This is a genomic window from Burkholderia sp. AU30280, assembly GCF_020420125.1.
GTDB lineage: Bacteria > Pseudomonadota > Gammaproteobacteria > Burkholderiales > Burkholderiaceae > Burkholderia.
In genome coordinates this window covers 1-43,551 of record NZ_JAIZRY010000024.1, presented here as the reverse complement: position 1 = coordinate 43,551, position 43,551 = coordinate 1, and the positions used below count along the sequence as shown (strand labels likewise).

Annotated in this window: 44 protein-coding genes and 2 pseudogenes; 24 read left to right on the top strand and 22 right to left on the bottom strand. The window is 68.6% G+C overall.

Annotated elements, in window-relative coordinates:
- From LGN17_RS35230 to LGN17_RS35220, 3 genes are all read left to right on the top strand, one after another.
- A partial coding sequence (locus LGN17_RS35230) for a transposase (RefSeq protein ID WP_217000242.1) occupies positions 1-120 on the top strand: 120 nt, incomplete at its 5' end.
- Between the two features lie 78 nt (positions 121-198).
- Positions 199-1,209, top strand: a complete 1,011-nt coding sequence (locus LGN17_RS35225; protein WP_226201399.1) for a HoxN/HupN/NixA family nickel/cobalt transporter — start codon at positions 199-201, stop codon at positions 1,207-1,209.
- 288 nt (positions 1,210-1,497) lie between these two features.
- Positions 1,498-1,839 carry a hypothetical protein gene (locus LGN17_RS35220; protein WP_226201398.1) on the top strand — a complete coding sequence of 114 codons (342 nt, stop codon included), beginning with the start codon at positions 1,498-1,500 and terminating at the stop codon, positions 1,837-1,839.
- 27 nt (positions 1,840-1,866) lie between these two features.
- Here the strand turns inward: LGN17_RS35220 and LGN17_RS35215 are convergent, their stop codons facing one another.
- Complete coding sequence (locus LGN17_RS35215) at positions 1,867-2,712, bottom strand: aldo/keto reductase (protein ID WP_226201397.1); 846 nt, start codon at positions 2,710-2,712, stop codon at positions 1,867-1,869.
- A 166-nt stretch (positions 2,713-2,878) separates the two neighbouring features.
- Between LGN17_RS35215 and LGN17_RS35210 the strand changes: the two genes are divergently transcribed.
- The gene (locus LGN17_RS35210; RefSeq protein ID WP_011352976.1) at positions 2,879-3,625 is read left to right on the top strand and encodes a GntR family transcriptional regulator; all 747 of its coding nucleotides are present in this window, start codon (positions 2,879-2,881) and stop codon (positions 3,623-3,625) included.
- Between the two features lie 21 nt (positions 3,626-3,646).
- On the opposite strand, the gene LGN17_RS35205 is transcribed toward LGN17_RS35210, so the two are convergent.
- A complete protein-coding gene (locus LGN17_RS35205) occupies positions 3,647-5,038 on the bottom strand; it encodes a CoA transferase (protein ID WP_226201396.1) in 1,392 nt (463 codons plus the stop codon).
- A 441-nt stretch (positions 5,039-5,479) separates the two neighbouring features.
- Positions 5,480-5,803: a DUF2917 domain-containing protein gene (locus LGN17_RS35200; RefSeq protein WP_226201395.1), complete on the bottom strand. Its 324-nt coding sequence runs from the start codon at positions 5,801-5,803 to the stop codon at positions 5,480-5,482.
- 206 nt (positions 5,804-6,009) lie between these two features.
- Here LGN17_RS35200 and mdtD point away from each other — a divergent pair, with 206 nt between their 5' ends.
- Together mdtD and LGN17_RS35190 are read left to right on the top strand one after the other, a co-directional pair.
- Complete coding sequence (gene mdtD, locus LGN17_RS35195; RefSeq protein ID WP_175951173.1) at positions 6,010-7,446, top strand: multidrug transporter subunit MdtD; 1,437 nt, start codon at positions 6,010-6,012, stop codon at positions 7,444-7,446.
- 190 nt (positions 7,447-7,636) lie between these two features.
- Positions 7,637-8,911, top strand: coding sequence for an EAL domain-containing protein (locus LGN17_RS35190; protein ID WP_175950939.1), 1,275 nt, complete (start codon positions 7,637-7,639; stop codon positions 8,909-8,911).
- A gap of 22 nt (positions 8,912-8,933) precedes the next feature.
- On the opposite strand, the gene LGN17_RS35185 is transcribed toward LGN17_RS35190, so the two are convergent.
- The 3 genes from LGN17_RS35185 to LGN17_RS35175 all read right to left on the bottom strand — a co-directional run bounded on the left by LGN17_RS35185 (position 8,934) and on the right by LGN17_RS35175 (position 11,194).
- Positions 8,934-9,536, bottom strand: coding sequence for a class I SAM-dependent methyltransferase (locus LGN17_RS35185; protein WP_226201394.1), 603 nt, complete (start codon positions 9,534-9,536; stop codon positions 8,934-8,936).
- Positions 9,537-9,630: 94 nt separating this feature from the next.
- Positions 9,631-10,677, bottom strand: a complete 1,047-nt coding sequence (locus LGN17_RS35180) for a 2-dehydropantoate 2-reductase (protein WP_226201393.1) — start codon at positions 10,675-10,677, stop codon at positions 9,631-9,633.
- On the bottom strand, positions 10,670-11,194 hold the full coding sequence (locus LGN17_RS35175; protein WP_226201392.1) for a DUF962 domain-containing protein: 525 nt from the start codon (positions 11,192-11,194) through the stop codon (positions 10,670-10,672). Before LGN17_RS35175 ends, LGN17_RS35180 begins: the two co-directional genes overlap by 8 nt.
- An 81-nt stretch (positions 11,195-11,275) precedes the next feature.
- Between LGN17_RS35175 and LGN17_RS35170 the strand changes: the two genes are divergently transcribed.
- Both LGN17_RS35170 and chrA read left to right on the top strand, forming a co-directional pair.
- Complete coding sequence (locus LGN17_RS35170; protein WP_226201401.1) at positions 11,276-11,983, top strand: Crp/Fnr family transcriptional regulator; 708 nt, start codon at positions 11,276-11,278, stop codon at positions 11,981-11,983.
- A gap of 85 nt (positions 11,984-12,068) precedes the next feature.
- Positions 12,069-13,280: a chromate efflux transporter gene (gene chrA / locus LGN17_RS35165; RefSeq protein ID WP_226201391.1), complete on the top strand. Its 1,212-nt coding sequence runs from the start codon at positions 12,069-12,071 to the stop codon at positions 13,278-13,280.
- A 107-nt stretch (positions 13,281-13,387) separates the two neighbouring features.
- Here the strand turns inward: chrA and sodB are convergent, their stop codons facing one another.
- Entirely contained in the window at positions 13,388-13,966 is a 579-nt protein-coding gene (gene sodB / locus LGN17_RS35160) for a superoxide dismutase [Fe] (protein ID WP_011352986.1), read from the bottom strand.
- A 223-nt stretch (positions 13,967-14,189) separates the two neighbouring features.
- Entirely contained in the window at positions 14,190-15,572 is a 1,383-nt protein-coding gene (gene xseA / locus LGN17_RS35155; RefSeq protein WP_122946111.1) for an exodeoxyribonuclease VII large subunit, read from the bottom strand.
- Between the two features lie 450 nt (positions 15,573-16,022).
- On the opposite strand from xseA, the gene lpxK reads away from it, so the two are divergent.
- The 5 genes from lpxK to LGN17_RS35130 all read left to right on the top strand — a co-directional run bounded on the left by lpxK (position 16,023) and on the right by LGN17_RS35130 (position 20,047).
- Positions 16,023-17,051 carry a tetraacyldisaccharide 4'-kinase gene (gene lpxK, locus LGN17_RS35150; protein WP_226201390.1) on the top strand — a complete coding sequence of 343 codons (1,029 nt, stop codon included), beginning with the start codon at positions 16,023-16,025 and terminating at the stop codon, positions 17,049-17,051.
- Positions 17,032-17,226, top strand: coding sequence for a Trm112 family protein (locus LGN17_RS35145; protein ID WP_010090898.1), 195 nt, complete (start codon positions 17,032-17,034; stop codon positions 17,224-17,226). Before lpxK ends, LGN17_RS35145 begins: the two co-directional genes overlap by 20 nt.
- A 111-nt stretch (positions 17,227-17,337) precedes the next feature.
- Entirely contained in the window at positions 17,338-18,123 is a 786-nt protein-coding gene (gene kdsB, locus LGN17_RS35140; RefSeq protein WP_071334980.1) for a 3-deoxy-manno-octulosonate cytidylyltransferase, read from the top strand.
- Positions 18,124-18,331: 208 nt separating this feature from the next.
- On the top strand, positions 18,332-18,994 hold the full coding sequence (gene adk / locus LGN17_RS35135; protein ID WP_175950931.1) for an adenylate kinase: 663 nt from the start codon (positions 18,332-18,334) through the stop codon (positions 18,992-18,994).
- Positions 18,995-19,288: 294 nt separating this feature from the next.
- A complete protein-coding gene (locus LGN17_RS35130) occupies positions 19,289-20,047 on the top strand; it encodes an SDR family NAD(P)-dependent oxidoreductase (RefSeq protein ID WP_226201389.1) in 759 nt (252 codons plus the stop codon).
- 67 nt (positions 20,048-20,114) lie between these two features.
- Here LGN17_RS35130 and LGN17_RS35125 read toward each other — a convergent pair whose 3' ends face one another.
- Both LGN17_RS35125 and murJ read right to left on the bottom strand, forming a co-directional pair.
- On the bottom strand, positions 20,115-20,957 hold the full coding sequence (locus LGN17_RS35125) for a SirB1 family protein (protein WP_175971188.1): 843 nt from the start codon (positions 20,955-20,957) through the stop codon (positions 20,115-20,117).
- 8 nt (positions 20,958-20,965) lie between these two features.
- Positions 20,966-22,516, bottom strand: coding sequence for a murein biosynthesis integral membrane protein MurJ (murJ, locus tag LGN17_RS35120; RefSeq protein ID WP_226201388.1), 1,551 nt, complete (start codon positions 22,514-22,516; stop codon positions 20,966-20,968).
- A gap of 304 nt (positions 22,517-22,820) precedes the next feature.
- On the opposite strand from murJ, the gene rpsT reads away from it, so the two are divergent.
- Positions 22,821-23,093: a 30S ribosomal protein S20 gene (gene rpsT / locus LGN17_RS35115; RefSeq protein WP_006482211.1), complete on the top strand. Its 273-nt coding sequence runs from the start codon at positions 22,821-22,823 to the stop codon at positions 23,091-23,093.
- Positions 23,094-23,249: 156 nt separating this feature from the next.
- Here rpsT and LGN17_RS35110 read toward each other — a convergent pair whose 3' ends face one another.
- Complete coding sequence (locus LGN17_RS35110) at positions 23,250-23,570, bottom strand: DUF3579 domain-containing protein (RefSeq protein WP_175971311.1); 321 nt, start codon at positions 23,568-23,570, stop codon at positions 23,250-23,252.
- A 413-nt stretch (positions 23,571-23,983) separates the two neighbouring features.
- Between LGN17_RS35110 and argF the strand changes: the two genes are divergently transcribed.
- The gene (gene argF, locus LGN17_RS35105; protein WP_034190558.1) at positions 23,984-24,913 is read left to right on the top strand and encodes an ornithine carbamoyltransferase; all 930 of its coding nucleotides are present in this window, start codon (positions 23,984-23,986) and stop codon (positions 24,911-24,913) included.
- A 105-nt stretch (positions 24,914-25,018) separates the two neighbouring features.
- Here the strand turns inward: argF and LGN17_RS35100 are convergent.
- Positions 25,019-25,621 (bottom strand): annotated as a pseudogene (locus LGN17_RS35100) (glutathione S-transferase family protein); the annotation flags it as partial.
- Positions 25,622-25,636: 15 nt separating this feature from the next.
- Positions 25,637-26,686 (bottom strand): UDP-N-acetylmuramate dehydrogenase, encoded by a 1,050-nt coding sequence (murB, locus tag LGN17_RS35095; RefSeq protein ID WP_226201387.1) that lies wholly within the window; start codon positions 26,684-26,686, stop codon positions 25,637-25,639.
- 137 nt (positions 26,687-26,823) lie between these two features.
- Here murB and LGN17_RS35090 point away from each other — a divergent pair, with 137 nt between their 5' ends.
- Positions 26,824-27,309, top strand: coding sequence for a YajQ family cyclic di-GMP-binding protein (locus LGN17_RS35090; protein ID WP_175950925.1), 486 nt, complete (start codon positions 26,824-26,826; stop codon positions 27,307-27,309).
- A 79-nt stretch (positions 27,310-27,388) separates the two neighbouring features.
- Here the strand turns inward: LGN17_RS35090 and plsY are convergent, their stop codons facing one another.
- Both plsY and ybaK read right to left on the bottom strand, forming a co-directional pair.
- Entirely contained in the window at positions 27,389-28,027 is a 639-nt protein-coding gene (gene plsY, locus LGN17_RS35085; RefSeq protein ID WP_226201386.1) for a glycerol-3-phosphate 1-O-acyltransferase PlsY, read from the bottom strand.
- A 108-nt stretch (positions 28,028-28,135) separates the two neighbouring features.
- The gene (ybaK, locus tag LGN17_RS35080) at positions 28,136-28,627 is read right to left on the bottom strand and encodes a Cys-tRNA(Pro) deacylase (protein WP_226201385.1); all 492 of its coding nucleotides are present in this window, start codon (positions 28,625-28,627) and stop codon (positions 28,136-28,138) included.
- A 251-nt stretch (positions 28,628-28,878) separates the two neighbouring features.
- Between ybaK and LGN17_RS35075 the strand changes: the two genes are divergently transcribed.
- Entirely contained in the window at positions 28,879-30,441 is a 1,563-nt protein-coding gene (locus LGN17_RS35075; RefSeq protein WP_226201384.1) for a class I adenylate-forming enzyme family protein, read from the top strand.
- Between the two features lie 48 nt (positions 30,442-30,489).
- Here LGN17_RS35075 and xerD read toward each other — a convergent pair whose 3' ends face one another.
- The 3 genes from xerD to queG form a co-directional block, all read right to left on the bottom strand.
- Complete coding sequence (gene xerD / locus LGN17_RS35070; RefSeq protein ID WP_226201383.1) at positions 30,490-31,440, bottom strand: site-specific tyrosine recombinase XerD; 951 nt, start codon at positions 31,438-31,440, stop codon at positions 30,490-30,492.
- Positions 31,440-31,907 (bottom strand): methylated-DNA--[protein]-cysteine S-methyltransferase, encoded by a 468-nt coding sequence (locus LGN17_RS35065; protein ID WP_034190552.1) that lies wholly within the window; start codon positions 31,905-31,907, stop codon positions 31,440-31,442. The genes xerD and LGN17_RS35065 overlap by 1 nt, the downstream gene beginning before the upstream one ends.
- Before the next feature lie 64 nt (positions 31,908-31,971).
- Entirely contained in the window at positions 31,972-33,207 is a 1,236-nt protein-coding gene (gene queG, locus LGN17_RS35060; RefSeq protein WP_226201382.1) for a tRNA epoxyqueuosine(34) reductase QueG, read from the bottom strand.
- A 17-nt stretch (positions 33,208-33,224) separates the two neighbouring features.
- On the opposite strand from queG, the gene tsaE reads away from it, so the two are divergent.
- Positions 33,225-33,779, top strand: coding sequence for a tRNA (adenosine(37)-N6)-threonylcarbamoyltransferase complex ATPase subunit type 1 TsaE (gene tsaE, locus LGN17_RS35055; protein ID WP_226201381.1), 555 nt, complete (start codon positions 33,225-33,227; stop codon positions 33,777-33,779).
- The gene (locus LGN17_RS35050) at positions 33,761-35,287 is read left to right on the top strand and encodes an N-acetylmuramoyl-L-alanine amidase (RefSeq protein ID WP_175950918.1); all 1,527 of its coding nucleotides are present in this window, start codon (positions 33,761-33,763) and stop codon (positions 35,285-35,287) included. The genes tsaE and LGN17_RS35050 overlap by 19 nt, the downstream gene beginning before the upstream one ends.
- A 45-nt stretch (positions 35,288-35,332) precedes the next feature.
- Here the strand turns inward: LGN17_RS35050 and LGN17_RS35045 are convergent, their stop codons facing one another.
- A complete protein-coding gene (locus tag LGN17_RS35045) occupies positions 35,333-36,211 on the bottom strand; it encodes an EamA family transporter (protein WP_226201400.1) in 879 nt (292 codons plus the stop codon).
- A gap of 259 nt (positions 36,212-36,470) precedes the next feature.
- Here LGN17_RS35045 and LGN17_RS35040 point away from each other — a divergent pair, with 259 nt between their 5' ends.
- Positions 36,471-37,352, top strand: a complete 882-nt coding sequence (locus LGN17_RS35040) for a pirin family protein (protein WP_226201380.1) — start codon at positions 36,471-36,473, stop codon at positions 37,350-37,352.
- 52 nt (positions 37,353-37,404) lie between these two features.
- Complete coding sequence (trxA, locus tag LGN17_RS35035) at positions 37,405-38,253, top strand: thioredoxin (protein ID WP_226201379.1); 849 nt, start codon at positions 37,405-37,407, stop codon at positions 38,251-38,253.
- Between the two features lie 115 nt (positions 38,254-38,368).
- On the opposite strand, the gene LGN17_RS35030 is transcribed toward trxA, so the two are convergent.
- Positions 38,369-39,226 (bottom strand): ThiF family adenylyltransferase, encoded by an 858-nt coding sequence (locus tag LGN17_RS35030; protein WP_226201378.1) that lies wholly within the window; start codon positions 39,224-39,226, stop codon positions 38,369-38,371.
- Between the two features lie 128 nt (positions 39,227-39,354).
- Here LGN17_RS35030 and pdxH point away from each other — a divergent pair, with 128 nt between their 5' ends.
- The 3 genes from pdxH to LGN17_RS35015 all read left to right on the top strand — a co-directional run bounded on the left by pdxH (position 39,355) and on the right by LGN17_RS35015 (position 42,660).
- The gene (gene pdxH, locus LGN17_RS35025) at positions 39,355-39,999 is read left to right on the top strand and encodes a pyridoxamine 5'-phosphate oxidase (RefSeq protein ID WP_175950914.1); all 645 of its coding nucleotides are present in this window, start codon (positions 39,355-39,357) and stop codon (positions 39,997-39,999) included.
- Positions 40,000-40,120: 121 nt separating this feature from the next.
- The gene (locus tag LGN17_RS35020) at positions 40,121-41,341 is read left to right on the top strand and encodes an SAM-dependent methyltransferase (protein WP_175950913.1); all 1,221 of its coding nucleotides are present in this window, start codon (positions 40,121-40,123) and stop codon (positions 41,339-41,341) included.
- 23 nt (positions 41,342-41,364) lie between these two features.
- On the top strand, positions 41,365-42,660 hold the full coding sequence (locus tag LGN17_RS35015; RefSeq protein ID WP_226201377.1) for a DUF72 domain-containing protein: 1,296 nt from the start codon (positions 41,365-41,367) through the stop codon (positions 42,658-42,660).
- A 22-nt stretch (positions 42,661-42,682) separates the two neighbouring features.
- On the opposite strand, the gene msrA is transcribed toward LGN17_RS35015, so the two are convergent.
- Both msrA and LGN17_RS35005 read right to left on the bottom strand, forming a co-directional pair.
- The gene (gene msrA, locus LGN17_RS35010; protein WP_175950911.1) at positions 42,683-43,243 is read right to left on the bottom strand and encodes a peptide-methionine (S)-S-oxide reductase MsrA; all 561 of its coding nucleotides are present in this window, start codon (positions 43,241-43,243) and stop codon (positions 42,683-42,685) included.
- Between the two features lie 191 nt (positions 43,244-43,434).
- Positions 43,435-43,551: pseudogene (locus LGN17_RS35005) on the bottom strand (IS5/IS1182 family transposase); the annotation flags it as partial.

Genomic DNA, 43,551 nt, shown 5'->3' with positions numbered 1-43,551 from the left:
AGCGTTGTCGAAGGCATCAACAACACCATCAAGGTCATCAAGCGCAGGGCCTACGGCTATCGCGACGAGGAGTATTTCTTCCTCAAGATCCGCGCCGCGTTCCCCGGAATTCCGCGTTGAACCTTTTTTGATCGGCACACCCTGCATCTTTTTTCGCGTGCCACAATGCATCGCGATTCGTCAGATGGAACCATCCCGATGCCGCCCACCCCTGCCCTGCGCCGCCTGCTGACCCTCTATGCCGGCCTGATCGCCGCAAATGCCGCCGTCTGGCTGTGGGCGCTCGCCGTGTTGCGCGATCATCCGCTGCTGCTCGGCACCGCGGCGATCGCTTACGGTCTCGGGCTGCGTCACGCGGTCGACGCCGATCACATCGCCGCGATCGACGTTGCGACGCGCAAGCTGATGCAGGAAGGCCAGCGTCCGGTGAGCGTCGGCCTGTTCTTCTCGCTCGGCCATTCGACGATCGTGATCGCCGCGACGCTCGGCATCGCGCTGACCGCATTCGCGCTGCGCGACCGGTTCGATGCATTCCGCGAGATCGGCGGCACGATCGGCACGGCGGTGTCGGCCACCTTCCTGCTCGTGCTCGCGTGCGTGAACCTGGTGATCCTGCGCGACGTGTGGCGGCGCTATCGCGGCACGCACGGGCACAGGCACGACGCCGCGCATGTGCACCGTCCTGCCGGGCTCGTGTCCCGGCTGCTGCGTCCGCTGTTCCGGTTCGTGTCGAAGAGCTGGCACATGTATCCGGTCGGCGTGCTGTTCGGGCTGGGTTTCGATACCGCAACCGAAATCGGCCTGCTCGCGATCGCCGCCGCGCAGGCGAGCCAGGGGCTGCCGGTCTATACGGTCATGCTGTTTCCCGCGCTGTTCACCGCCGGCATGACGCTGATCGACTCGACCGACAACGTGCTGATGATTCACGCGTACGGCTGGGCGATGGACGATCCGCAGCGCAAGCTGCTCTACAACGCGAGCATCACGTTCGTGTCGGCGGCCGTCGCGCTGGCGATCGGCGGGATCGAGGCAGCCGGCCTGCTGGCCGACAAGCTGTCGCTGACGGGCCCCGTGCGCGACGCGCTCGATGCGCTCGGCGAACGCTTCGGCTCGATCGGCTACGGCATCGTCGCACTGTTCCTCGTCTGCTGGATCGTGTCGATCCTGTTCCACCGCTGGCAGCGCGCGGCCGATGCGCCTGCGCGCTGAACTTGGCTCGAACGTTTCGTTCCGGGAACAAAACTCCCCCCAAGACGATGCATGCGGCGACGCGCGCTTGCGTGCGCGTTGCGCGGCGGACGCAGGCGGCCGGCGGCACGGATCTCGCGGATAGGGATTCGCACGGCGGGCCCACATGCCGTTCCCCTCTCGCGGCTGGCGTCCGGCGCCCGCCCGAAGGCGAAACGGTTGCCGACAGGACTACGAATCTTTAACACTCCTCCTGCATCACACGTCGATGGCCGCGCGGCGACGAGGCATCGCGCGCATGGGGAGGCCATGATGCTCAAGACGAAACAACCGTTCCGCACGACGGGACGGCGTTATCGCGCAACCTTGCTCGCCGCAGCCGCGTTCGCGTGCTGCTGCTCGTATGCCGTCGCACGAGATGCGGCACCGGACGCCGCGGCCGATGCAGTTGCCAGCGCGGCCCTCATGATGACGCTGGTCGACGACCCTTCGCCGTGCGCCGCCAATCCGGCTGCGCGCGCGGCGCACGTCTTCACCGGCAGGCACGTTGGTGGCCATGGCGCCGGTGCGAGCGGCAGTGGCAGCAGCAGCCCCGGTAGCGGAAATGGCAGCGGTCACGGCAACGGCGGGCCGTCCGGAGGCAGCCGCTGAACTGCTGCGTTGCCCGGCCGGTTGTCGTCAGAGCATCTCGAGCGCACGCTTGCTGCGTGGCGGACGGAAGTACGCATCAAGCTGCGCGCGCTCGTCATCGCTGAACACGAGGTCGAGCGCGGCCCGGTTGTCGCGCACGTGTTCGAGCCGCGACGCCTTCGGGATCGCGAAAACCCCCGGCTGCGCGAGCACCCACGCGAGCGCGACGCGCATCACCGACACCCCGCGCTGCCGCGCGATCTCGTCGAGCGGCGAGCGCTTCGGCAGCCGCCCGTGATCGACCGGGCTGTACGCCATCGCCGGCATCCGGTGCTCGGCGAGCCACGGCAGCAGGTCGAATTCCGGGCCGCGCCGCGCGATGTTGTAGAGGATCTGGTTGGTCGCGCACGCGCCGCCACCGGCTTCATCGACGAGTTCGGCCATGTCGGCCGTATCGAAGTTGCTGACGCCCCAGTGACGAATCTTGCCCGCGCGCTGCAGCGCTTCGAAGCCTTCGACCGTCTCCTCGAGCGGCACCGAGCCACGCCAATGCAGCAGATACAGGTCGAGGCGATCGGTACGCAGGCGCTTGAGGCTCGCCTCGCATGCGGCGACGACGTCGCGCCGGCCCGCATGGTGCGGATAGACCTTGCTGACGAGGAACACGTCGTCGCGCAGGCCCGCGAGCGCCTCGCCGACCAGTTCCTCAGTCGCGCCGTCGCCGTACATCTCGGCCGTATCGACCAGTGTCATCCCGAGCGCGACGCCTTCGCGCAGCGCGGCGATCTCGTCTGCGCGCCGGGCCGGCCGCTCGCCCATTTCCCACGTGCCCAGGCCAAGCTTGGGAATCGTCTCGCCGTCGGGCAGGACAACCGTGGCGATCGTGTCTGTCATGCGTTCCTCGTTGCGGATGCGTGGCCGCGCACCGCGGCCCAGGCATGGAATACGACGCATCAGTGTAGTCAATCCGCGCGCAATTCACCTATTGCACGGCAAAAACCGGCTATAACGGCGCCACGCGATGACTTAGAATGGCCGCAATCAGATCGATACCCACTCCATGAAGGCATCCACGGACGACCGCTGGCAGGACCTGCGCCCCGACCCCGACAACGACACGCCGCTCTACCTGCAGCTCGCCCGCAAGCTCGGCGACGCGATCCACGACAATCGCTGGACAGCCGGCGAGGCGTTGCCCTCCGAGCGCGTGCTGTCCGATGCGCTCGGCGTATCGCGCATCACCGCGCGCAAGGCGATCGCGCTGCTCGTCGAGCAAGGCCTGATTCGCCGCACGCAGGGCGCGGGCAACTTCATTCAGCCGCGCTACGAAGATCCGCTGTCGCGGCTGTCGAGCTTCAGCGAAATGCTTGAGCGGCGCGGCTTCAAGCCGAGCTCGCAATGGCTCGCGCGCGAGATCCAGCCGGCGAACCGCGACGAAGTGATCCAGCTCGGGCTGTCGCCGGCCGCATCGGTCACGCGCCTGAAGCGCCTGCGCCTTGCCGACGGCATCGTGATGGCCGTCGAGAATTCGACGTTTCCCGCCACGCTGATCCCCGATCCGCAGGCGATCGGCGGTTCGCTGTACAGCTATCTCGAGGCACGCGGCACGCCGATCGTGCGCGCGCTGCAGCATTTCCGCGCGGTCAATGCGACCGACGAGATCGCCGAGCAGATGGGCATCGCACCGCACGACGCGCTGCTGCTGATCACACGAATCGGCTATACGTCGGACCAGCGTGCGATCGAACTGACCGACACCTACTGCCGCAACGACTACTACGACTTCGTCGTCGAGCTGCGCAAGTAGCGCCGGCCGCACCGCCGGCGCTCACAGCCAGCACGCATCGTCGGTGCCGAGCGGCACGGGCGGGCGCGCCAGCGACGGCGGTGTCGCCGACAACCGCTCGGCCGGCCGTACCGCGTAGAGCATGCCGAACGGCGACGCGATGCGCTCGAGCCGGTCGCGCACGTCGGTGCGCGCGAAATCGGGTGCCTGCAGGCCGTCCGGCACGATGCCGAACGACTGCAGCCAGCGTCCCGTCTGCGCGAGCGACAGCCGCACGTGCCAGCTTCCTCCTTCGCGCGCCCGGCGCGCGAGCGCGATCATCGCACCGAACGCCGCGAGATAACCGGTTGCGTGATCGAGCGCCTGGCACGGCAGGTGGCGCGGCCCGTCCGCGTGCGCAGCCTGCTGCTCCTGCCACGCGATCCCGCTCGCCGACTGCACGAGGCTGTCGAAGCCGCGCCGCTGCGCCCACGGCCCCGCATGCCCGTACGCGGATATCGACACGTACACGATGCCGGGCCGCCGCGCCGCCAGCGCTCGCGGCCCGAAGCCACGCGCCGCGAGCGCGCCGGGCCGGTACGACTGCAGGAACACATCCGCGCCGCGTGCGAGCGCGTGCAGCGCATCGACGCCCGCCGCATCGCGCAGGTCGATCCACGTCGAACGCTTGCCGCGCCCGTTGTCGATCACGAGCGGCGCGATGTTCGGCAGGTGCGGGCCGTTGACGAGCAGCGTCTGCGCGCCGTGCGACGCCAGCGTGCGGCCCGCGACCGGCCCTGCGATGATGCGCGTGAGATCGAGCACACGCACACCCGCGAGCGGCTGGCCGGCTTCGCCGCGGCCGATCGGCTCGGCCGGTGCGTCGCCGATCCGCTCGATCTCGAACAGCGGCAGCGATGCGATCGCGCGCGCCTGCTCGAGTGACACCCACTCGTCAGGCGTTCTGATCAATGCGGCGCACAACCCAGCCTCGGCCAGCACGGTATCGAGTGCTGCGCCCTCCCGCGCGCGGATCGCCGTGGCGACATCGTCCCGCTGCGCGCCGCAGCCGAGTACGTCGAGAACGCCGTTCAGGTGATGCGGAAAGTTCGCGTGCAGCTGGATCCAGCGTCCGTCGCCCGTCTCGAAGAAGCCCGTCACCGGATGACGCAACTCCGGCGGCGGGCCATCGTCCACGCGCAGGTAGCGTTCGCTGCGGAACGCGATGAGCGCGTCGCGAACCGACACGTCGACGGTTTGCGCGACGCCGGTGCGAAGCCGGTGGCATTCGGCCGCCGCGAGCCCGGCTGCCGCGATCGTCGCCACTGCCAGCGTGCCGACCCGGAAGGTCGACGGCAACGTCGGGTCCTGTCCGGTCACGGTCGCACGGGCCAGCGCGTCGGGGGCGCCGTGTGCCAGCTGCCACAGATGCGCCAACGCGAGTTCGGGTGTCATGGCGGAATGGGCGGTGAGAAAGACAAGATCGAGTCTAGGATTCGCGACAGTCGAGAGCAATCCTGATTGCGCGAATCGGCGCATCACGCATGGTCGGACCCCCTGCGCCCCGGCAGAAGCGGCCGACGTCACATCCGCCAGCGCGCCGGAACCCTGCCAGCATCCTCGGGACCGGCGTGAGCCGCCGCACATCTGCACCGCGAGTTGCTGCCCTCACGACCGGGTCGCGCAAGCAGGCACCGCTGCCATCACGCGGGCAAGGTGCGGCTGCTCGCACGCCGCCGTGCCGACGCGAAACGCTCGCGCGGCGGCGTCGAGCGTTCGCTCGACCGGCACGTACCGAAGACGGACTCGCGGATCTCTGCACGACTGCACGGCCCGCTGGATCACGCATGCGCTCGAACAATGCATGGACGGAACGCTGATCCTGCCCCGGGCGTGCTACGTCGGCAACGACGCGGGCGCATGACGCCGGCCGTCGCGCCACGCGACGAGCGGCCTCCACCAGGCCTGCGCGGCGCGCCTCGCCGACACCTCGGGCGAACCGAACGCGAACGTCGCACGTTGCGACCCCGCGCTAACCCATACACGCATGCCGGGCAAAAGCATCAGCGAATCCCCGCCGCCGAGCCAGTGATCGTCGGGCCGGCCCTCGATCGTCACCCAGACCTCGCCGTCGGCCACCTCCAGTGCGGTGCGATCGACGATCCGCCACCGACCGGCCGGCTCGTCGCCGTCGATCACATAAAGTCGCAGTTCGCGCATGGCGGTCTCCTGGTCGCGCGGGTTCGATGGCATCAGTATTTCGGACAGCGGCAGCACGCGGACAGATACGGATGCAGACACTTTCGGCTGAACTGTATTGGTCAATCGACGGGGACGGCACCCGCCGGGCGGACTTCGCACCGAACCTGCACGGCGCGACGGCTTTCCCTACAATGTCGGCTGTCCTGCGCCACCACCCGCCCCCCATGTTCCAGCGTCCGCCTGCCGCCGCTCCCGGCGAAAAGAACCTCACCGTGATGCTCTGGCTCGTCGCAACGGGCTTCTTCATGCAGACGCTCGACTCGACGATCGTCAACACGGCGCTGCCGTCGATGGCCGCGAGCCTCGGCGAATCGCCGCTGCGGATGCAGTCGGTCGTGATCGCGTACTCGCTGACGATGGCGGTGATGATCCCCGTGTCGGGCTGGCTCGCCGATACCTTCGGCACGCGGCGGGTGTTCTTCAGCGCGATCCTGGTGTTCTCGCTCGGCTCGCTGCTGTGCGCAAACGCGCATACGCTGACGCAGTTGGTCGCGTTCCGCGTCGTGCAGGGGATCGGCGGCGCGATGCTGCTGCCGGTCGGGCGGCTCGCGGTGCTGCGCACGTTCCCGGCCGAACGCTACCTGCCCGCGCTGTCGTTCGTCGCGATTCCCGGCCTGATCGGCCCGCTGATCGGGCCGACGCTCGGCGGCTGGCTCGTGAAGATCGCGTCGTGGCACTGGATCTTCCTGATCAACGTGCCGGTCGGCGTCGCGGGCTGCATCGCGACCTTCTATTCGATGCCCGATTCGCGCAACCCGGCCGTCGGCCGCTTCGACCTGAAGGGCTACCTGCTGCTGACGATCGGCATGATCGCGATCTCGCTGTCGCTCGACGGGCTCGCCGATCTCGGGATGCAGCACGCGGCCGTGCTCGTGCTGCTGATCCTGAGCCTCGCGTGCTTCGTCGCGTACGGGCTGTACGCGGTGCGCGCGCCGCAACCGATCTTCTCGCTCGAACTGTTCCGGATCCACACGTTCAGCGTCGGGCTGCTCGGCAACCTGTTCGCGCGGATCGGCAGCGGCGCGATGCCATACCTGATTCCGCTGCTGCTGCAGGTGAGCCTCGGCTACTCGGCGTTCGAGGCCGGGCTGATGATGCTGCCGGTGGCGGCGGCCGGGATGTTCTCGAAGCGGATCATCACGCGCCTGATCACGCGGCATGGCTACCGCAAGGTGCTGCTTGCGAACACGATCATGGTCGGCGTGATGATGGCGAGCTTCGCGCTGATGCGCGACACGGTGCCCGTCTGGGTGAAGGTCGTGCATCTCGCGCTGTTCGGCGGCTTCAACTCGATGCAGTTCACCGCGATGAACACGCTGACGCTGAAGGATCTCGGCACGGGCGGCGCGAGCAGCGGCAACAGCCTGTTCTCGCTCGTGCAGATGCTGTCAATGAGCCTCGGCGTCACGGTGGCGGGCGCGCTGCTCGCGACGTTCACGGGCATGCTGCGCACCGTCACGCCGAGCAACACGCTGCCGGCGTTCCATGCGACCTTCATCTGCGTCGGGATCATCACGGCCGCGTCCGCGTGGATCTTCGCGCAGCTCGCCCCCGAGATCCGCAGCACCGCGCGCAAGACCGATCCGTCCGAGCGCGCATGACGCGTGGCGCGCGCCGAACCGGGTCGGCGCGCACCATCACGGTGCAGCGCGGCCTCGCGATGCGCATTTGAAACGCCTGCAATGCCCGGCGGCTCGCCCGCGACGCGCCGCCGCACGGGGTACGATGCCGTGCACGCTTCTTGCTGGCCTATTCTCTAGGTAAACTCGCAGTCTTCCTTCGGCCGACATCATGAGCATGATCGAAATCGATCCCCCCGGCTTTCAGCCGCCCCGCCCCGTCGCCGGCGACGACGGGAACCGGCGCACCGTGCTGTACGGCGGCTACACCGTGTTCAGCGTGTTCCAGCCCGTTTTCTCGGTGTCGCACCGCCGCGCGATCGGCTATCACGCGTCGCTGCGTGCGCACGACGAGGAAAGCCGCCAGGTGGCGTCGCACGAGGTGTTCACGCAGGCGGCGCGGCGCGGCGACCTGCTCGAGCTCGGCCGGCTCGCCGAATCGCTGCATCTTGGCAACTTCCACGCATTCGACAGCCATGACGAATGGCTCTTCCTGAGCCTGCACCCGGCCGCGCTGATGGACACCGTCTACAGCGACGCGATGCTCGCGAACCTGAAGGCGCTCGGGCTGCCGCCGCATCGCGTGGTGCTCGAGGTGCCCGAGCAGGCGGGCGGCGAGACGCCGCGCTACGCGGCGATCGTCGACGGGCTGCGCAAGGCCGGCTTCCTGATCGCACTCGTCGGGTTCGGCGCGAAGCATTCGAACATCGATCGCGTGTGGCACCTGCATCCCGACATCGTCACGCTCGACCGCGGCATTCTCGCGCAGGCGAGCGAGCACTCACATCTCGAACGCGTGCTGCCGGGGCTCGTCTCGCTGCTGCACGAATCCGGGCAACTCGTGCTGATGGGCGGGCTCGCGACGGAGCGCGACGCGCTGATCGCACTGGAGTGCGACGTCGATTTCGTGCAGGGCCAGTACTTCGCGGGGCCGAGCGTCGAACCGGTGCAGCCGCAGGCTGCCGCCGGCTGCATGGATACGCTGTCGGCCGCATTGCGGCTGCGCGTCGCGGAACGCGAGCGCACCCAGGCGGCACGGCTCGCGCCGTACGTCACGGCGCTCGAGGAAGCGAGCCGCAAGCTCGTCGCCGGAGAATCGCTGACCGACGCGGCCGCGGCCGTACTCGGGCTGCCCGAGACCGCGCGCTGCTTCCTGCTCGACGCATCGGGACGCCAGATCGGCGACAACGTGCTCGCGCGCGGCAGCGTATCGCAGCGCGCCAAGCGCTTCCGGCCGCTGCTGCATTCCGAAGGGGCAAGCTGGGAACGCCGCCCGTACTTCATCGGCGCGATGCGCGCACCGGGCCGCGTGCACCTGACGGCACCCTACCTGTCGATCAACGAGGCGCACCTGTGCGTGACCGCGTCGATCGCCGCGCCGGTCGCGACCGGCATGCAGGTGCTCTGCGTCGACATCAACTGGGAAGCGGCACTCAACCGCGAATGAGCGGGGAGCCGCCGCGTCGCACTCACGCGGCGGCGGTCTTGCGCGCGATCAGCCGGTGCACGCGCTTGCCGGACGATGCGCTGACGACCTCGTGCTCGTCGATCACCTGCGTGCCGGCGCCGAGCGCCGCCCGCATCCGCGCCGAATCGAGCAGCGTGTAGAGGCGGCCGCGCTCGTCGCGCAACGTGCCGTTTCCGGCCACCCGCCAGCTCATGTACAACGTGCCGCCCGGCATCAGGAGTTCGGCCAGCCGCGTGGCGGCGGCCGCCGCGTCCGCCTGTTCGAGATGCATGACGACCGTTTCGCACAGCACGTTGCGAAACGCGCCGGACGGCACACCGGCCAGCGCCGGCAACGTGGCCAGCTCGAAGGTGAGATCCGGATGGTGCCGCCGCGCCTCGTCGAGCAGCGCGGCGCTTGCGTCGTAGCCACGCACGTCGAAGCCGCGCGACGCGAGCCAGGCCGTATCGCGCCCGGCTCCGCAACCGACGTCCGCGGTCGGTCCCGGCGAAAAATGCTGCTCCAGCAGCGCGTACATGTCGTCGGGCGCGGCCTGGTCGAGCCAGTCCTGCGCGTACTGCGCGGCATGGGCGTCGTAGGCATCGAGAGTCGGGCGATCCACCATGGTAACGGCTCCGCATAGGCGTCGTATGACGCACCCCGCATCTTAGCCGTTGCGCCCCGCGGGCGGCACGTCGCGCGAAGGGTTGCGCAGCCGCCTACGCGGCCCGCACATCGCCCGCGCGCGGCGCCTGCGCGGTCAGATCGGCCCACAGCTCGGCGGCGCGCCAGGCCGGGCGCGCCGCTGCGCGTTCCGCGTCGTGCACGAGCGCGCACAGTCGGGCATTGACGGGCGCCTGCCCGCCAAAGCGCGCGGCCAGCCGCACGACCTCGCCGTTGATCCACTCGACTTCCGTCGCCCGCCCCGCCGCGAGATCGTCGGACATCGACGAACGCGCGAGTGGATCGATCGCGAGCATCCGGCTACCGAGCACGCGAAACGCCGGATCGGGCAAGTCGAGCACGTCCGGGATCCACCCGGCCGGCAACGGCGTCAGCCGCGCGGGCCGGATCGCGGCCCGCGCCAGCCAGTGCAGGGCTTCGCGCTGCGCGAGCGCAACACAGCGCCGGTACCCGCGTTGCGCGAGTTCGTCGCGCAGCGGCAGGTTCGCGAGCGCGTTGATCGCGTTGTTCAGGTTGAGCAGCAGCTTCGCCCATTGGACGGCCGGCATGTCGCGATGCAGCACGAGCGGCAGTCCGGCGCGCGAGAACGCACCAGCGAACGGCGCGAGCGCGGGGGACGCTTCGGCCGCCAGCGCACCGGCCGAGCCCTGGTGAAACGCACCCGGCTCGCGCTCGATCACGTTGAACGGCACCATGCCGGCGAGCACGGCGGCTTGCGGCAGCGATGCGCGCAGCACGTCGGCGTTGTGCAGGCCGTTCTGGAAGCTGATCACGACCGTGCCGGGCCGCAGCACGCCGGCGAGCTGCGCCGCGGCCTCACGCGTCGCCGCCGATTTCACCGCCACGAGCACCAGCCGCGCAGCCCCTGCAGACGCCGGATCGGTCGCGAACGCGACATCGGCCGGCGCGAGCGTCGCGCGATAGCCGCGCTGGTCGGTCAGCGTCAGCCCGTGCCGATGAATCGCGTCGCCGATCCGTGCGCGGCCGACGAGCGTCACATTCGCGCCGGCCGCCGCGAGCCGTCCGCCGAGATAGCAGCCGACAGCGCCCGCGCCGAACACGCAGACCGGTGCGTCAGACATGCGAATGCGCGCCGCCGTGCACGGGGCCGGCCCGCCGCTCGACTTCGCGGCGCACGTCGCCGCGCAGCCCCGCGAAGAACGCGACCTCGGCGACGACGAACAGCGGCCCGACCATCAGGCCGACCAGATCGTCGACGAATGCGGGCTTGCGCCCTTCGAACCAGTGCCCGACGAACTGCACGATCCAGCCGACGACGAACGCGCCGATGCCGATCGCGAGCCATTGCGCGGTCGGCAGCACCGCAAGCGCCTGCGCGGCCCACAGGCCCAGCGCGAACAGCGCAGTCATCACGATCCCGAATCGCAGATCGAGGCGCAGGTAGAACACCGAGAACGCGACGGCGAGCAGCAGCGCCGGCGACAGCGCGATGCCGGCCGGCATCCCGATGGCCGGCCGCGACAGCAGCACCTCGACCGCGAACACGATCATCGGGATGCCGACCAGGTGCGTCGCGATATTGCGCGCGTCGCGATGGTAGGCCGCATACTGGGCAAGATGGTCTTCGAGCGTCTTCATCGCGTCTCCTGGTCGGTTGTCGAGCGCTATGATGCGCGTCACGCCCGAAAACCTCTGTCAGCTACCCGACATCGCGTGTCCATGCCCTCTTCGCTCGCTCCATACCTGCCGCAGATCGAAGCGAACCCGTGGTTCGCCGCGCTGCCGCCCGCGTTGCGTGCGGACCTGCTCGCCCGCGCGGCGCTGCGCCGGCTGCCGGCCGGTCATGCGCTGTTCCGGCGCGGCGACCCGCCGTGCGGGCTGTACGCGGTACTGGCCGGTTCACTCACGATAGGTGCGGTCGACCCGCAGGGCAAGGAAGCGCTGCTGACTGTCGCCGAGCCCGTCACCTGGTTCGGCGAAATCGCGCTGTTCGACGGCCAGCCGCGCACGCACGACGCGATCGCACTCGACGATGCGCTGCTTCTGCACGTCCCGCAGGCCGCGCTGCTCGCGATCCTCGACGCGACGCCGCAATACTGGCGACAATTCGCGCTGCTGATGGCGCAGAAGCTGCGCCTGAGCTTCCTGACCGTCGAATCGATGAGCGTGATGCCCGCCGCGCAGCGGCTCGCCGCCCGCCTGCTGATGATCGCCGACGGCTACGGCGGGATCAGCGCCGGCCGCACTCGTATCCGGCTATCGCAGGAAAAGCTCGCGGCGATGCTGTCGCTGACGCGGCAGACCACCAACCAGTTGCTGAAGGCGCTGCAGACCGACGGCGTCGTGCGGCTGCACGTCGGCGAGATCGAGCTCGTCGACGTCGATGCGCTGCGGCGGGCGAGCGGGTTGCCCGACGGGATGCGCTGAGCCCGGCACAGCTGTCGCGCAGCCTCCCCGCCGTCACCGCGTTGCGCTATCGTGGCGGCTCGTCCGTTCACCCGCTAGCACCGCCTTGAGCACGTCGACCGCCTCCGCTCCCTCCCGCCATCCCTGGCCGGTGTTCATCGCATTTCTGCGGCTTGGCCTCACGTCGTTCGGCGGCCCGGTCGCGCACCTCGGCTACTTCCGCACCGAGTTCGTCACGCGGCGCGGCTGGCTCACCGAGCGCACGTACGCGGATCTCGTCGGGCTGTGCCAGTTCCTGCCGGGGCCGGCGAGCAGCCAGGTCGGGATGGCGATCGGCCTCGCGCGCGCCGGCTACGCGGGCATGTTCGCCGCGTGGCTCGGCTTCACGCTGCCGTCGGCGCTGCTGATGATGCTGTTCGCGCTCGGCGTGCACGCGACGGGCGCACCGATCGAAGCCGGCGCGCTGCACGGGCTGCGCATCGTGTCGGTCGCGGTGATCGCGCAAGCGGTATGGGGCATGGCGCGCACGCTGTGCCCGGATGGGCGGCGCGTCACGCTGATGGCCGCGGCCGCATGCGTCGCACTGCTCGCACCGGCGGCGTGGACGCAGGTCGCGGTGATCGTCGCGGCCGGTGCCGCCGGTCTCGTCCTGCTGCCGCAACCGGCGCGCGACGCCCACGAGCCGTTGCCGCTGCACGTATCGCACCGCGCGGCTGTGCTGTGGCTCGCGCTGTTCGCGGCGCTGCTCGTCGCGCTGCCGTTCGCGGCCCGCTTGCTCCGATCCGATACGCTGGCTGTCGTCGACGCATTCTTCCGCACCGGCGCGCTCGTGTTCGGCGGCGGGCACGTCGTGCTGCCGCTGCTGCAGGCGGCCGTGGTCGCGCCCGGCTGGGTCGGCGATGCGGCGTTCCTGGCCGGATATGGCGTCGCGCAGGCCGTGCCGGGGCCGCTGTTCACGTTCTCGGCATTCCTCGGCGCATCGCTGCGCAACGCGCCGAACGGCTGGCTCGGCGGCACGATCGCGCTGGTGTCGATCTTCGCGCCGTCGTTCCTGCTGGTGGCCGGCACCGCGCCGTTCTGGGAACGGCTGCGCCGCAGCACGCGGATGCAGGCCGCGCTCGCAGGCGTGAATGCGGCCGTCGTCGGGCTGCTGCTCGCCGCGCTCTATCACCCGGTCTGGACCGACACGATCGTGGCGCCGCGCGACCTGGCCGCCGCGCTCGTCGCGTTCGTCGCGCTGGTGTTCTGGCGCGTGCCGCCGTGGGCCGTCGTGATGGCGAGCGCAGCGCTCGGCTGGGGGTTCGGCGTCCCGGCCTGACCGGACACGCACGGCACGTTCCACCTCGACGGAAAACAAAAAAGCCCTCGAAACGAGGGCTTTCTTGCTGGGTGCCGCGCGCCGTAGCGGCGCGCCGGCGCCGGACCTTACGCGAAGTTCTTCGCTGCGAAGTCCCAGTTCACGATGTTCCAGAACGCTTCGACGAACTTCGGACGTGCGTTGCGGTAGTCGATGTAGTACGCGTGTTCCCACACGTCGATCGTCAGCAGTGCCTTGTCGGCGGTCGTCAGCGGCGTCGCTGCGTTGCTCGTCGACACGATGTCGAGCGAACCGTCAGCCTTCTTCACGAGCCATGCCCAGCCCGAACCGAACGTGCCGACTGCGGCCTTCGTGAACGCTTCCTTGAATGCGTCGTACGAACCCCACTTCGCGTTGATCGCGTCGCCCAGCGCGCCCGTCGGTGCGCCGCCGCCGTTCGGCGACAGGCTGTTCCAGAAGAACGTGTGGTTCCAGATTTGCGCGGCGTTGTTGAAGATGCCGCCCGACGACTTCTTCACGATCTCTTCCAGCGACAGGTTTTCGAATTCCGTGCCCGGGATCAGATTGTTCAGGTTCGTCACATAAGCCTGATGGTGCTTGCCGTAGTGGTACTGGATCGTCTCGAGCGAGATGGTCGGCGCGAGTGCGTCTTCAGCGTACGGGAGCGGCGGGAGCGTATGAGCCATGGCGATTCCTTCGTTGAGTATGTAGGGAGGCTGTGTTGAATGCTGCCGAGCGTCCGATTGTAGGCGAGGACGAATAACCCCGCAAACTCACGGGCCATTTATCCGCGGTATGCGGAAAAGCGATGCTGGCGCAACGTCCGGCAGCACGACCCGGCGTTGCGCAACAACCGTTCCCGCGCGATTTGGCCGTTGCGCGCCCTGCGCTGCGCTCGCGCAGGTTACGTCAGATCGTGTCGGTCAGCCGCGGCTGCACATCGGCGAGCGACACGTCGGCCGAACCTTCTGCGAGATGCACGGTCAGGCGGCGCTGCGGCTTCAGCGCGTTCGGCGTGCGCACCGCGCGACCCGTCTGTGCATCGATCAGCGCCGCATAGCCGCGCTCGAGCGTGCGCTGCGGGCTCAGCACCTCGAGCCTTGCCGCACAGGCTGACACGCGAGCCGTGTCGCGTTCGTGACGGCGCTGCAAGGCCAGCGCAAGACGCTGCGACAGCCCCGCGAGCGCCTGGCGCGCCTGCGACGGATCGGGCCGCGCACGCTGCCAGCGCAGCTGTGCGAGCGCGAACCGCGCGCGCGCGTCGCGCACCGGCCGCGACGCCGCCGACGCCAGCCGCACCGCGAGCTGCTCGACGTGCGTGCGCTGCCGCTGCAGCCGCTCGGCCGGGCTCACCAGCCGACGCGCGAGCCAGTCGAGCTGCTGCGCGCGCTGTTCGAGCCGGCGTTCCATCCCGCGCGCGAGTGCACGCTGGCGCTCGCCGACCTCGCGCAGCAGCAGCGCGCGCTGCGGGCTGGCGAGCTCGGCCGCGCCGGTCGGCGTCGGCGCACGCACGTCGGCCGCGAAGTCCGCGATCGTGAAATCGGTTTCGTGCCCGACGCCGCTGACGACCGGTAGTTCGCTCGCCGCGATCGCGCGCGCCAGCGCCTCGTCGTTGAACGACCACAGATCCTCGATCGAGCCGCCGCCGCGACAGACCAGCAGCACGTCGACCTCGCGGCGCGCATTCGCGGTCTCGACAGCCGCGACGAGCTTTTCGGCGGAACCGGCGCCCTGCACGGGCGCCGGATAGACGATCACCGGAATGTGCGGCGCGCGGCGGGCGAGCGTGGTCAGCACGTCGCGCAGCGCAGCCGCCTGCAGCGACGTGACGATGCCGATCGCGCGCGGATGGGCCGGCAGCGGCCGCTTGCGCTCGGGCGCGAACAGGCCCTCGCTCTCGAGCTGCGCCTTCAGCCGCAGGAACGCCTCGTACAGTCGCCCCTGCCCGGTGCGCCGCACGGCCTCGACGTTGAGCTGCACTTCGCCGCGCGGCTCGTACATCGTGACGACCGCGCGCACCTCGATCCGGTCGCCTTCGCGCGGCGTGAACTCCGCATATTGCGCGCGACCGCGGAACATCACGCAGCGCATCTGCGCCTGCTGGTCCTTGATCGAGAAATACCAGTGGCCGCTCGCGGCGCGCGTGAAGTTCGACACTTCGCCCGAAATCCACAGCAGCGGAAACGAGCGCTCGAGCATCGTCGAAATCGCGCGATTGAGCGCCGAAACGGGAATCACTTCGTCGCCGCCGCGGGTCGCGCCCGGTGCGGCAAATGGGGAGTCGGAAGGCATGGACGGTCGGATGAATGCTGGCGGCGACACGATAGTCCGACACACGCGCGACGTCCAGCGCCGGACGCATGCGCCGTGACGTTCGGCAGGTGTCCACACTTTGACAATCATCGGCCTAAAACGCGTGAAACCCATCGAAAACACCAGACGATTCGTCGCAACACATTGATTTTTATATATTTTTAAACCTTTCGAAATGATTCTCATCCGATTCGAGGCCCGCCCGGCGGGCGTTTGACGCCATCGAGCGGGGAGTTCTTCACAGAGTTATCCACAAGCCGCCGCGATCCGGCCCCGCAGACTGCGGCGGCCGGTCGCGCTTGCCGCGCCCGCCTGCGGCGCGCTAGAGTGCCGCCTTCCGCAGACCCCGCGGCATGCGCCGCCCAACGGAGAATCCGCCTTGACGAATCCGTCCCACGCCGCGGCGCATCCCATGCCGCGCCCGGCCCGATGAGCGCGCCCGACGGCCCGCTCGCCCGGCTCGAAGCCCGCCTGACGCGCGAATGGCAGCGCCGCGGCGCGCTCGCGTGGGCGCTCACGCCGTTCGCGTGCGTGTTCGGCCTGTGCGCGGCGCTGCGGCGCACCGCCTACGCACAGGGCTGGAAGAAGCCCGTCGACGTCGGCGTGCCCGTCGTCGTGGTCGGCAACGTGACCGTCGGCGGCACCGGCAAGACGCCGACCGTGATCGCACTCGTCGACGCGTTGCGGGCGGCCGGCTTCACGCCCGGCATCGTGTCGCGCGGCTACGGCGCGAACGTGAAGGCGCCGACCGCCGTCACGCCCGCGTCGCGCGCCAGCGCGGGCGGCGACGAACCGCTCCTGATCGCACGCCGCACCGGCGCGCCCGTCTGGGTCTGCCCCGATCGCGTCGCGGCCGCGCAGGCGCTGTGCGCCGCGCATCCGGACGTCGACGTGATCGTCAGCGACGACGGCCTGCAGCACTACCGCCTCGCGCGCACGGTCGAGCTCGTCGTGTTCGACCACCGGCTCGGCGGCAACGGCTTCCTGCTGCCGGCCGGCCCGTTGCGCGAGCCGCTGTCGCGGCACCGCGACGCCACGCTCGTCAACGATCCGTACAGCGGCGCGCTGCCGCCGTGGCCCGACACCTATTCGCTCGCGCTCACGCCGGGGGCCGCGTGGCACCTCGACCAGCCCGCGCTGCGCCGCCCGCTGTCGCAATTCGCGCACGAGCGCGTGCTCGCCGCGGCCGGCATCGGCGCGCCGGAACGCTTCTTCGCGACGCTGCGCGCGGCCGGCCTCGCGCCCGCGACGCGCGCGCTGCCCGACCACTACGCGTTCGCCGACAATCCGTTCGTCGACGATGCCGTCGATGCGATCCTGATCACCGAGAAGGATGCAGTAAAATTGGGCGCTTCCTGGCGCGACGCCCGACTGTGGGTTGTCCCTGTCGAAGCCGCGCTCGACCCTCGCCTCATTGCCCTCGTTGTGGAGAAACTCCGTGGACGCTCGCCTGCTTGAAATTCTTGTGTGCCCTATCTGCAAAGGCCCGCTCCACTATGACCGTGCCGCGCAGGAGCTGATCTGCAACGCGGACAAGCTCGCGTATCCGATCCGCGACGGCATCCCCGTGATGCTGGTCGACGAGGCGCGCCAGACCGTCGAAGGCACGCCGGTCGACCCGGCCGGCCGCTAAGCCGCCCGACCCGGCCCCCGCCGCGGCCCGCCCGCCGCGAGGGCGCCGAACCCAGCCGGGTGGCGCGCAGCAGACGCGCCGCCCGCTCCGCTCTTCTCACCGCCCTCCCCGATGACTCAACCCTTCATCGCCGTCATTCCCGCCCGGCTCGCGTCGACGCGACTCCCGAACAAGCCGCTCGCCGATCTCGGCGGCAAGCCGATGGTCGTGCGCGTCGCCGAGCGCGCGCGCGAAGCAGGCGCGCAGCAGGTGCTGGTCGCGTCCGACGCCCAGAGCGTGCTCGATGCGGCACGCGATCACGGCTTCGAAGCGGTGCTGACGCGTGCCGACCATCCGTCCGGCACCGACCGGCTCGCGGAAGTCGCGGCGACCTTCGGGTGGAGCGACGACACCGTCGTCGTCAACGTGCAGGGCGACGAGCCGCTGATCGACCCCGTACTCGTGCGCGACGTAGCGTCGCACCTCGCCGCCCATCCGGCCTGCGCGATTGCGACGGCCGCCCACCCGATCCACGACGCGGCCGACGTGTTCAACCCGAACGTCGTGAAGGTCGCGCTCGACGCGCAGAGCGTCGCGCTGTACTTCTCGCGCGCGCCGATTCCGTGGAGCCGGGACGCGTACCAGCCGCACTGGCCCGACGTTGCAGCGATGCCTGCGCCTGCTTTCCCGGTCTACCGGCACATCGGCCTCTATGCATATCGTGCGCGTTTCCTGCGCACGTATCCGACGCTCGCGCAGGCGCCGATCGAACAGGCCGAGCAGCTCGAACAGCTGCGTGCGCTCTGGCACGGCGAGCGCATCGCCGTGCTGATCACCGAGTCCGCGCCCGAAGCCGGAATCGACACGCCGGCCGATCTCGCACGCGTGCAGGCCCTTTTTCAGCCGTCATCAAAATAACCCGTGGCATAATCAGGCGATTGTGCGAGCCGTCCGCGACCAGCGCGTCCTCGCTTGACCCCGCCCGCGGCCTTGCCGGCAGCCGCGCGTCGCCAAAGCCGACGCGCCGCATCAGACCGGTCCGTCGCGCGCCAGGCAAGCCCCGCGCTCGCAGTCGCCGACGCCTTTGCGTCTCGCCACACGAATCTACATACTTGGAGATATCACCATGCGTTTGATCCTGTTGGGCGCGCCCGGCGCGGGAAAGGGCACCCAGGCAAACTTCATCAAGGAAAAGTTCGGCATCCCGCAAATCTCGACGGGCGACATGCTGCGCGCGGCCGTGAAGGCCGGCACGCCGCTCGGCGTCGAGGCGAAGGGCTACATGGACGCCGGCAAGCTCGTGCCGGACGCGCTGATCATCGGCCTCGTCAAGGAGCGCCTGAAGGAATCCGACTGCGCGAACGGCTATCTGTTCGACGGCTTCCCGCGCACGATCGCGCAGGCTGACGCAATGAAGGAAGCCGGCGTCGCGATCGACTACGTGCTCGAAATCGATGTTCCGTTCTCGGAAATCATCGAGCGCATGAGCGGGCGCCGCACGCACCCGGCATCGGGCCGCACGTACCACGTCAAGTTCAACCCGCCGAAGGTTGAAGGCCACGACGACGTGACGGGCGAGCCGCTGATCCAGCGCGACGACGACAAGGAAGAAACCGTCAAGAAGCGTCTCGAAGTGTACGAAGCGCAAACCAAGCCGCTGATCACGTACTACGGCGACTGGGCGCAGCGCGGCGAGGAAAACGGCCTGAAGGCCCCGCAGTATCGCAAGATCTCCGGTCTCGGCAGTGTCGAGGAAATCCGCGAGCGCGCGTTTGACGCGCTGAAGTAAGCAGCGCGTCGCGCACCCGCAAAGCCGCCCTTTCCGGGCGGTTTTTTTTGCCCGGACGGGATTCGCACGGCCGTCCCGGTCTCGCCGCCGCGCGAGGGTGCCCCGTACAATCGGTCGGGTGCGGGCGACCTGTTACGGGGGCGCTCGCATTTCAACCGATCGCGCGGCGTCGAACCCGGCATCCGCTTGGCGCGGCACCGCCACAGGCGCCGGAACATCAACGGCGGCCGACCACCTTGCATGGGTCCGCCCTAAGCGCCAATGCGCCAAGAGCACTCAACAAAGGAGACAGTGATGGACATTCGCGGCAACGTGTTTCTGATCACGGGCGGTGCATCGGGCCTCGGCGCCGGCACGGCGCGGATGCTCGCGCAGGCAGGCGGCACCGTCGTGCTCGCCGACCTGAACGACGCGGCGGGCACGGCGCTCGCGACCGAACTGGGCGGCATCTTCGTGCACTGCGACGTGTCGAGCGAGGCCGATGCGCAGGCGGCCGTCGGCGCCGCGCAGCGCGCCGGCACGCTGCGCGGCCTCGTGAACTGCGCGGGCATCGCGCCCGCCGCGAAGACCGTCGGCAAGGACGGCGCGCATCCGCTCGACGTGTTCGCGAAGACGATCAACGTGAACCTCGTCGGCACGTTCAACATGATCCGGCTCGCGGCCGCCGCGATGGCCGCCACCACGCCGACCGCGGACGGCGAGCGCGGCGTGATCGTCAGCACCGCGTCGGTTGCCGCATTCGACGGACAGATCGGCCAGGCCGCTTACGCGGCATCGAAAGCCGGCGTCGCGGGCATGACGCTGCCGATCGCACGCGACCTGTCGCGCCACGGCATCCGCGTGATGACGATCGCGCCCGGCCTGTTCGAGACGCCGATGTTGCTCGCCATGCCGCAGGACGTCCAGGACGCGCTCGGCGCGATGGTGCCGTTCCCGCCCCGGCTCGGCAAACCGGCCGAGTACGCGCTGCTGGTGCGCCAGATCGTCGAGAATCCGATGCTCAACGGCGAGGTGATCCGCCTCGACGGCGCGATCCGGATGCAACCGAAATAAGCACGAAAAACGCCCGCGGCGCGGGCGTTCTTTCATTCATTCAGGGTTCCCGCAGCGCGGTGCCGGCTCAATCGTCGCCGTCGCGCTGCATCCGCTGCCGCAATTCGGTCACCTGCGACTCGACGACGGTGGCGTCGTCCGCGTCCGGCCGCTCGCCGAGATACTGTTCGAGATCCTCGAGCGCGGGGCGCAGGTAATCGAGCCGCGCATACGCGAAGCCGCGGTCGCGGACCTCGTCGAGGTGCTCGGGCAGCAGGATCACGAGCCGCTGCTGCACCGCGAGCAGCCGCTGCCAGCGTTCCGTCTGAAGATAGATCGTCTTCAGGTTGCGCAGCATCCGCGCGATGACCTCGCGGCTCGTCGCCGGCTGCAGCAGCGCGCGCAACGCGCTGTCGACCGCGCCGGCCGCACGCGCGACGTACGGCTCGAGCATCTCGACCATCTCGGCTTCGGACAGCGAATGGCCGTTGGCCGGATCGATGATCAGGTCGCCGTCCGGCAACGTGACGCGCAGCAGGAAATGGCCGGGGAACGACACGCCGCGCGCCGGCACGCCGATCTGCTCGGCGAGCTCCAGGTACAGCACCGACAGCGAGATCGGGATCCCGCGCCGCCGCTTCAGCACGGCGTTCAGGTGGCTGTTATCGGGGTCGTAGTAGTCGTTGTGATTGCACGCGAAGCCGAGTTCGCGGAAGAAGAAATCGTTCAGTGCGGCGACGCGGCCCTTCAGGTCCGCATCGTCCGTGAGCCGCCGGCGCAGCCGCGCGGCCAGCATGTCGAGTTCGGCCAGCGTGCCCTGCAGGTCGAGGTCGGGATACGCGTCCTGCGCCAGCGACAGCGCCGCTTCCGTGACGGGCAGGCTGTCGTCGTCTGCCACGAGCGTGCTGAAGTAGTCGAGGACGCGGGTCATTGCGGTCGTCACTTGGCGCGCCTTCTGAAATAAGCGTATTTGAAGCCCATCACCCACAACATACCGAAATATAGTGCAGCGAACAGCACGAGGCACGCGGCCATCAATGCAATGCGATCGAGCGGCTGCGCACGCATCCCGGTCCAGTCGAAGCTGACCGACAGCCAGTGCATCAGGCCCGCGAGCACCAGCGCCGCGCCGATCAGCTGCACGAAGAAGCGCAGCCAGCCCGGCGACGGCTGGTAGATGCCGCGCTTGCGCAGCCCGATGAACAGCAGCAGCGAGTTCAGGCACGCGCCGACGCCGATGCTCAGCGTCAGGCCCGCGTGGCCGATCAGCGGCACGAACACGTAGTTCGAGATCTGCGTGACGATCAGCACGCCGATCGCGATCTTCACGGGCGTCTTGATGTCCTGCTTCGCATAGAAGCCCGGCGCGAGAATCTTGATCAGGATGATGCCGACGAGGCCAATCCCGTAGGTCGCGAGCGCGCGCGCGACCATCGTCACGGTATGCGCGTCGAACTTGCCGTAGTTGAAGAGCGTCGCGGTGAGCGGCGTCGCGAAGAAGAACAGCGCGAGCGCACTCGGTGCCGCGAGCAGGAACGTGACGCGCAGGCCCCAGTCGAGCAGCGCCGAATACTCGTGCGAATCGGCATCGACGTGCGCCTTCGACAGGCTCGGCAGCAGGATCGTGCCGAGCGCGACGCCGAGCAGCGCCGTCGGGAACTCCATCAGGCGGTCGGCGTAGTTGATCCACGACACGGCGCCCTGCCCGAGCCGCGACGCGATGTTGGTGTTGATGATCAGCGACAGTTGCGCGACCGACACGGCGAACGTCGCGGGCACCATCTTCGCGAGCACGCGCTTCACGCCCGGGTGGCGCAGCGCGCGCAGCGGGTTGAGGCCGATCAGCGGCACCATGTCGATCTTCTTCAGGCCCGGCAGCTGCACGAGGAACTGCAGCACGCCGCCGACGATGACCGCCCACGCGAGCGCGAACACCGGCACCTTCAGGTGCGGCGCGACGAACACGGCCGCGGCGATGAACGCGACGTTGAGCAGCACCGGCGCGAACGCGGGCAGCGAGAAGCTCTTGTACGTGTTCAGCACGCCGGAGGCGAGCGTCGTCAGCGAGATGAACACGATGTACGGGAACATGATCCGCGTCATCGTGACCGCGAGCGGGAACGCCTGCCCGTCGGTGTGCAGGCCGGACGCGACCGCGAACACGACCCACGACGCGCCGACGATCCCGAAGACCGACAGCACGGCAAGCGCCCACGCCAGCACGGCCGACATCGCGTCGACGAGCGCTTTGGTCGCGTCGTGCCCCTGCTGGTTCTTGAACTCGGCGAGGATCGGCACGAACGCCTGCGAGAACGCGCCTTCGGCAGACAGGCGGCGCAGCAGGTTCGGGATACGGAAGGCGACGTAGAACGCGTCGGTGTATTGACTGGCGCCGAACGCACGGGCGATCAGCGTCTCGCGGGCCAGTCCGGTCACGCGCGACAGCAGCGTGAAGCCGCTGACCGTCAGCAGGGCTCGGAATAGATTCATGGGGCGCTTATTATACGGACGTTGCGTGGCCCGGCCAGCGGCCGATGCCGAAAAGCGCGCATGCCTGCGGCGCCCCGCTCGACGCATGTCACGTTGAACTTGCCACTCGCTTGATTTTGTTGCTATAATCGCCGGTTTCTGGGCTCGTACATGCACGGCAACTGCCGTTTTCATGTCCCGGCCTCGGTTAAAATCACCGTTTTTTTATGCGCCCCTGGGCAATCGTTCTCAGGGGACGGATCGAAAAGCAGCGCTTGGCCGTCAGGCTCCAAGCTCTGGAAACAGGACAGGATAAGGAACCGTCATGGCTAACTCCGCACAAGCACGCAAGCGCGCCCGCCAGGCCGCGAAGGCAAACTCGCACAACTCGGCGCTGCGCTCGAAATTCCGTACCGCGATCAAGTCGGTTCGCAAGGCTGTTGAAGCCGGCGACCAGGCAAAGGCTGCCGAGCTGTTCAAGGCTGCCGTGAAGACGATCGACACGATCGCCGACAAGAAGATCGTTCACAAGAACAAGGCCGCTCGCAGCAAGAGCCGCCTCGCCGCAGCCGTCAAGGGTCTGCAGGCAGCAGCGTAAATCCGGTGCGCCCGCTCACGCGGGCGTTCCTGTTTCCTGCGATCGCAAAAAAGCCCGCCTAGGCGGGCTTTTTTGTTGCCTGTCGCCGGCGCGCATCCTGCGAGCCAGCGACATTTGCCAGGCCGGGCGCGGCAAGCGCCCTCGCCCTGGCCGGCATCACTTCTTGGCGTTGTAGTCCGGCAGTTCGCACGCCTCGGTGACAACAAGGTTGTTGTCCTTCGCGAAATTCAGCACGAAATCGAAAGCCATCGGCTCGACATCGCGCAGCCGGGAATCGAGGATCACGCATTTCAGGTCGCCGAGCATCGTCGGACGCACGTAGAGCGAATACTTGAGGCGCGCGTTCGGTCCGCTCGCCCCCGGGCCGAAGCAGGCCATCACACCGGCCAGACGTTCCGACCAGTCGCTCGGGCGAAACTTTTTCCCGTCTTTCGTGATGCCCTGGATGAAGAATTCGGTCGGAGGGGTTTCAGCCATGTGGTTACCCAAGTGACGGCCCGGCGATGTCCAGGCAACGGCGCCTGGATACGCGAACACAAAGCTGAAACGGACGGCGGCACAAGCATTCCGATATCCCGAAAACGGGACGTCGGTGTGCGCCGCCGGTGGACTGCACCGGATTTGTGCAGCGCACGGCTTGTGTCCGGCAGAGCGCGAGGAGGCTTGCCTGCCGGGCTGGAGAAAACTTTCGGATTATACCGCAGCGCGCCATCGCGCGTCGCCCCGACACCCCTCCTCCCGCTCCGCCTGCAGCACCTGGCGATCATGCCCCGCTTTTCTCCGCGGCTCGTCAAAGCACAGAAAATCCTTTATGCTGCTTTGAGTTATCCACACCCGACGGCGGCGCCGTCCGGCCTTGCTGCCGGGTGCAACCCGCCGTATTTCGCTTCATGACCGCCAAAACCATTCGTCACTACCTGCAGTTCAAGGATTTCTCGCTGGAAGACTACGAGTACGTGCTCGAACGCACGGGTATCCTGAAGCGCAAGTTCAAGAACTACGAGACCTATCACCCGCTGCACGACCGCACGCTCGCGATGATCTTCGAGAAGAGCTCGACGCGCACGCGCCTGTCGTTCGAAGCCGGGATCTTCCAGCTCGGCGGCCACGCCGTCTTCATGAGCACGCGCGACACGCAGCTCGGCCGCGGCGAACCGGTCGAGGATTCCGCGCAGGTCATCTCGCGGATGGTCGACATCATCATGATTCGTACGTTCGAGCAGGAAGTCATCAAGCGTTTCGCGGACAATTCCCGCGTGCCGGTGATCAACGGCCTGACGAACGAGTACCACCCGTGCCAGGTGCTCGCCGACATCTTCACGTACTACGAGCACCGCGGCCCGATCGCCGGCAAGACCGTTGCATGGGTCGGCGATGCGAACAACATGCTCTACACGTGGATCGAAGCCGCGCAGATCCTCGGCTTCAAGCTGCGCCTGTCCACGCCGCCCGGCTACGCACTCGACATGAAGCTCGTGTCGCCCGACAGCGCGCCGTTCTACGAAGTGTTCGACGATCCGAACGAAGCGTGCAAGGGCGCCGACCTCGTCACCACCGACGTGTGGACGAGCATGGGCTTCGAGGCCGAGAACGAGGCCCGCAAGCAGGCGTTCGCCGACTGGTGCGTCGACGAGGAAATGATGGGTCACGCCAACCCGGACGCCCTCTTCATGCACTGCCTGCCCGCGCACCGCGGCGAGGAAGTGACGGCCGGCGTGATCGACGGCCCGCAGAGCGTCGTGTGGGACGAGGCGGAAAACCGCCTGCACGTGCAGAAGGCGCTGATGGAGTTCCTGCTGCTCGGCCGGCTGAAGCACTGACGCACTGACGCGCGCGGCCTCGTCGCAAGCGATAAGCGCCGGCACAGCCCGGCGCTTTTTATTTTCCTGCCCCCGCGCGGCATGCGCGCTCATGCCGATGCCCCTTCAACCCGGCGCCGGCTGCGTCGCGGCGAAGCTTGGCCGCTCGCGCATCACCGCCTGCGCACGCGTGACGTTCGGGTATTTCCGCAGCAATTCCGCCCCTTCGGGGAACATGCCCACGTAAGCCAGGATCGGCGCCAGGAACAGGTCCGCCATCGACAACCCGCTGCCGACCAGGTAATCGCGCCCGCCATACGCCGCGTCGAACACCTGCAGATACCGGTCGATTTCAGGCAGTGCCGCGTCGATCACCGCGCGATCGGCTGGCCGTTCTCGCCTTTCGGGAACACGTATTGCAGCACGTAGCGGCGCACCATCGCGTCGTACGCGTGGCAGTTGATCAGGCTTGATCCATTGCTCGCCGCGCGCATGCGCGGTGGCGCCCCACTGGGCCAGCAGGCTCGGGCCGTCGAACGCTTCGTCGATATAGCCGAGGATCGCACGCGTTTCGTAGAACTCGATCGGACCGTCGCAGAATGCCGGGACGCGTCCGAACGGGTTGTGCGCGAGCACTTCCGGCGAATGAGGCGGCAACGGCTTCAACGTATACGCGACGCCCTTTTCAACGAGCGCCATGCGTACGGTCCGGCAATAGCTGCTGCGCGGGCGTCGTTGCCCGGCTCACAGGCAAACCGGCTCCGGCTCCAGCTCGACACCGAATTTCGCGAACACGTCGGCCTGGATCGCCCGCGCCAGCGCGAGCACGTCGGCGCCCGTCGCGCCGCCGCGATTGACGAGCACGAGCGCCTGGCGGTCGTGTACGGCCGCCGCGCCGAGCGCACGCCCCTTCCAGCCGCAGCGGTCGATCAACCAGCCGGCCGCGAGCTTCACCTGCCCGTCCGGCTGCGGATACGACACGACACCGGGCGCGCGCGCACGCAACGCATCGAACTGCGCGGCGTCGATCACCGGATTCTTGAAGAAACTGCCCGCATTGCCGAGCACGAGCGGATCGGGCAGCTTCGCGCGGCGGATCGCGACGACCGCGTCGAACACGTCGCGCGGCGTCGCCGCATCGGGCGCGATGCCGCGCGCGTCGAGCTCGCGCGTGACGTCCGCGTAGCCGAGCCGCGGCGTCCATTGCCTGGGCAGCCGGAACGTCACCGACACGATCGCGTACCGGCCGCGCCCTTCCCGCTTGAAGAAGCTGTCGCGATAGCCGAATGCGCAGCGCGCGGCGTCGAAACGCTCGCTGCGCCCCGTCGCCAGCTCGACCGCGACCAGCGAGTCGAAATATGCCTTCATCTCGAGGCCATATGCGCCGATGTTCTGGATCGGCGCGGCGCCGACCGTGCCCGGAATCAACGCGAGGTTCTCGAGGCCCGCCATCCCGTGCTCGAGCGTCCATGCGACGAATGCGTGCCAGTTCTCGCCGCCGCCTGCCTCGACGTACCACGCGTCGTCGTCTTCGCGCACGACGCGGCGGCCCGCGATCTCGTCGAGCAGCACGACGCCGTCGAAATCGCGCGTGAACACGACGTTGCTGCCGCCGCCGAGCACGAGCTGCGGCAGGTTCGCGACGCGCGGGTCGCGATGGAGCGCCTCGAACTGCGCCGCATGCGTGATGCGCGCGGCGAAGCGCGCGGTCGCGGCGATGCCGAACGTGTTGTGCGCGGCGAGCGGAAGGTCGGGAAGCAGCGACAGGGTGGAATCGTCAGGAGGCATCGGCATTCGCGGTCACGTCCGCCCGGGCGGCGCATGGCCGGCCTTGGGCAAACGGAGGGGCATCGGTAAAATGGCAGACAGTCCGCAATTATAGCGAGTGCCCGTGCGCGAGCCGGGTGCCCGCATCTCAAGGGAGGAATGCCATGCCATCGTTCGACGTCGTTTCCGAAGCGAACATGATCGAAGTGAAGAACGCCATCGAGCAGTCGAACAAGGAAATTTCGACGCGCTTCGACTTCAAGGGCTCCGACGCGCGCGTCGAGCAGAAGGAACGCGAGCTGACGCTGTTCGCCGACGACGATTTCAAGCTCGGCCAGGTCAAGGACGTGCTGATCGGCAAGCTGGCCAAGCGCAACGTCGACGTGCGCTTTCTCGACTACGGCAAGGTCGAGAAGATCGGCGGCGACAAGGTCAAGCAGATCGTCACCGTGAAGAAAGGCGTGAGCGGCGATCTCGCGAAGAAGATCGTGCGCCTCGTGAAGGACAGCAAGATCAAGGTGCAGGCGAGCATCCAGGGCGATGCGGTGCGCGTGGCCGGTACGAAGCGCGACGACCTGCAGAGCGTGATCGCGATGCTGCGCAAGGACGTGACCGACACGCCGCTCGACTTCAACAACTTCCGCGACTGATCGCCGGGCAATCCGCCACGTCATCCTGCCGGGCCCCGCACACGCGGCGCGCCCGGCATGCGGCAAGCGCCGTCCTTCCTCAGGCTTTCCCGCCGCCCTGCGCGCCGCCGTCCGCGGCTGCCTTCTTCTTGTCGCCGATCCGGCTCTCCTGCCCCGCCAGCAGCTTCGAAATGTTGCCGCGGTGACGCCACACGAGCAGTACGCTCATTGCCAGCACGGCCCACGCGACCGGGTTGTGGCCCGTGCCGAACAGGAACACGTCGAACACCGGCGCGAACACGGCCGCCACCAGCGCCGCGAGCGACGAATAGCGGAAGAAGAACGCGACGATCAGCCAGGTCAGCGCGGTCGCAAGCCCGAGCACCGGGTGCACGGCGAGCAGCACGCCGGCCGCGGTGGCGACGCCCTTGCCGCCCTGGAAGCGGAAGAACACCGGATACAGGTGGCCGAGGAACACGGCGATCGCGACCCATGCGACCGCGACGTCGGGCAGCCCGAAGTGCCGGGCGAGCCAGACGGCGAACCAGCCCTTGAACGCGTCGCCGACGAGCGTGAGGATCGCGGCCTTCTTGTTGCCGCTGCGCAGCACGTTGGTCGCGCCGGGATTCTTCGACCCGTACGAACGCGGGTCGGCCAGGCCCATCGCGCCACTGACGACGACGGCGAACGACACCGATCCGATCAGGTAGGCAACGAGGGCGGCGAGCAGGATCTGCATGCGGAGGACTCTTCTTTCAACGTATCGGTAAAGGGACGGCTGCGCGCGGCACGCCGAAACGGCGCCCATTCTACCGAACGCGCGCGGCCTGCCACGAAGGTGAAACCCTCAGTCGACACTTGCGCACTGCACGGGCTGCGCGCCGAGCAGCGACGTGAGCACCGCCGGCGCGAGGCTGACGAGGTAGCCGCGACGGCCGCCGTTCAGGTAGATCGTCGGCAGCTCGAGGATCGTCGCCTCGACGTAGACGGGCATCGCCTTGCGCGTGCCGAACGGCGACGTGCCGCCGACGAGATAGCCCGAATGGCGGTTCGCGACCTCGGGCTTGCACGGCTCGATGCGCTTCGCGCCGATCTGCCGCGCGAGGTTCTTCGTCGACACGGTGCGGTCGCCGTGCATCAGCACGATCAGCGGCCTCGCGTGTTCATCTTCCATCACGAGCGTCTTCACGACGCTGTGCTCGTCGACGCCGAGCTGGCGCGCCGATTCGCCGGTGCCGCCGTGCTCGACGTAGTCGTACGGGTGCTCGCCGAACGCGACGCCGTGGCGGCGCAACAACTGGGTCGCGGGGGTTTCGGACACATGCCTGGATTTGCTCATGACGGCATTTTAATGGTGAACGACCGGCGGGCGCGCATGGGTGCGCCCGCGCCGGCGTTATACTCGCGGCCCGTTTTCCGCGGGGCGGCCCTCCGCCGGGCGGCCTGCCGCGCCGCCGCAACGATTCCGTCCATCATCATTGCGGACAGCGCGAAGCGCTATTGCCCGAATGGCCGATTGTGGCGCGTGCGCCATCGTGGCACGATCGTTCGCCTAACTCGTCAGCCGCCCGCCCCTTTTCTGGAGACGCCATGTCCTCGTCCCTCCGTTCCTCCGAGCCGCTCGACGTCGAGGCCCTGCTCGCCGCGCTGCCTCGCCGCATCGCCGACGTGCCCGCGCGCTGGGCCGCGCGGGCACCCGCGCACCCGGCGCTGATCGAGGACGCGCGCCGCCTGTCGTACGGCGATCTGTCGCAGGCCGTCGATGCGGCGGCTGCGCGGCTCGCCAACCTCGGCGTGCAAGGCGGCGACCGCGTGATGATCGTCGCCGAAAACTGCGTCGCGCAGATCGTGCTGCTGTTCGCGGTCGCACGTCTCGACGCGTGGGCGCTCGTGTCGAACGCGCGATTGTCGGCCAGCGAGCTCGACGCGATTGCCGCGCACGCGCGTCCGAAGCTGATCGCGTTCACCACCGACGCATCGCCCGATGCGCGCACGCATGCCGAACGGCACGGCGCAGCACCTGCCGGCACGCTGCCGGTCGACATCGGTGCGTGGTCGTATCGCATCGACGCGAACGCACCGGGCGAACCGGTCGCCACCGACGGCGCGGCGCAATGCGCGGCGCTGATCTACACGACCGGCACGACCGGCACGCCGAAAGGCGTGATGCTGTCGCATCGCAACCTGCTGTTCATCGCGGCGACGTCGAGCATGCTGCGCCGCGTGTCGCCCGACGACGTCGTCTACACCGTGCTGCCCGTGTCGCACGTGTACGGGCTCGCGTCGGTCTGCCTCGGCAGCCTGTATGCGGGCGCGACGCTGCGGCTCGCGCCGCGCTTCTCGCCAGAGGCCGTGCGCGTCGCGCTCGCAGACGAAGGCGTCACGATCTTCCAGGGCGTACCCGCGATGCACGCGAAGCTGCTCGAACACCTGCACACGCACGGCCACGCATGGCGCGCGCCACGCCTGCGCTTCGCGTATTCGGGCGGCTCGCCGCTCGACGCGAACTTGAAGGCGCGCGTCGAGCGCCTGTACGGCGTGCCGCTGCACAACGGCTACGGCATGACCGAAAGCAGCCCGACGATCACGCAGACGCCGCTCGACGCGCCGCGCACCGACAGCTCGGTCGGCGTGCCGATTCCCGGCGTGGAGATGCGGATCGTCGCGCCGGACGGCACCGACGTGCCGCCGGGTGAAGTCGGCGAGATCCGCGTGCGCGGGCCGAACGTGATGCTCGGCTACTACCGCAACGCGGACGCGACACGCGCGGCGGTGTCGCCGGACGGCTGGCTGAGCACCGGCGATCTCGCGCGGCAGGAGGCGGACGGCGCGGTGACGATCGCGGGCCGCAGCAAGGAGCTGATCATCCGGTCGGGCTTCAACGTCTATCCGGTCGAAGTCGAGCAGGTGCTGAACGCGCATCCGGACGTCGTGCAGGCGGCCGTCATCGGCCGCGCGGTCGAAGGCAACGAGGAAGTGCTCGCGTTCGTCGAGCTGGTGCCCGCCGCGACGGCGGACGAAGCGGCGCTGCACGCATGGTGTGCGGAGCGGCTCGCGCCCTACAAACGCCCCGCGCACATCCGTGCGCTCGACGCGCTGCCTGCCGCGTCGACGGGCAAGGTGCTGAAGCACAAACTGCGCGAGCTGGTCTGACCCGAACGGGCCGTTGCGCGTGACACAGCCGGCGCCGCACCGGATGCGCTAGCCGCGCGGATGGTGTTGCGCGTGCAGCGTCTTCAAGCGCTCGCGCGCGACGTGCGTATAGATCTGCGTGGTCGAGATGTCGCTGTGACCGAGCAGCAGCTGCACCACGCGCAGGTCGGCGCCATGGTTCAGCAGGTGCGTCGCGAACGCGTGCCGCAGCGTGTGCGGCGACAGGTGTGCGCGCACGTCCGCGTGCTGCGCGTGACGCTTGATGATGTTCCAGAACTGCTGGCGCGTCATCCCGTCGCCGCGCGCGGTCACGAACAGCGCGTCGGCCGCGCGCGCACCGAGCAGCGCCGGCCGCGCGTCGCGCAGGTAGCGCTCGATCCAGCCATGCGCGACTTCGCCGAACGGCACGAGCCGCTCCTTCGAGCCCTTGCCCATCACGCGCACGACGCCCTCGTTGAGCCCGACCTCGACGGTCTTCAGCGTCACGAGCTCGCTCACGCGCAACCCGCTCGCATACATCAGCTCGAGCATCGTGCGATCGCGCAGGCCGAGCGGCGTGCCGATGTCGGGCGCGCCGAGCAGCGCCTCGACCTGCGCCTCCGACAACGTCGACGGAAACCGGACGGCCTGTTTCGCGGACATGATCCTCAGCGTCGGGTCGGCGCTCGCGCGATGCTCGCGCACGGCCCAGCCGTAATAGCGCCGAAACACGGACAGCCGCCGGTTCGACGACGTCGCCTTGCCGTCGCTGCGCGCGGCGATGTAGCCGGTCACCATCGCTTCGTCAGCCGAATCGAGCGACGCGTCGTGCGTCTCTGCCAGCCATTGGGAAAACAGCACGAGATCGCGCCGGTACGCGTCGAGCGTATTGCGTGCGAGCCCGTGCTCGAGCCACAGCGCATCGCAAAACACGTCGATCGACGCGCGGCTCGCCAGCAGCGCGGGGGACGCTTCGGCGGCATCGCCGTCGGCGTCGGGGGAAATCAGCGGTTCATTCATCAGTACGGCACGCCTTCGTGCGCCAGCAGCCAGCGCTTCACTTTCTGGTAGTAGCCATTGTCGTCGTGGTTCGCAAAGCCGCCGAGGCCACCTGCCGCGACGACGCGATGGCACGGAATCACGAGCGGGAAGTAATTCGCGCCGCACGCCTGGCCGACCGCGCGCGGCGCGCTGCCGATCCGTTTCGCGACCTGGCCGTAGGTCAGCACCGTGCCGGGCGGGATATCGCTGATCACGTCCCACACGCGGTGCTGGAACGCGCTGCCGACCTCGGCAAGCGGCAGGTCGAAGCGCGCCGACGCGCGCTCGAAATAACGTTCGATCTGCTTGACCGCGCGCTTCGCGAGCGGCGAATCCGGATCGACCGACTTCACCGACTCGGGCAGATAGACGATCTCGCGCACCACCGCGGCGTCCGTGCGGATGCCGACCTTGCCGAACGGCGCGTCGATGACTGCATTGAACATGGCCCTCTCCTGACCGATGGATACGCGCGGCACGGCCGCGCGCCGACGACACTTTACGCCGCCTTCACGCGGCACGCAGCGCCCATTCGACATGCTCGCGCACGACCGGCGACGGATCGTCGGCCCGTGCGCGCAACGCGGCGACGATCGCATCGCGCGCCTGCGGCGCGAGCCGGCCCGCGTCCGCGCGCAGCGCATTGCCGAGCCCGACCGCGAGATTGCGCAGCCAGCTTTCGTAGCCGATGCGCCGGATCGCACTGCCCTGCATCCGCGTATCGAACGTGTCCGCATCCCACGCAAACAGCTCGACGAGCGTCGCGCGGTCGAGGCCGTGCCGCACGTCGAAATCGGCGACGGGCGCGGCCTGCGCGAACTTGTTCCACGGGCACACGAGCTGGCAGTCGTCGCAGCCGTACACGCGATTACCGATCATCGGCCGCAGCGGCTCGGGGATGCTGCCTTTCAGTTCGATCGTCAGGTACGAGATGCAGCGGCGCGCATCGACGCGGTACGGCTCGACGATCGCGCCGGTCGGGCAGGCGTCGATGCAGCGCGTGCAGCTGCCACAGTGCGCGCCGGGCGTCTCGGGCGCGGTGTCGGGGGACGTGTGCGCGTCGGTCGGCAGCGGAACGTCGACGTAGATCTCGCCGAGGAAGAACAGCGAGCCCGCATCGCGCTGCAGCAGCAGCGTATGCTTGCCGCGCCAGCCGACGCCCGCCTTCTGCGCGAGCTCGACCTCGAGCACGGGCGCCGAATCGGTGAACACGCGGTAGCCGAACGCGCCGATCTCCTGCTCGACGCGCTCGGCGAGCGTCTGCAGCCGGTTGCGCAGCACCTTGTGATAGTCGCGGCCGCGTGCGTAGATCGACACGACGGCCGCCTGCGGATCGTCGAGCCGGGCCCGTTCGCGCGCGCGCCAGTCGTGCGCCACGAGCGCGCCCGGCTCGCCGCCGGGGGCGGCGGCGGCGAGCGTTTCGGCCGGCAGATAGGCGAGCCGGGCGGAAATCACGCGTCGCGTACCGGCCACAAGTTCGGCCGGACGCGCGCGTTTCATCCCATGTTTCGCCATATAATCCATTTCGCCGTGGTAACCGGCTTCCAGCCAGGCAGCGAGGCCTGCTTCGGCATCCGAGAGATCGGTATCGCTGATGCCGATCGCCCCGAAACCCAATTCGCGCCCCCACGCCCTGATGCGCGCGGCGAGCGCAGTCAACGCCGCATCGTCGAGCGCGCACGGTGCCGCGCCTTCGGCACGAGTCGAAGGCCTGTCGGATGCGGCGAGTTCCGGTAATCGGTTCATCGCACTATTTTACGAGAATGCCAGCCACGCCCAGCCAACCGCCTCACGCCGCCATGCTGCCCGCCCTGCTCGCGGAGCGCGTGATCGCGCTCGCCGACGAAGCGGCGACCGAGGCCTTCGGCACCCGCTTCGCGCACGCGCTCGATGCGGCGCGCACCGAGCTCGCCCGCGCGCATGCGTTCGACGGGCTGCAGATCCAGCTGGTCGGCGATCTCGGCGCGGGCAAGACGTCCCTCGTACGCGCGATCCTGCGTGGCCTCGGCCACACGGGGCGCGTGCGCAGCCCGACCTACACGCTCGTCGAGCCGTATGCGCTCGAACGCGACGATGGGGAACTCGAGGTCTATCACTTCGATCTGTATCGTTTCAACGATCCGGCCGAATGGTCCGACGCAGGCTTTCGCGAATATTTCAATTCCAGCGCGATTTGCCTCGTCGAATGGCCGCAACAGGCGGGCACGCTGCTCGGCGTACCCGATCTGGTTTTCTCGCTCGACGTGGATGGCGACGGCCGCGCCCTCACCGTCCGGGCGTACAGCGCTTCAGGAAAGGCATGTCTCGAAAGATGTTGATCAAACCGTTCCGCTCGATCGAATCGGCGGCCACCGCGACGCACAACTGGCGGCGCCGCCAGATCCTGTGCGCGGGCGCGTCGACGCTGGTGCTCGGTCTCGTCGCACCGCGGCTCGCGCACGCGTCGTCGGTGCTCGGCGTGCGCGTGTGGCCCGCACGCGATTACACGCGCGTCACGATCGAATCCGACCAGCCGCTGCAGAATAGCCAACAGCTGCTTCAGGGGCCCGACCGTCTCGTGGTCGACCTGACCGGCCTCGACCTCGACCAGGCGCTGCGCGACCTCGTGTCGAAGATCGCGCCGAACGATCCGCAGATCCAGTCGGTGCGCGTCGGCCAGTATCAGCCGCACGTCGTGCGAATGGTGTTCGACCTGAAAGGCTCGGTGAAGCCGCAGGTGTTCACGCTGCCGCCGGTCGGCACCTACAAGTACCGGCTCGTGTTCGACCTGTATCCGGCCGTCGCGCCCGATCCGCTGTCCGACCTGATCGCGCAGACGGAACGCAAGGAGCAGGCGCTCAACGACACCGCGCGCGCGCAGCAGATGCAGCCGCCGACCACGCTGGCCGGTCCGGGTACCCCGCCGCCCGCCGCGGGCGACAACAGCGACGCGTTCTTCCAGCGCTTCGCGCAGAACACGCCGGGCACGCCGCACACGCCGCCCGCCGCGGCCACGCCTTCGACACCCGCGAAGCCGGCCGTCAAGCCGCCGCCCGTCATCGCGCGCCGCGACGACAGCGACGACGACGGCGACACCTACAAGTTCACCGCGCCGAAATCCGGCAAGGGCGGCACCGTCCGCCTGCTGACGGTTGCGATCGATCCGGGCCACGGCGGCGAGGATCCGGGCGCGATCGGCGGCGGCGGCACGTACGAGAAGCACATCGCGCTCGACATCGCGAAGAAGCTGCGCGCGAAGATCGACGGCGCACCGAACATGCGCGCGATGATGACGCGCGACGCCGACTTCTTCGTGCCGCTGAACGTGCGCGTGCAGAAGGCGCGCCGCGTCGGCGCCGATCTCTTCGTGTCGATCCACGCGGACGCGTTCACGACGCCGTCCGCGCGCGGCTCGTCGGTGTTCGCGCTGTCCGATCACGGCGCGACGAGCGCCGCGGCACGCTGGATGGCGAACAAGGAAAACTCGTCCGACCTGATCGGCGGCATCAACATCAAGACGACGGACGCGGCCGTGAGCCGCGCGCTGTTCGACATGTCGACGACCGCGCAGATCCGCGATTCGCTGCGCTACGGCAACTACGTGCTGAAGGAAGTCGGCGGCATCAACAAGCTGCACAAGGGCTCGGTCGAGCAGGCCGGCTTCGCGGTGCTGAAGGCGCCCGACATTCCGTCGATCCTCGTCGAGACCGCGTTCATCAGCAACCCGGACGAAGAGCGCAAGCTCAACGACGACAGCTATCGCGACGAGATGGCCGATGCGATCTTCCGCGGCATCAAGCGTTATTTCGCCGCGAATCCCCCGCTCGCGAAGAACCGGATGGCCTGAGCGCCGCCCCTTCCCCGCCGCCGGCACGCAGTGCGTGCCGGCGCGTCACGATGCCGCGAAGCGGCGCATCAGTTTCCCGCCGAACACGTTCACCGCGAGCCCGCCCATCACGAGCGCCGCGCCGATCAGCTGCGTGCGCGTCAGATGCTCGTCGAGCAGCAGCGCCGCCGACGCAAGGCCGACGATCGGCACCAGCAGCGAGAACTGCGCGACCTGCGCGGCCGGATAGCGCGACAGCAGGCGGCTCCACAGCCCGTAGCCGAGCAACGTCGCGACGAACGCGAGATAGACGACCGCGAAGATCGACGCGCCGTCGAGCCCGGCGAGTGCGGTCGCGATCCGCTGCGGTCCTTCGAACCACAGCGACAGCAGGAAGAACGGCACGGGCGGCACGAGGCTGGCCCACACGACGAGCGACACGAGGTTCGCACGGCCGACCTTCTTCGTGACGATATTGCCGAACGCCCACATCGCCGCCGAGCAGATCGTCAGCAGGAAGCCCGCGAGCGTCATCGCGCGGCCACCCTGCGCCGCGATCACGACGAGCCCGCCGGCGGCGATCGCGAGGCCAAGCAGGTTCTGCATGCGCAGCCGCTCGCCGAGGAACAGCATCGCGAACACGAGCGTGAAGAACGCCTGCGACTGCAGCACGAGCGACGCGAGGCCGGCCGGCATGCCGACGTACATGCCGGTGAACAGGAACACGAACTGGCCGAGCTGGATCGTCGCGCCGTACAGCACCAGCAGGCGCCACGGAATCTGCGGCCGCCGCACGAAGAACACCGCGGGCACGGCCGCGAGCGTGAAGCGCAGCGCGCCGAGCAGCATCGGCGGCATCCCGTGCAGGCCAACCTTGATCACGACGAAGTTCACGCCCCACGCCAGAATCACGACCAGCGCAAGCAGCAAGTCCTTCGGGGCCATCATCGGCGTCTCCTCGATTGTCGAATGGTCGGGCAAGGTGCTCCCAGGCCCCGTCGCTTTGCGCCGGGCGCCCCGAGGCGGCCGGCGCCTAACGGGACTTCCGTTGGAGCGAAAAAGCGGGGCGGCCCGGCGTTTTGCCGAGAAGCGGGTCAGTCTACCGGGTTTCAGCCGCCGGTCCGATACCCGCGCGGCGCGCATGGAATCGGCGGACGGCCAGTACAATGACCGACATCCCCCGCCGCCGCCCACAGGATCCGCCATGACCGCTCCGATCAAAGCCCTGCTGAAGCCGCACGTGCGCGACATCGGCAACCTGCAGGTGCGCCGCACGCTGCCCGCACTCGCCGCCCGCCTCGTCGGCCCGTTCATCTTCTTCGATCACATGGGGCCCGCCACGCTGCCGCCCGGCACGGGGCTCGACGTGCGCCCGCATCCGCATATCGGCCTCGCCACCGTCACCTATCTGTTCGACGGCGCGATCCTGCACCGCGACAGCCTCGGCTCGCGGCAGGAGATCGTGCCGGGCGATGTGAACTGGATGACGGCCGGCCGCGGGATCGTCCATTCGGAACGCACGCCCGACGCGCAGCGCGAAAACGGCCACACCGTCCACGGGATCCAGACCTGGGTCGCGCTGCCGCGCGCGCACGAGACGACCGAGCCGTCGTTCGAGCATCATGCGGCCGACACGCTGCCGAAGCGCATCGAGGACGGCGTGTCGCTGACGGTGATCGCCGGCGACGCGTTCGGACTGCGCTCGCCGGTCACGACGTTCTCGCGCACGCTGTACGTCGCGGCCGAATTCGCGGCCGGCGGCCGTCTCGAACTCGACGCGTCGCACGAGGAGCGCGCGGTCTACGTGGTCGACGGCGAACTCGCGATCGACGGCACGCCGGTGCCGGCCGAACAGATGGCCGTGCTCGCGCCCGGCGCCGCGGTCACGCTGACGAGCGGCAGCGGCGCGCGTGCGATGCTGCTCGGCGGCGACAGGATCGACGGCGAGCGCTTCATCGAATGGAATTTCGTCGCCAGCAGCCGCGAGGCGATCGAGCACGCGAAAGCGGCCTGGACGCGCCAGGAAATGGGCAAGGTGCCGGGCGAGACCGAATGGATTCCGCTGCCCGAGTCGAAACCGCGTTGAAAAAGGGGCGCGCCGCCCCCATCCTGACGACATTCGAACGGAAGAGAACGACATGGACACCACGCTTGCCACATTCGAGAAAGACGTCATCGAGGCGTCGCTGGACGCCCCCGTGCTGGTCGACTTCTGGGCGCCCTGGTGCGGCCCCTGCAAGACGCTCGGCCCGCTGCTGGAAAAGCTCGAAGGCGACTACGAAGGCCGCTGGAAGCTCGTGAAGGTCAACGTCGACGAGAACCAGGAACTCGCCGCGCACTTCCAGACGCGCAGCATCCCGCACGTGATCGCGTTCGCCGACGGGCGCCCCGTCGACCAGTTCGTCGGCGTGCTGCCCGAAGGCCAGCTGCGCGCATTCCTCGACCGGCTGCTGCCGGCGCCCGAGGAAGCCGAACGGCGTGCCGCGCAGGACGCGATGGCCGAGGCGCGCCACGACGACGCGCTCGCGCACCTCGAGGCGGCGCTCGCGCTGAACCCCGGCTTCGACGACGCGCGCCTCGACTTGATCGAACTGCTGCTCGCGAGCAACCAGGTCGACGCCGCGCGCGCCGAGACCGAGCGCCTGTCGCCGCAGACCGTGCAGAACGGCGACCCGCGCTACCAGGCGATCAAGACCCGTTTCGACGCACTCGACGCCACGGCCGACCTGCCGCCGACCGATGCGCTCGAAGCGCGCATCGCGGCGAACCCGGCCGATCTCGACGCGCGTTTCGATCTCGCGCAGAGCCTGATCGCGCGGCGCGCGTATGAAGGCGCGCTGGAGCAGTTGCTGGAAATCGTGACGCGCGACCGCACGTACGGCGACGATCTCGGCCGCCGCACGATGATCTCGGTGTTCGAGCTGGCCGGCGATCGCCCGGACCTCGTCGCCGGGTGGCGGCGCAGGCTGAGCATGGCGCTCAACTGAACGGATGCGTGACCGTCCGGGCCGCAACGGCCCGGCTGCAAAATCGCCCCGCAGGACATGCGACGGCGCGCGTCACGCGCCGCAGCATGCGTCGACGACCGCGATTCACCGCGGCTCAGCCGGCGGCCTGCGCCGCGATCGCACGCAGCGCATGCGCGGCGGCCGCGAAGCCGAAGCTCGCGGTCACGCATACGCTCGAACCGAATCCCGCACAGTTGAGCCCCGCGACGTGCGCGGCCGCGGACGGCTCGGCGCCGTCCTCGAGGTCGCAGGCGGCCGCTTCCGGATAGATCAGCGGCTCGTCCGAATACACGGCGCTGACCTTGAAACGCGCCTTCGGCCCGCGCGGAAAGCCGTGCTGCTTGCGCAACTGCGCGCGCACCTTCGACAGCAGCGGATCCTGGATCGTCAGCGCGAGATCGTCGATCCGGATGCGCGTCGGGTCGAGCTGGCCGCCCGCGCCGCCGACCACGACGAGCGGCTGGCGCTTCGCGACGCACCAGGCGATCAGCGCGACCTTCGTGCGCACGCTGTCGATCGCGTCGATCACGTAGTCGAAACCGCCGCCGAGCAGCGCATCGAAGTTGTCGGGCTCGACGAAATCCTCGATCCGGTTCACGCGGCACGCGGGATCGATCAGCGCGATCCGCTCGGCCATCGCGTCGACCTTCGGCTTGCCGTAATTGCCGTCGAGCGCGTGGATCTGCCGGTTCGTATTGCTTTCGGCGACGTTGTCGAGATCGATCAGCGTCAGCGTGCCGACCGCGTTGCGCGCGAGCGCCTCGGCCACCCACGACCCGACGCCGCCGATCCCGATCACCGCGACGTGCGCGCGCTCGAACGCGGCCGCGGCCGGCGCCCCGTACAACCGCGCAACGCCGCCGAAGCGCCGCGCGCGATCCACGTCAAGCTGGATTTCCGGGGTCGGGGTAAGATCAAAGGAACTGGGCGGGGCAGCGTCGGCGGCGGACATGGCAGCAAGGAAAACGTAAGTCGTGCGGCCCTCTATTCTGCCTGAACTCCCTGCTCGCACGCGCCACTGTGCACGCACGTTTCTCGCGCGTTGGCTACAATGGTTCCAGATTGAAGCGTTTGCATAACATGACGACTCTCGCCGATCTCCGCATCAATTACTCACGTGCTTCGCTCGACGAAGCCGATGTCGCCCACGACCCCTTCGCCCAGTTCGACCGCTGGTTCAAGGAGGCGCTCGCCGCCAAGCTGCCCGAGCCGAACACGATGACGCTCGCGACCGTCGGCGACGATGGCCGGCCGTCGGCACGCATCGTGCTCATCAAGGGCGTCGACGAACGCGGGTTCGTCTTCTTTACCAATTACGAAAGCCGCAAGGGGCGCGATCTGGCCGCGCATCCGCAGGCCGCGCTGCTGTTCTACTGGATCGAGCTCGAGCGCCAGGTCCGCATCGAAGGCCGGGTCGAGAAAACCAGCGCCGAGGAAAGCGACCGCTATTTCGCGTCGCGCCCGCTGGGCTCGCGCATCGGCGCCTGGGCATCCGAGCAGAGCGCGGTGATCGACAGCCGCGCCACGCTCGAAGCGCAGGAAAAGGCCGTCAGCGAACGCTTCGGCGAGAACCCGCCACGCCCGCCGCACTGGGGCGGCTACCGCCTCGTGCCCGACTCGATCGAGTTCTGGCAGGGCCGCCCGTCGCGGCTGCACGACCGCCTGCTCTACACGCGCGACGCCGACACGTCGCCGGGCTGGTCGATCTCGCGCCTGTCGCCGTAAGCGCGGCGCCGGCGCACGCCGGTCGTGTCTCGTGTTGCATCCGGGCGCCCGCCTCGCAAGCGGCGGGCGCCGGTCAAGATACTTGGCTGTATTCGATTCAACGAACAAACGGAGAATCCAAATGTTCTGGGAAAAGAAGCTGGCACAGTGGGCGGACGAAGTACGGGCGAAAGCGAACATACCGGCGCGCCTCGTGCTGTGGAACGGCGATCAACTCGATTTCGGCACCTTCAGCGCACCGCAGGTCACGTTGAAGGTGAACAGCGCGTCGGCGTTGCCGCTCCTGCTCGAACCGAGCCTCGACAATCTCGGCGAGGCGTACGTGAAGGGCAAGATCGACATCGAGGGCAAGGTGTCGGACATCATCAACATCGGCTACTCGCTCGCGCGCAGCACCGTGACGAGCGCGAGCAAGCTGGCGCGCGTGAAGCGCTACTTCAGCCACACGAAGAACACCGACAGGAAGGCGATCCAGTATCACTACGACGTCTCGAACGAGTTCTACCAGCTGTGGCTCGACGAGAACATGGTGTACTCGTGCGCGTACTTCGAGAACGGCGACGAGGATCTCGCCACCGCGCAGATCAAGAAGATCGACCACATCCTGACGAAGATCCGGCTCCAGCCCGGCCAGCGCCTGCTCGACATCGGCTGCGGCTGGGGTGCGCTCGTGCTGCGCGCCGCGCAGAAGTTCGGCGCGCAGTGCCTCGGCGTCACGCTGTCGCAGAACCAGTTCGACCTCGCGACCGCGCGCGTGAAGGCTGCCGGGCTGGAGGACAGGATCGAGATCCGGCTGCAGGACTACCGCGAGATCGACGGCCAGTTCGACCGCATCACGAGCGTCGGGATGTTCGAGCACGTCGGGCGCAAGAACCTGCCGCTCTATTTCTCGCGGGTCCATGACCTGCTCGCCGACGACGGCATCGCAATGAACCACGGGATCACGTCGACCGACGCGGAAAGCGGCGAGACGGCGCTCGGCGGCGGCGAGTTCATCGACCGCTACGTGTTCCCGGACGGCGAGCTGCCGCACATCAGCCTCGCGCTGGAAGCCGCGCAGCGCGGCGGGCTCGAAGCGATTGACGTCGAAAGCCTGCGGCGGCACTATGCGCGCACGCTCGACATCTGGACGGAAAACTTCGAGGCGAAGGCAGAAGCCGCGCGACAACTCGTCGACGACGAAAAATTCCGCATCTGGCGCGTGTATCTCGCCGGCTGCGCGTATGCGTTCGAGCACGACGACGTGTCGATCTTCCAGATCGTGTGCCGCAAGGCCGGGCAAAGCGCAAAAACGCTGCCGTGGTCGCGGCGCTATATGTACGAACACTCGCTGCCGCGCTAGGCAGCGCTTCACGCTGGGCATGCATGGGTGACGGCAGGACGCGGCGCAAGGCGCCGCCGCAACGACATCAGCACGACGACGCCGACGCGCCGCACGCCGACGGGCAATTCGACCTGTTCGGCGTGCCGGCCGATGCTGCACGCGCGTCGCCCGACGACGATGGCCCGCGTGCCGACACCAGCGAACACGTGAGCCCGGGCGCGTCTGACGGCGCGCACCCGGCTCCGCGCTCCCGCACCCGCCCCATTCCCTCAGACGAAACGCTGCCTGCCGCTTCCGGCCTGCTGTGGGACGAGCCGTCGCCGCCCGCTACGCCACCGAAGAAAGGCCGGCGCCGGCGCGGCGTGCTGCCCGCGCCGATCGCGCCGGATGTGGCCGCCGCAGCGGCCGGCCTGCCGCCGAACGTCCGGCTCGGCACGTCGTCGTGGTATTTCCCCGGTTGGGACGGCATCGTCTACGACGGGGATTTCGCGCAAACCAAGCTGTCGCGCGAAGGGCTTGAAGCGTACGGCGCGCATCCGCTGCTGAAAAGCGTGAGCCTCGACCGGTCGTTCTACGGCCCGCTGTCGGTGGCCGACTACCTGCGCTATGCGCAGCAGGTGCCCGACGATTTCCGCTTCGTCGTGAAGGCGCCGGCCTCCGTGACCGACGCTGTCATCCGCGGCCGGCGCGGCGAACCGTCGGGGCCGAACCCGACCTTCCTCGACGCGGATCTCGCCACCCGCGAATTCGTGCAGCCGTGCCTCGAAGGGCTCGGCCGGAAAGCCGGCGTGCTCGTGTTCCAGTTCTCGCCGCTGCCCGACCCGCTGCTCGCCCAGCCGGCCGCACTGATCGACCGGCTGGCCGCATTCTTCGCGGCGCTGCCGCCGCTGCCGCCCGAAGCCGACGGCACCCGCTATGCGATCGAGATTCGCGACGCGAGCCTGCTCACGCCGCGCTTCATCCGCGCACTCGCAGCACTCGGCGTGCGCTACTGCGTCGGCCTGCACGCCCGGATGCCCGACCCGCTGCGCCAGGCCGCCGCGCTCGCGCTGCTCGACGGCGACGCGCCGGGCCCGCTGATCGTGCGCTGGAGCCTGCACGGCGGTTTCAAGTACGAACAGGCGAAGGCGAAGTACGAGCCGTTCGACAAGCTCGTCGACGAGGATCCGGCCACGCGCTCGGCGCTCGCCGAACTGGCCGCACGCTATGCGCTGGCCGGGCAACCCGTGATCATCACGATCAACAACAAGGCGGAAGGCTCCGCGCCGCTGTCGTGCATCGCGCTTGCGCGCGAGATCGCCGCCGCATGCGCGCAGTGGCGCAACGAGGCGGCTTGATACCGGCTTGCGCCGGCCGCGCTTACGCGCCGCGCAGCGACTTCAGCCGGTGCGAGAATTTCTGCCGGAATTTCGCGAGCTTCGGCCCGATCACGACCGAGCAGTAGCCCTGCCCCGGGTTACGCGCGTAATAGTTCTGGTGATAGTCCTCGGCCGGCCAGTAGTTGCCGTCGAGCGGCACAACCTGCGTGACGATCGGCTGCCCGAATACCTGCTCGCGCTCCAGTTCGCGGATGACGTCGAGCGCCGTCTCGCGCTGCGCGTCCGAATGGGTGAACACGACCGAACGGTATTGCGTGCCGACGTCATTGCCCTGCCGGTTCAACTGGGTCGGATCGTGCGTCGCGAAGAAGATCTCGAGGATCTCGCGATAGCCGATGCGCGCCGGATCGAACGTCACGTTGACGACTTCCGCGTGGCCCGTATCACCCTCGCAGATGTCGCGATAGCCGGGATTGCGCGTATGACCGCCGGCGTAACCCGACTGGACGGCCGTCACGCCATCGACGTCGAGAAACACCGCCTCCGTGCACCAGAAACACCCGCCTCCCAATGTCGCGGTTTCAAGCATCTCGTTCACCATGAAATCAGTCCCTCGTTGATGTCGGCAGCCGGCACGCATGCGCCGGCGCCACCGTTCCGTCTCGCCGCTGCCCACTCGCGTACGGGCCGCAGCGGCACTTCGCCAAGTATCTCACCCGCGCGCGAACCTGACAGAATGCACAGGTGTCGCGCGCGGCCGGACGCCCGTTTTCTCGTCTACACTTAGAAACGCTAACAGAATGATTTTTGAAGGTGTCGCCAGCAAATGACGCAGGCGGCGATTTTCATGAACGCCTCGTGTATGGCGGCGAGGCGCTCGAACCGAATGCGCAGGCGTCTGAAGTTGTG

Excerpts from the sequence above, each read along its gene's own strand:
- ybaK (WP_226201385.1), bottom strand. The coding sequence starts at position 28,627 with ATGAGCAAATCCAGGCATGTGTCCGAAACCCCCGCGACCCAGTTGTTG.
- murJ (WP_226201388.1), bottom strand. The coding sequence starts at position 22,516 with ATGAATCTATTCCGAGCCCTGCTGACGGTCAGCGGCTTCACGCTGCTG.
- LGN17_RS35190 (WP_175950939.1), top strand. The coding sequence starts at position 7,637 with ATGAGCATGATCGAAATCGATCCCCCCGGCTTTCAGCCGCCCCGCCCC.
- LGN17_RS35045 (WP_226201400.1), bottom strand. The coding sequence starts at position 36,211 with ATGGCCCCGAAGGACTTGCTGCTTGCGCTGGTCGTGATTCTGGCGTGG.
- LGN17_RS35185 (WP_226201394.1), bottom strand. The coding sequence starts at position 9,536 with ATGGTGGATCGCCCGACTCTCGATGCCTACGACGCCCATGCCGCGCAG.
- LGN17_RS35215 (WP_226201397.1), bottom strand. The coding sequence starts at position 2,712 with ATGACAGACACGATCGCCACGGTTGTCCTGCCCGACGGCGAGACGATT.
- LGN17_RS35075 (WP_226201384.1), top strand. The coding sequence starts at position 28,879 with ATGTCCTCGTCCCTCCGTTCCTCCGAGCCGCTCGACGTCGAGGCCCTG.
- sodB (WP_011352986.1), bottom strand. The coding sequence starts at position 13,966 with ATGGCTCATACGCTCCCGCCGCTCCCGTACGCTGAAGACGCACTCGCG.
- xseA (WP_122946111.1), bottom strand. The coding sequence starts at position 15,572 with ATGCCTTCCGACTCCCCATTTGCCGCACCGGGCGCGACCCGCGGCGGC.
- lpxK (WP_226201390.1), top strand. The coding sequence starts at position 16,023 with ATGAGCGCGCCCGACGGCCCGCTCGCCCGGCTCGAAGCCCGCCTGACG.
- LGN17_RS35200 (WP_226201395.1), bottom strand. The coding sequence starts at position 5,803 with ATGCGCGAACTGCGACTTTATGTGATCGACGGCGACGAGCCGGCCGGT.
- plsY (WP_226201386.1), bottom strand. The coding sequence starts at position 28,027 with ATGCAGATCCTGCTCGCCGCCCTCGTTGCCTACCTGATCGGATCGGTG.
- LGN17_RS35125 (WP_175971188.1), bottom strand. The coding sequence starts at position 20,957 with ATGACCCGCGTCCTCGACTACTTCAGCACGCTCGTGGCAGACGACGAC.
- LGN17_RS35205 (WP_226201396.1), bottom strand. The coding sequence starts at position 5,038 with ATGACACCCGAACTCGCGTTGGCGCATCTGTGGCAGCTGGCACACGGC.
- LGN17_RS35210 (WP_011352976.1), top strand. The coding sequence starts at position 2,879 with ATGAAGGCATCCACGGACGACCGCTGGCAGGACCTGCGCCCCGACCCC.
- LGN17_RS35170 (WP_226201401.1), top strand. The coding sequence starts at position 11,276 with ATGCCCTCTTCGCTCGCTCCATACCTGCCGCAGATCGAAGCGAACCCG.
- xerD (WP_226201383.1), bottom strand. The coding sequence starts at position 31,440 with ATGAATGAACCGCTGATTTCCCCCGACGCCGACGGCGATGCCGCCGAA.
- LGN17_RS35040 (WP_226201380.1), top strand. The coding sequence starts at position 36,471 with ATGACCGCTCCGATCAAAGCCCTGCTGAAGCCGCACGTGCGCGACATC.
- LGN17_RS35130 (WP_226201389.1), top strand. The coding sequence starts at position 19,289 with ATGGACATTCGCGGCAACGTGTTTCTGATCACGGGCGGTGCATCGGGC.
- LGN17_RS35030 (WP_226201378.1), bottom strand. The coding sequence starts at position 39,226 with ATGTCCGCCGCCGACGCTGCCCCGCCCAGTTCCTTTGATCTTACCCCG.
- LGN17_RS35220 (WP_226201398.1), top strand. The coding sequence starts at position 1,498 with ATGATGCTCAAGACGAAACAACCGTTCCGCACGACGGGACGGCGTTAT.
- msrA (WP_175950911.1), bottom strand. The coding sequence starts at position 43,243 with ATGGTGAACGAGATGCTTGAAACCGCGACATTGGGAGGCGGGTGTTTC.
- rpsT (WP_006482211.1), top strand. The coding sequence starts at position 22,821 with ATGGCTAACTCCGCACAAGCACGCAAGCGCGCCCGCCAGGCCGCGAAG.
- LGN17_RS35015 (WP_226201377.1), top strand. The coding sequence starts at position 41,365 with ATGGGTGACGGCAGGACGCGGCGCAAGGCGCCGCCGCAACGACATCAG.
- LGN17_RS35065 (WP_034190552.1), bottom strand. The coding sequence starts at position 31,907 with ATGTTCAATGCAGTCATCGACGCGCCGTTCGGCAAGGTCGGCATCCGC.
- LGN17_RS35180 (WP_226201393.1), bottom strand. The coding sequence starts at position 10,677 with ATGTCTGACGCACCGGTCTGCGTGTTCGGCGCGGGCGCTGTCGGCTGC.
- LGN17_RS35090 (WP_175950925.1), top strand. The coding sequence starts at position 26,824 with ATGCCATCGTTCGACGTCGTTTCCGAAGCGAACATGATCGAAGTGAAG.
- LGN17_RS35175 (WP_226201392.1), bottom strand. The coding sequence starts at position 11,194 with ATGAAGACGCTCGAAGACCATCTTGCCCAGTATGCGGCCTACCATCGC.
- tsaE (WP_226201381.1), top strand. The coding sequence starts at position 33,225 with ATGCCAGCCACGCCCAGCCAACCGCCTCACGCCGCCATGCTGCCCGCC.
- trxA (WP_226201379.1), top strand. The coding sequence starts at position 37,405 with ATGGACACCACGCTTGCCACATTCGAGAAAGACGTCATCGAGGCGTCG.
- LGN17_RS35225 (WP_226201399.1), top strand. The coding sequence starts at position 199 with ATGCCGCCCACCCCTGCCCTGCGCCGCCTGCTGACCCTCTATGCCGGC.
- LGN17_RS35050 (WP_175950918.1), top strand. The coding sequence starts at position 33,761 with ATGTCTCGAAAGATGTTGATCAAACCGTTCCGCTCGATCGAATCGGCG.
- LGN17_RS35110 (WP_175971311.1), bottom strand. The coding sequence starts at position 23,570 with ATGGCTGAAACCCCTCCGACCGAATTCTTCATCCAGGGCATCACGAAA.
- pdxH (WP_175950914.1), top strand. The coding sequence starts at position 39,355 with ATGACGACTCTCGCCGATCTCCGCATCAATTACTCACGTGCTTCGCTC.
- adk (WP_175950931.1), top strand. The coding sequence starts at position 18,332 with ATGCGTTTGATCCTGTTGGGCGCGCCCGGCGCGGGAAAGGGCACCCAG.
- argF (WP_034190558.1), top strand. The coding sequence starts at position 23,984 with ATGACCGCCAAAACCATTCGTCACTACCTGCAGTTCAAGGATTTCTCG.
- murB (WP_226201387.1), bottom strand. The coding sequence starts at position 26,686 with ATGCCGATGCCTCCTGACGATTCCACCCTGTCGCTGCTTCCCGACCTT.
- kdsB (WP_071334980.1), top strand. The coding sequence starts at position 17,338 with ATGACTCAACCCTTCATCGCCGTCATTCCCGCCCGGCTCGCGTCGACG.
- queG (WP_226201382.1), bottom strand. The coding sequence starts at position 33,207 with ATGAACCGATTACCGGAACTCGCCGCATCCGACAGGCCTTCGACTCGT.
- LGN17_RS35020 (WP_175950913.1), top strand. The coding sequence starts at position 40,121 with ATGTTCTGGGAAAAGAAGCTGGCACAGTGGGCGGACGAAGTACGGGCG.
- mdtD (WP_175951173.1), top strand. The coding sequence starts at position 6,010 with ATGTTCCAGCGTCCGCCTGCCGCCGCTCCCGGCGAAAAGAACCTCACC.